Annotated in this window: 56 protein-coding genes, 1 pseudogene, 1 riboswitch and 2 other annotated features (2 of these 60 cut by a window edge); of the genes and pseudogenes, 13 read left to right on the forward strand and 44 right to left on the reverse strand. The window is 42.1% G+C overall.

The window, feature by feature from the left end; translation table 11 throughout:
• A protein-coding gene (sdhA, locus tag JOC94_RS08140) for a succinate dehydrogenase flavoprotein subunit (protein WP_077110153.1) crosses the window boundary here: on the reverse strand, positions 1 to 1,257 show its 5' portion. The gene continues 510 nt to the left of window position 1, outside the view; only the first 1,257 of its 1,767 coding nucleotides appear in the window; it begins with the start codon at positions 1,255 to 1,257; its stop codon lies off the left edge, out of view.
• A 64-nt stretch (positions 1,258 to 1,321) separates the two neighbouring features.
• The gene (locus tag JOC94_RS08145) at positions 1,322 to 1,945 is read right to left on the reverse strand and encodes a succinate dehydrogenase cytochrome b558 subunit (protein ID WP_077110152.1); all 624 of its coding nucleotides are present in this window, start codon (positions 1,943 to 1,945) and stop codon (positions 1,322 to 1,324) included.
• A 234-nt stretch (positions 1,946 to 2,179) separates the two neighbouring features.
• Here JOC94_RS08145 and JOC94_RS08150 point away from each other — a divergent pair, with 234 nt between their 5' ends.
• Positions 2,180 to 2,623 carry a YslB family protein gene (locus tag JOC94_RS08150; RefSeq protein WP_321189656.1) on the forward strand — a complete coding sequence of 148 codons (444 nt, stop codon included), beginning with the start codon at positions 2,180 to 2,182 and terminating at the stop codon, positions 2,621 to 2,623.
• Between the two features lie 98 nt (positions 2,624 to 2,721).
• Here the strand turns inward: JOC94_RS08150 and JOC94_RS08155 are convergent, their stop codons facing one another.
• From JOC94_RS08155 to zapA, 13 genes are all read right to left on the reverse strand, one after another.
• Positions 2,722 to 3,954 (reverse strand): aspartate kinase, encoded by a 1,233-nt coding sequence (locus JOC94_RS08155; RefSeq protein ID WP_077110151.1) that lies wholly within the window; start codon positions 3,952 to 3,954, stop codon positions 2,722 to 2,724.
• A gap of 92 nt (positions 3,955 to 4,046) precedes the next feature.
• Positions 4,047 to 4,234: riboswitch (Lysine riboswitch) on the reverse strand.
• A 38-nt stretch (positions 4,235 to 4,272) separates the two neighbouring features.
• Positions 4,273 to 6,051: an excinuclease ABC subunit UvrC gene (uvrC, locus tag JOC94_RS08160; RefSeq protein ID WP_077110150.1), complete on the reverse strand. Its 1,779-nt coding sequence runs from the start codon at positions 6,049 to 6,051 to the stop codon at positions 4,273 to 4,275.
• 440 nt (positions 6,052 to 6,491) lie between these two features.
• The gene (trxA, locus tag JOC94_RS08165) at positions 6,492 to 6,806 is read right to left on the reverse strand and encodes a thioredoxin (protein ID WP_077110148.1); all 315 of its coding nucleotides are present in this window, start codon (positions 6,804 to 6,806) and stop codon (positions 6,492 to 6,494) included.
• Between the two features lie 119 nt (positions 6,807 to 6,925).
• On the reverse strand, positions 6,926 to 7,906 hold the full coding sequence (locus JOC94_RS08170) for an electron transfer flavoprotein subunit alpha/FixB family protein (RefSeq protein WP_077110147.1): 981 nt from the start codon (positions 7,904 to 7,906) through the stop codon (positions 6,926 to 6,928).
• A gap of 43 nt (positions 7,907 to 7,949) precedes the next feature.
• Entirely contained in the window at positions 7,950 to 8,714 is a 765-nt protein-coding gene (locus tag JOC94_RS08175) for an electron transfer flavoprotein subunit beta/FixA family protein (RefSeq protein ID WP_077110146.1), read from the reverse strand.
• Between the two features lie 36 nt (positions 8,715 to 8,750).
• On the reverse strand, positions 8,751 to 9,518 hold the full coding sequence (locus JOC94_RS08180; protein WP_077110145.1) for an enoyl-CoA hydratase: 768 nt from the start codon (positions 9,516 to 9,518) through the stop codon (positions 8,751 to 8,753).
• A 17-nt stretch (positions 9,519 to 9,535) separates the two neighbouring features.
• On the reverse strand, positions 9,536 to 10,129 hold the full coding sequence (locus JOC94_RS08185) for a TetR/AcrR family transcriptional regulator (RefSeq protein ID WP_077110230.1): 594 nt from the start codon (positions 10,127 to 10,129) through the stop codon (positions 9,536 to 9,538).
• Positions 10,130 to 10,333: 204 nt separating this feature from the next.
• Entirely contained in the window at positions 10,334 to 12,025 is a 1,692-nt protein-coding gene (locus JOC94_RS08190; RefSeq protein WP_077110144.1) for a long-chain-fatty-acid--CoA ligase, read from the reverse strand.
• A gap of 228 nt (positions 12,026 to 12,253) precedes the next feature.
• Positions 12,254 to 12,661: a DUF350 domain-containing protein gene (locus JOC94_RS08195; protein ID WP_139345567.1), complete on the reverse strand. Its 408-nt coding sequence runs from the start codon at positions 12,659 to 12,661 to the stop codon at positions 12,254 to 12,256.
• Positions 12,662 to 12,698: 37 nt separating this feature from the next.
• Positions 12,699 to 15,056, reverse strand: coding sequence for an endonuclease MutS2 (locus JOC94_RS08200; RefSeq protein ID WP_077110228.1), 2,358 nt, complete (start codon positions 15,054 to 15,056; stop codon positions 12,699 to 12,701).
• A 25-nt stretch (positions 15,057 to 15,081) separates the two neighbouring features.
• Positions 15,082 to 16,794 carry a DNA polymerase/3'-5' exonuclease PolX gene (polX, locus tag JOC94_RS08205; RefSeq protein WP_077110227.1) on the reverse strand — a complete coding sequence of 571 codons (1,713 nt, stop codon included), beginning with the start codon at positions 16,792 to 16,794 and terminating at the stop codon, positions 15,082 to 15,084.
• A gap of 91 nt (positions 16,795 to 16,885) precedes the next feature.
• Positions 16,886 to 17,428, reverse strand: coding sequence for a CvpA family protein (locus JOC94_RS08210; RefSeq protein ID WP_077110143.1), 543 nt, complete (start codon positions 17,426 to 17,428; stop codon positions 16,886 to 16,888).
• 7 nt (positions 17,429 to 17,435) lie between these two features.
• Positions 17,436 to 17,696: a cell division protein ZapA gene (gene zapA, locus JOC94_RS08215; protein ID WP_077110142.1), complete on the reverse strand. Its 261-nt coding sequence runs from the start codon at positions 17,694 to 17,696 to the stop codon at positions 17,436 to 17,438.
• Between the two features lie 120 nt (positions 17,697 to 17,816).
• Here zapA and rnhC point away from each other — a divergent pair, with 120 nt between their 5' ends.
• Entirely contained in the window at positions 17,817 to 18,749 is a 933-nt protein-coding gene (gene rnhC, locus JOC94_RS08220; protein ID WP_077110141.1) for a ribonuclease HIII, read from the forward strand.
• An 18-nt stretch (positions 18,750 to 18,767) separates the two neighbouring features.
• On the opposite strand, the gene JOC94_RS08225 is transcribed toward rnhC, so the two are convergent.
• The gene (locus JOC94_RS08225; RefSeq protein WP_077110140.1) at positions 18,768 to 19,850 is read right to left on the reverse strand and encodes a PQQ-dependent sugar dehydrogenase; all 1,083 of its coding nucleotides are present in this window, start codon (positions 19,848 to 19,850) and stop codon (positions 18,768 to 18,770) included.
• A 450-nt stretch (positions 19,851 to 20,300) separates the two neighbouring features.
• Here JOC94_RS08225 and JOC94_RS08230 point away from each other — a divergent pair, with 450 nt between their 5' ends.
• A complete protein-coding gene (locus JOC94_RS08230) occupies positions 20,301 to 21,068 on the forward strand; it encodes an NRDE family protein (RefSeq protein ID WP_077110139.1) in 768 nt (255 codons plus the stop codon).
• Positions 21,069 to 21,136: 68 nt separating this feature from the next.
• Here the strand turns inward: JOC94_RS08230 and JOC94_RS08235 are convergent, their stop codons facing one another.
• The 4 genes from JOC94_RS08235 to JOC94_RS08250 all read right to left on the reverse strand — a co-directional run bounded on the left by JOC94_RS08235 (position 21,137) and on the right by JOC94_RS08250 (position 26,867).
• Entirely contained in the window at positions 21,137 to 21,994 is an 858-nt protein-coding gene (locus JOC94_RS08235; RefSeq protein ID WP_077110138.1) for a cytochrome c oxidase assembly protein, read from the reverse strand.
• A 325-nt stretch (positions 21,995 to 22,319) separates the two neighbouring features.
• Entirely contained in the window at positions 22,320 to 24,734 is a 2,415-nt protein-coding gene (gene pheT / locus JOC94_RS08240) for a phenylalanine--tRNA ligase subunit beta (RefSeq protein WP_077110137.1), read from the reverse strand.
• 17 nt (positions 24,735 to 24,751) lie between these two features.
• The gene (gene pheS, locus JOC94_RS08245; protein WP_077110136.1) at positions 24,752 to 25,789 is read right to left on the reverse strand and encodes a phenylalanine--tRNA ligase subunit alpha; all 1,038 of its coding nucleotides are present in this window, start codon (positions 25,787 to 25,789) and stop codon (positions 24,752 to 24,754) included.
• Positions 25,790 to 25,838: 49 nt separating this feature from the next.
• Positions 25,839 to 26,070 (reverse strand) — a binding site (T-box leader).
• A gap of 44 nt (positions 26,071 to 26,114) precedes the next feature.
• A complete protein-coding gene (locus JOC94_RS08250; protein ID WP_077110135.1) occupies positions 26,115 to 26,867 on the reverse strand; it encodes a TrmH family RNA methyltransferase in 753 nt (250 codons plus the stop codon).
• 433 nt (positions 26,868 to 27,300) lie between these two features.
• Between JOC94_RS08250 and sspI the strand changes: the two genes are divergently transcribed.
• A complete protein-coding gene (sspI, locus tag JOC94_RS08255; protein WP_077110134.1) occupies positions 27,301 to 27,510 on the forward strand; it encodes a small acid-soluble spore protein SspI in 210 nt (69 codons plus the stop codon).
• Between the two features lie 47 nt (positions 27,511 to 27,557).
• On the opposite strand, the gene JOC94_RS08260 is transcribed toward sspI, so the two are convergent.
• From JOC94_RS08260 to JOC94_RS08270, 3 genes are all read right to left on the reverse strand, one after another.
• Positions 27,558 to 28,010: a small multi-drug export protein gene (locus tag JOC94_RS08260; protein ID WP_077110133.1), complete on the reverse strand. Its 453-nt coding sequence runs from the start codon at positions 28,008 to 28,010 to the stop codon at positions 27,558 to 27,560.
• Between the two features lie 97 nt (positions 28,011 to 28,107).
• Positions 28,108 to 29,193, reverse strand: a complete 1,086-nt coding sequence (locus tag JOC94_RS08265; RefSeq protein ID WP_077110132.1) for a M42 family metallopeptidase — start codon at positions 29,191 to 29,193, stop codon at positions 28,108 to 28,110.
• Between the two features lie 61 nt (positions 29,194 to 29,254).
• Positions 29,255 to 29,746 (reverse strand): dUTP diphosphatase, encoded by a 492-nt coding sequence (locus JOC94_RS08270; RefSeq protein WP_077110131.1) that lies wholly within the window; start codon positions 29,744 to 29,746, stop codon positions 29,255 to 29,257.
• Positions 29,747 to 29,849: 103 nt separating this feature from the next.
• Between JOC94_RS08270 and JOC94_RS08275 the strand changes: the two genes are divergently transcribed.
• Complete coding sequence (locus JOC94_RS08275; RefSeq protein WP_077110130.1) at positions 29,850 to 30,242, forward strand: sigma-w pathway protein ysdB; 393 nt, start codon at positions 29,850 to 29,852, stop codon at positions 30,240 to 30,242.
• 1 nt (position 30,243) lies between these two features.
• On the opposite strand, the gene JOC94_RS08280 is transcribed toward JOC94_RS08275, so the two are convergent.
• Positions 30,244 to 30,819: a TVP38/TMEM64 family protein gene (locus tag JOC94_RS08280; RefSeq protein ID WP_077110129.1), complete on the reverse strand. Its 576-nt coding sequence runs from the start codon at positions 30,817 to 30,819 to the stop codon at positions 30,244 to 30,246.
• Between the two features lie 232 nt (positions 30,820 to 31,051).
• Here JOC94_RS08280 and JOC94_RS08285 point away from each other — a divergent pair, with 232 nt between their 5' ends.
• The 3 genes from JOC94_RS08285 (at position 31,052) to JOC94_RS08295 (ending at position 32,420) form a co-directional block, all read left to right on the forward strand.
• Positions 31,052 to 31,243 (forward strand): hypothetical protein, encoded by a 192-nt coding sequence (locus JOC94_RS08285; protein ID WP_077110128.1) that lies wholly within the window; start codon positions 31,052 to 31,054, stop codon positions 31,241 to 31,243.
• Positions 31,244 to 31,437: 194 nt separating this feature from the next.
• Positions 31,438 to 31,710, forward strand: a complete 273-nt coding sequence (locus JOC94_RS08290) for a hypothetical protein (RefSeq protein WP_077110127.1) — start codon at positions 31,438 to 31,440, stop codon at positions 31,708 to 31,710.
• Positions 31,711 to 31,883: 173 nt separating this feature from the next.
• A complete protein-coding gene (locus tag JOC94_RS08295) occupies positions 31,884 to 32,420 on the forward strand; it encodes a hypothetical protein (protein ID WP_077110126.1) in 537 nt (178 codons plus the stop codon).
• A 694-nt stretch (positions 32,421 to 33,114) separates the two neighbouring features.
• Here JOC94_RS08295 and rplT read toward each other — a convergent pair.
• The 12 genes and pseudogenes from rplT to JOC94_RS08355 form a co-directional block, all read right to left on the reverse strand.
• Positions 33,115 to 33,468: a 50S ribosomal protein L20 gene (gene rplT, locus JOC94_RS08300; protein ID WP_077110125.1), complete on the reverse strand. Its 354-nt coding sequence runs from the start codon at positions 33,466 to 33,468 to the stop codon at positions 33,115 to 33,117.
• 34 nt (positions 33,469 to 33,502) lie between these two features.
• Entirely contained in the window at positions 33,503 to 33,703 is a 201-nt protein-coding gene (gene rpmI / locus JOC94_RS08305; protein WP_077110124.1) for a 50S ribosomal protein L35, read from the reverse strand.
• A gap of 19 nt (positions 33,704 to 33,722) precedes the next feature.
• Positions 33,723 to 34,226: a translation initiation factor IF-3 gene (gene infC / locus JOC94_RS08310; RefSeq protein ID WP_139345566.1), complete on the reverse strand. Its 504-nt coding sequence runs from the start codon at positions 34,224 to 34,226 to the stop codon at positions 33,723 to 33,725.
• A gap of 708 nt (positions 34,227 to 34,934) precedes the next feature.
• A pseudogene (locus JOC94_RS08315) lies at positions 34,935 to 35,072 on the reverse strand (ATP-binding cassette domain-containing protein); the annotation flags it as partial.
• An 85-nt stretch (positions 35,073 to 35,157) separates the two neighbouring features.
• Entirely contained in the window at positions 35,158 to 35,961 is an 804-nt protein-coding gene (locus JOC94_RS08320) for a hypothetical protein (protein ID WP_077110122.1), read from the reverse strand.
• Positions 35,958 to 36,788: a hypothetical protein gene (locus tag JOC94_RS08325; RefSeq protein ID WP_077110121.1), complete on the reverse strand. Its 831-nt coding sequence runs from the start codon at positions 36,786 to 36,788 to the stop codon at positions 35,958 to 35,960. The genes JOC94_RS08320 and JOC94_RS08325 overlap by 4 nt, the downstream gene beginning before the upstream one ends.
• Positions 36,785 to 37,639 (reverse strand): ABC transporter ATP-binding protein, encoded by an 855-nt coding sequence (locus JOC94_RS08330; protein WP_077110120.1) that lies wholly within the window; start codon positions 37,637 to 37,639, stop codon positions 36,785 to 36,787. The genes JOC94_RS08325 and JOC94_RS08330 overlap by 4 nt, the downstream gene beginning before the upstream one ends.
• Before the next feature lie 173 nt (positions 37,640 to 37,812).
• Positions 37,813 to 38,637 carry a hypothetical protein gene (locus JOC94_RS08335; protein WP_077110119.1) on the reverse strand — a complete coding sequence of 275 codons (825 nt, stop codon included), beginning with the start codon at positions 38,635 to 38,637 and terminating at the stop codon, positions 37,813 to 37,815.
• Between the two features lie 1,523 nt (positions 38,638 to 40,160).
• Positions 40,161 to 40,829, reverse strand: a complete 669-nt coding sequence (locus tag JOC94_RS08340; protein ID WP_321189655.1) for a response regulator transcription factor — start codon at positions 40,827 to 40,829, stop codon at positions 40,161 to 40,163.
• A complete protein-coding gene (locus JOC94_RS23360; protein ID WP_139345565.1) occupies positions 40,798 to 43,146 on the reverse strand; it encodes an ATP-binding protein in 2,349 nt (782 codons plus the stop codon). The genes JOC94_RS08340 and JOC94_RS23360 overlap by 32 nt, the downstream gene beginning before the upstream one ends.
• A gap of 41 nt (positions 43,147 to 43,187) precedes the next feature.
• Positions 43,188 to 43,349, reverse strand: coding sequence for a competence pheromone ComX (gene comX, locus JOC94_RS08350; RefSeq protein ID WP_083717317.1), 162 nt, complete (start codon positions 43,347 to 43,349; stop codon positions 43,188 to 43,190).
• Positions 43,350 to 43,367: 18 nt separating this feature from the next.
• The gene (locus JOC94_RS08355) at positions 43,368 to 44,279 is read right to left on the reverse strand and encodes a class 1 isoprenoid biosynthesis enzyme (protein WP_077110116.1); all 912 of its coding nucleotides are present in this window, start codon (positions 44,277 to 44,279) and stop codon (positions 43,368 to 43,370) included.
• 683 nt (positions 44,280 to 44,962) lie between these two features.
• Here JOC94_RS08355 and JOC94_RS08360 point away from each other — a divergent pair.
• From JOC94_RS08360 to JOC94_RS08370, 3 genes are all read left to right on the forward strand, one after another.
• Entirely contained in the window at positions 44,963 to 45,835 is an 873-nt protein-coding gene (locus JOC94_RS08360; RefSeq protein WP_077110115.1) for an ATP-binding cassette domain-containing protein, read from the forward strand.
• Between the two features lie 577 nt (positions 45,836 to 46,412).
• The gene (locus tag JOC94_RS08365; protein ID WP_171973818.1) at positions 46,413 to 46,958 is read left to right on the forward strand and encodes a YusW family protein; all 546 of its coding nucleotides are present in this window, start codon (positions 46,413 to 46,415) and stop codon (positions 46,956 to 46,958) included.
• Positions 46,959 to 47,085: 127 nt separating this feature from the next.
• The gene (locus tag JOC94_RS08370) at positions 47,086 to 47,325 is read left to right on the forward strand and encodes a hypothetical protein (protein ID WP_139345564.1); all 240 of its coding nucleotides are present in this window, start codon (positions 47,086 to 47,088) and stop codon (positions 47,323 to 47,325) included.
• Positions 47,326 to 47,531: 206 nt separating this feature from the next.
• Here the strand turns inward: JOC94_RS08370 and thrS are convergent, their stop codons facing one another.
• The 5 genes from thrS to nrdR all read right to left on the reverse strand — a co-directional run bounded on the left by thrS (position 47,532) and on the right by nrdR (position 53,990).
• Positions 47,532 to 49,463, reverse strand: a complete 1,932-nt coding sequence (thrS, locus tag JOC94_RS08375) for a threonine--tRNA ligase (RefSeq protein WP_077110112.1) — start codon at positions 49,461 to 49,463, stop codon at positions 47,532 to 47,534.
• A gap of 43 nt (positions 49,464 to 49,506) precedes the next feature.
• Positions 49,507 to 49,727: a binding site (T-box leader), on the reverse strand.
• A gap of 61 nt (positions 49,728 to 49,788) precedes the next feature.
• Positions 49,789 to 50,595: a putative sporulation protein YtxC gene (locus JOC94_RS08380; RefSeq protein WP_077110111.1), complete on the reverse strand. Its 807-nt coding sequence runs from the start codon at positions 50,593 to 50,595 to the stop codon at positions 49,789 to 49,791.
• A gap of 573 nt (positions 50,596 to 51,168) precedes the next feature.
• Positions 51,169 to 52,104, reverse strand: a complete 936-nt coding sequence (gene dnaI / locus JOC94_RS08385) for a primosomal protein DnaI (RefSeq protein ID WP_077110109.1) — start codon at positions 52,102 to 52,104, stop codon at positions 51,169 to 51,171.
• Positions 52,088 to 53,518, reverse strand: a complete 1,431-nt coding sequence (locus tag JOC94_RS08390) for a replication initiation and membrane attachment family protein (RefSeq protein WP_077110108.1) — start codon at positions 53,516 to 53,518, stop codon at positions 52,088 to 52,090. Before JOC94_RS08390 ends, dnaI begins: the two co-directional genes overlap by 17 nt.
• 16 nt (positions 53,519 to 53,534) lie before the next feature.
• Entirely contained in the window at positions 53,535 to 53,990 is a 456-nt protein-coding gene (gene nrdR / locus JOC94_RS08395) for a transcriptional regulator NrdR (protein ID WP_077110107.1), read from the reverse strand.
• Positions 53,991 to 54,198: 208 nt separating this feature from the next.
• Between nrdR and lepB the strand changes: the two genes are divergently transcribed.
• Positions 54,199 to 54,747 carry a signal peptidase I gene (gene lepB / locus JOC94_RS08400; RefSeq protein WP_077110106.1) on the forward strand — a complete coding sequence of 183 codons (549 nt, stop codon included), beginning with the start codon at positions 54,199 to 54,201 and terminating at the stop codon, positions 54,745 to 54,747.
• 56 nt (positions 54,748 to 54,803) lie between these two features.
• The gene (locus tag JOC94_RS08405) at positions 54,804 to 54,983 is read left to right on the forward strand and encodes a hypothetical protein (protein WP_077110105.1); all 180 of its coding nucleotides are present in this window, start codon (positions 54,804 to 54,806) and stop codon (positions 54,981 to 54,983) included.
• Between the two features lie 416 nt (positions 54,984 to 55,399).
• On the opposite strand, the gene JOC94_RS08410 is transcribed toward JOC94_RS08405, so the two are convergent.
• From JOC94_RS08410 to ytaF, 3 genes are all read right to left on the reverse strand, one after another.
• Positions 55,400 to 56,428, reverse strand: coding sequence for a glyceraldehyde-3-phosphate dehydrogenase (locus JOC94_RS08410; protein WP_077110226.1), 1,029 nt, complete (start codon positions 56,426 to 56,428; stop codon positions 55,400 to 55,402).
• Between the two features lie 138 nt (positions 56,429 to 56,566).
• Entirely contained in the window at positions 56,567 to 57,169 is a 603-nt protein-coding gene (coaE, locus tag JOC94_RS08415) for a dephospho-CoA kinase (RefSeq protein ID WP_077110104.1), read from the reverse strand.
• 18 nt (positions 57,170 to 57,187) lie between these two features.
• On the reverse strand, positions 57,188 to 57,671 hold the 3' portion of the coding sequence (ytaF, locus tag JOC94_RS08420; RefSeq protein ID WP_077110103.1) for a sporulation membrane protein YtaF. It continues 146 nt past the right edge of the window; the window shows 484 of its 630 coding nt (coding positions 147-630); its start codon lies beyond the right edge, outside the window — the gene reads right to left on this strand; it ends in the stop codon at positions 57,188 to 57,190.

The raw sequence follows: 57,671 nt of genomic DNA on the forward strand, positions 1-57,671 counted from the left end.
GTCTTCGGCTGTTTTATCAAGGCCATTCACATATTTTAATGCTTCGGGGCCCGCGACCATTCCTCCAAAAATGGCGGATAGCAATGAGTTTGCTCCTAGACGGTTCGCTCCGTGCTGTGAATAGTCGCATTCGCCGGCTGCGAATAAACCTTTAATATTTGTATGTTGTTCATAGTCAACCCACAAGCCGCCCATCGAGTAATGAACTGCAGGGAAGATTTTCATTGGCACTTTACGCGGGTCATCACCCGTGAATTTTTCATAAATTTCAATAATGCCGCCAAGTTTCACATCCAGTTCATGTGGGTCTTTATGGGATAAATCCAAGTAAACCATGTTTTCCCCGTTAATACCGAGTTTTAAGTCCACACACACATGGAAGATTTCCCGTGTGGCAATATCACGCGGAACAAGGTTTCCGTATGCCGGATATTTTTCCTCGAGGAAGTACCAAGGCTTTCCGTCCTTATATGTCCAAACACGGCCGCCTTCACCACGCGCAGATTCACTCATTAAGCGAAGCTTGTCATCACCGGGGATGGCAGTCGGATGGATTTGAATAAATTCTCCATTGGCATAGGCTGCACCTTGCTGATATACAATCGATGCTGCAGAGCCGGTATTAATGACAGAGTTCGTTGATTTTCCAAAAATGATTCCCGGTCCTCCGGTTGCCATGATAACAGCATCGGCAGGGAATGATTGGATTTCCATTGTTGTCAAGTTTTGCGCGACAACTCCACGGCAGACACCGGAATCATCTTGAATGATGCCAAGGAAATCCCAACCTTCAAATTTATTGACAAGGCCAGCTACTTCATGACGGCGAACTTGTTCATCTAGGGCGTATAACAACTGCTGCCCCGTAGTCGCCCCCGCAAATGCCGTCCGATGGTGCTGTGTTCCTCCAAAGCGCCGGAAATCAAGCAATCCTTCCGGCGTTCTGTTAAACATAACGCCCATCCGGTCAAGCAAGTTAATGATCCCTGGCGCTGCTTCACACATGGCTTTTACAGGAGGCTGGTTAGCCAGGAAGTCTCCGCCGTAAACCGTATCATCAAAATGGATCCAAGGGGAATCTCCTTCCCCTTTCGTATTTACAGCCCCGTTAATTCCACCCTGGGCACACACCGAGTGTGACCGTTTTACGGGTACTAGCGAAAATAGATCTACGGGGTGTCCTTGTTCTGCAATTTTTATAGTTGCCATCAAGCCGGCCAATCCGCCGCCGACGACGATAATTTTACCCTTGCTCATCGTGTGGTTTACACTCCTTTTTAGCTACTTGTTCTATTGGTTATCCGCAATCCGTGCAAAAAACTCAGCTAAAGAATCCTGGTACAAAGGCCAACGCTGCGCGGATGCCAATGACCGAAAGAATGACAAAAAATACTCCCATTACCCAAGATGAAATATATTGTGAACGTGGTGACTGGGTAATGCCCCACCGAACAAGGAAAGACCACAGTCCGTTGGACAAATGGAAAGTCGCAGAAAGAATTCCAATGATATAAATGATGAGCATGATTGGATTGGACAAAATGTCCTCCATCATTTGAAAATTCACTTCTGCACCCAGAGCTTTTTGGATACGTGTTTCCCATACGTGCCAGGAAATGAAAAGTAATAGGATAATACCCGAAATTCTTTGCAGTGTGAACATCCAGTTTCTGAAAAAGCTTAATCTGACTGGATTATTGTCTGCGGTAAATGCAATGTAGATCCCGAGAATAGCATGAAACAACAGCGGTATATAGATAACGACAAATTCCAGAATAATGACAAATGGAAGATTTCCGACAAAACCTGCCGCCCTGTTAAATGCTTCTTCTCCCATAGTAGCGAAATGGTTAATGAAAAGGTGCTGCACCAAAAAGACCCCTACCGGTATCACCCCGAGCAATGAATGCAGCCTGCGCCAATAAAACTCATTTTTTCCTGCCACAATGTAACCTCCCTTAGTACTTTGCATGTGCTTTAATCGTTTGTACAAATTATGGATGTCGAATAACACAATTCTTTGTAACAATTATGTGACCATATTACATTCTACTCCCCTGTTCATGGCTCGTCAAGGCAATGGATTCCAATATTCGAAATTCAACGCCCTACAGAATTTTCCCTAAGCTGTTCAAAAATCGTTTATAATAGAAACTAGCATTAGAGAGGGGTATGAATAGTGGAATCTCTAACTAAAAAGGAAAACAAACAACAGGAAGTGCCCATGTTTGCCTACGAACTGCTCAGAGATGTTCTCATTCCGGACTTGCTTGGCGATGACATATTCGAAATCTCTTATTTGGCGGGTAAAAACTTGGCCAGAAAGTTTCCCCTGTTATCAATCGACGAAGCTTTGTCGTTTTTTGCCGAAGCCGGATGGGGTCATTTGCAGATCGTTCATGAAAAAAGAAATGAATACAAGCTTGAATTAAGCGGCTGGATCGTGAAAAGACGGCTGCAAATCAACTCCCAATCTTGTTTCCGCCTGGAATCGGGTTTTATTGCCGAACAAGTACAGTCGATGAAACAAGCATTGGCGGAAGCCTTTGAAGAAATCGACAAAAAACAAATGAAGGTGATCATCACCGTCAGATGGGATAAAAACGACCCGGTAGGTTCGTGAATCCCTTATTTGCGCTATTCGTCAGAAATAAATGCATCCCTTTGGGCACGAAGGAGTAGCCTGCTCTATTTAGAAGCAGGCTTCTTTTCCTGTATCTTTTATTTTTCAGCCGATTGCAAGACGCCTAGTTCAAAAGCGTCATGCAAGCTTTGAGCCGCTTCTGTCATGCAATCTGAATCGACGACGGCAGACACTTTGATTTCAGACGTGCTGACCATTTTGATTTGAATATTTTTATCAGCCAACACTTGGAACATTTTTGCGGCCACTCCCGGATTAGAGACCATTCCGGAACCCACAATTGATACTTTGGCAAGCCCCGTCTCACACTCAATATGCTCAAATCCGATTGCATCCTTTTCTTGTTCCAAAACCTGGACTGCTTCTTGACGGTCCTTATTTTTAATAGAAAAAGACAAGTTTGTTTTTCCACCTTCAATTTGACTTTGAATAATGATATCAACATCAATATGATTTGCCGCCAAAGTAGAGAAAATAGCCGGCAATCCGGTAATTTCATTTGAAAGACCAAAAACGGTCATTCTCGTAATTTGATCTTCAAAAGCAACTCCGCGAACAATGAGATTTTTTTCCATAGATACTTCCTCCTCAATCACAGTTCCTTCTTCATCTTCCACGCTCGAGCGGACTTCCAGGCTGACGTTATGGTTTTTCGCAAATTCAACTGCCCGCGGATGCAATACGCCAGCACCCAAGTTGGCCAATTCCAACATTTCATCATACGAAATGGATGAAAGCTTCCTTGCTTGCGGGACGTAGCGAGGATCAGAGGTGAATACGCCGGTTACATCCGTGCAAATGGAACAACGTTCAGCACCAAGGGCCGCTGCAAGTGCCACTGCTGTCGTATCAGAGCCGCCTCTGCCAAGTGTTGTGATTTCCCCATCTTCGGTTACCCCCTGGAAGCCCGCCGCAACAGCAATCTTCCCTTCTTGAAGAATTTCTTCTAGATGGTCGGTTTTTACGTCAACGATTCTTGCGTTGCTGTGGACTTTTTCTGTAACAATTCCGGCCTGCCAGCCGGTCAGGGAAACAGCCTGCTCTCCCATTTCAGTCAGCGCCATGGTCAACAAGGAGATGGATACTTGTTCACCTGTCGCCAAAAGCATGTCCATTTCACGCTTTGCCGGGTTGTCTGTTATCTGCCCCGCCAGTCCCAGGAGCTGGTCAGTTGTTTTACCCATCGCAGATACTACGGCGACGACGTTCTTGCCACTTTTCTTGATGTTAATAATCCGCTTCGCCGCCTGCTTGATTTTGTCCGTGGTACTTAATGATGAGCCGCCAAATTTAATGACTACCGTTCCCATTTACATGCCTTCTTTCTTTCTCATAATAAAAAAGCAATGAGAAGCTGCTCTCATTGCTTGTGATACACGATGCCACATCATATCGACGCACAATCTGAGATAGCCCTCCAGCATGAATGTACCTTCATGCTGACAATCCTGCACTTATTCAATGCAGAACCAGCAAAAATAATGATGGGTCTTATTTTCACTTCGGCGATCCTTCCCTTTCGCCATCCTTCTTCGAAGCCCACACTTCTCCAGACGGTTACTCTTTAAGGACCGCACCTCTATCAGTTTGTTAAATTTGAATTATTATAGCATGCAATAATCAAACATTCAACTCTGCTCTTCAAATTTCTCTTTCAGCTTTTCGGCAACAGGCTGCGGAATGCCGATATTCGTAAAGTCTTCCAGCGACGCTTCTTTCATTTTTTTCAATGAGCCAAAGTGGCGAAGAAGCAGTTTTTTCCGGGCCGGCCCTATACCCGGCACTTCATCCAATGCGGACTGAAATGCGCTTTTTCCTCTTAGCTGGCGATGAAAAGTAATGGCAAATCGGTGAACTTCATCCTGAATCCGTTGGAGTAAATAAAATTCATGACTGCTTCTTCCCAATTCCACCACTTCAAGGGGATCGCCGAACAAAAGCTCAGAAGTTCTGTGCTTATCATCTTTGGCTAGCCCCGCAACCGGAATCTCCAGTCCCAGTTCATTGATTAATATATCTTTGGCCGCCTCTATTTGCCCCTTGCCGCCGTCTATTATGATCAAATCAGGCAACGGCAGGTGATCCTTTAACACCCTCGTATATCTCCGTCGAACGACTTCACGCATTGATTCATAATCATCCGGCCCTTCAACCGTCTTGATTTTGTATTTACGGTATTCTTTTTTATCAGGCCTTCCATCGGTAAAGACAACGAGGGCAGAAACCGGGTCAGTTCCATGTATATGAGAGTTGTCAAATGCTTCTATACGATATGGCGGATAAATGCCCATTGCCTTGCCCAGTTTTTCCACTGCGCCAATCGTCCGTTCTTCATCCCGTTCAATAAGCGCAAATTTGTCATGAAGGGCCATTTTGGCGTTTTTTTCTGCCAATTCCACCAAATCTTTTTTTAGTCCCCTTTTTGGCTTTAACACTTTTGCCCCGACAAGCTGTTCCGCAAGCTCCTCGTCTACCACTTGGGGAAGAAGAATTTCTTTCGGTTTAAAATGCTGCGGCTGTAAATAAAACTGGCCGAGAAATGTCAAAAACTCTTCCTCTTCCTCGGCATATACCGGAAAAAGGGAAACATCTCTTTCTATTAGCTTGCCATGTCTGATAAAAAAAACCTGCACACACATCCAGCCTTTTTCAATCCAAAAACCAAAAACATCCCGATCTGTAAAATCAGTAGAAATAATCGTTTGTTTTTCCATCGTTGATTCAATATGGGATATTTGATCGCGATATTCTTTGGCCCGTTCAAATTCAAGATTGTTGGAGGCTTCGTACATTTTGTTTTCCAACTCTTTTTTTACATCTTTATAACCACCGTTTAAAAAGCGGGTAATTTCACTTGTCAGTTGTTTGTATGTTTCCTGAGATACTTCATTTACACACGGTGCCAAACATTGCCCCATATGGTAATAAAGGCAAACCCGGTCAGGAAGCGCCCGGCATTTCCGCAAGGGATATATGCGGTCAAGCAACTTTTTCGTTTCATTGGCTGCATAAGCATTCGGATAAGGGCCAAAATATTTCCCTTTATCCTTTTTCACTTTGCGAGTCGTGATCAGCCGCGGATGGCGTTCATTCGTCAGTTTGATATATGGATAGCTTTTATCATCTTTTAAAAGAACATTGTATTTCGGCGAATGCTTTTTGATCAAGTTCATTTCCAAAATGAGTGCCTCAATATCAGATGAGGTGACGATATATTCAAAGTCTTGTATTTCAGATACAAGGCGTTGCGTTTTTGTGTCATGGGCTCCTGTAAAATAAGAACGAACCCGGTTTTTTAATATTTTTGCTTTTCCAACATAAATGATTGTTCCATGCCTATCTTTCATTAAGTAACAGCCGGGAAGATCAGGCAAAATTTCCAGCTTATGTTTGATGGCATTATTCATTCAAGTTACCTCCCGGTGCCAAGCGACTGCCCTACGCTCATATCATATGTGATAAGTTCGGATTAAGCTTCATGCAGCTTCGCGATAAGGTGAAACAAGATTTCCTCATTTAGGGACACGCGTATACGAAAAAAACAAGCTTCCTTTATGCTCTTTCCGCGAAGTAAAAGGACCTTCACATGCTTCCTGAGATTCGGCAACCATGTGAAACAAGTGTCTTCCCCGCTTTCGCTGCGCCGCAAGAGCATACGCATACTGAATGTGCCACCTTGAAATTTTTGTCAAGGCAAACGCTACTGCCCTTAGGGGCGCTTGCATGCTGAGTAAGCTAACTTGAAACACTTGCGATAGCATGCTTCAGGAGCACATGCTTCCTGAGTTGCATTTGACCTTGGTCAGAAAAAAATCCGAGCAATTTCGGCTCGGATTTTCACTTCGGTTTACAAATGTTTGTTGACTAACTCAGCCAATGCTTCTTTTGGCTGAAAGCCGACTGTTTTATCTACTACTTCTCCATCCTTCATGACAAAGAGAGTAGGAATACTCATTACGCCGTATTGGCTGGCTGTTTCCTGGTTTTCATCAACGTTTACTTTGACGATTTTCGCTTTATCTCCCAACTCGCCATCAAGTTCTTCAAGAACGGGAGCAATCATTTTACATGGTCCGCACCATGGCGCCCAAAAGTCGACAAGAACGACTCCACTCCCTGTTTCCGCTGCAAAGTTTTGGTCAGTTGCATTAACTATAGCCATTTTTTTACCTCCTAATAAACTATCCGAAGCTAACGCAAGTATATCATCAGGCAGTGATCCGCGCTAACAATTTGCCTGCACTTTAGTATACCCGAAACAAAAGCATTTACACACGGGGTTTAAGAGGAGGCAACCTTGATTTTCTTGAATTCTTCCGTCAGTAAAGGAACGACTTCGAAAAGGTCGCCGACTATGCCGTAGTCCGCCACATTGAAAATGGTGGCTTCGGGATCTTTGTTAATGGCAACAATCACTTTTGAGTTGGACATTCCGGCCATATGCTGGATCGCTCCTGAAATACCGCAAGCTATATATAAATCAGGCGTTACTACTTTTCCTGTTTGTCCAATTTGCAGGGAATAATCGCAATAATCCGCGTCGCATGCACCACGCGAAGCTCCAACAGCACCTCCGAGCACATCCGCCAATTCCTTGAGCGGTTCAAAGCCTTCCGCGCTTTTCACTCCCCGTCCACCGGCAACAATGACCTTCGCTTCCGACAAATCAACGCCTTCGCTCGCTTTTGTCACAACTTCTTTCACAATTGTGCGAAGGTCTTTTATTTCAACGGTCATCGTTTCCGCATTTCCGGTTTTGGAAGCGTCCTTTACCAAACTATCTATATTATTTGGGCGGATTGTGATCATGAGCGGTTCTTCGGTGCTCACCACTTTTTCAAACGCTTTTCCGGAATAAATCGGGCGGGTAAACGTAAATTCACCGTTCACTTCCTCAATCGCCGTTACATCAGATATTAAACCGGCGCTCATTTTATTCGCTATTTTCGGAGACAGATCTTTCCCCAGCGCCGTATGGCCGAAAACAATTCCCTCTGGCTCTTCTTGATTGACCACTGCCATGAATGCTTGGGAATATCCGTCGGGTGTGTAGTGTTCGAGTTGATCATCTTCGACCACTACGACCCGGTCTGCGCCGTATTGAAAAAGTTCATTTGCTTGATCTTTGACCGATTTGCCGATCAGTACAGCCGTTACCTCTCCGCCTGCAGCTATTTTTTTCCCTGCGGCAATCGCTTCAAACGATACGTTTCTCAATATGCCTTCACGCAATTCACCAAGTACCAACACCTTTTTTGCCATCACCTATAACCTCCTGTTTCTCTATATAAGAATCCGAAATCAGTTAAATCACTTTGGTAAGCAAGCCAGCCAATTCTTTCACCTGGTCGGAAATATCCCCCTCCAAAATGCGGCCTGCTTCTTTTTGCGGCGGTAGGAATATTTCAACCGTTTTGGTCTTGGCTGCTACGTCATCTTCATCGAGATCCAAATCATCCAGTTCCAGTTCCTCCAGCGGCTTTTTCTTGGCTTTCATGATTCCAGGCAAAGATGGATAACGCGGATCATTCAGTCCTTGTTGGGCTGTTACGAGCAAAGGAAGCGAAGCTTCTATGGTTTCAGAATCACCTTCTACATCACGGACAATTTTGACGTTTTCACCTTCAATTTCGAGTTTCGTAATCGTTGTCACATATGGTATATCGAGTATGTCGGCAACACGGGGGCCAACTTGTCCGGAACCACCATCAATAGCGACATTACCGGCAAGTATCAAGTCGGGATCCTTGTCTTTTAAATATTCGCCCAAAATGTGCGCGACAGTCGTTTGATCATATTCATCCAGGTCATCTTCGATGTTGATCAAAGCTGCTTTGTCCGCTCCCATGGCAAGGGCGGTGCGCAATTGCTTTTCGGCTTCCTCATCCCCAACCGTTACGACTGTTACTTCCCCGCCGTGGTCGTCACGGACACGGATTGCTTCTTCAATCGCATATTCGTCGTATGGGTTGATGATAAACTCGGCCCCTTCTTCATCAATCTGGCCGTTAGAAATCGTAATTTTCTCTTCCGTATCAAATGTTCTTTTCATCAGTACAAAAATGTTCATTCTATGACCCTCCCAGTCTTTGAAAATCAAAAGTTGCTATTCTCCTATAAATTTGGGCTCCCTTTTCTCAATAAACGCCGAGATGCCTTCCTTTCCATCGTTTGAATCAAAAAGTTCGCCAAATCTCTTGGCTTCCAGTTTCAGCCCTTCTTCAAACCGTCCGCCATGGTAAAGCAACTCGATGGCCGCCTTTAAAGAGAGTGGACTCTTTTGCGCGATTAGATGTACCATTTCTTTTGCCTTTTCCAGCAATTGCTCTTCCGGATAAGCATGATTGGCCAGTCCCCATTTAACTGCTTCATCCCCCGTGAGCGGAGTACTTGTAAATAACATTTCAGCCGCCTTTGCAGTTCCCACATAGCGCGGCAACCGCTGTGTTCCCGCAAAGCCGGGGATCAGCCCCAATTGCAGTTCCGGGAGCCCAAGTTTAGCGTTTTCACTTACAAGTCTGATATGACATGCCATGGCGAGCTCTAGACCACCCCCAAGCGCAGCGCCATGTATTGCAGCGATAACCGGTTTTGAAAAGTTCTCAATCTTTTCCAAGACTTCCTGTCCGTTTTGGGCGAGACTAGTAAAGGCTTCCCCACTTTCAACCGCTGTGAATTCTTTAATATCGGCACCGGCAGAAAAGAAACGGCCTTCGCCATGCAAAAGAATTGCCCTTATTTCCGAATCATGTTCAAGGTCTTCGAACACGCTCGCAAGCTCCTGCATCACTTGCCGAGACAATGCGTTCGCGGGCGGACGTTCAATCTTTAGGATCGCTGCATTCCCCTCTTTAGTGACAGTGATGAACTCCATTATGTAGTCCTCCTTCTTTATACACTGCTTTTTAATTTACACCCATACAGGATTAATTCATGTACTTTCGGGGCAAGCGCAACCAAATCATACTTATGTTCATTCAAAACCCACGTTGTGGCTGTTTCATCCATCGTGCCAAAGATCATTTGCCTTGCAAGCCGGATATCCAAGTCGGCGGCCAACTCCCCGTTTTCTTTTCCGAAAACCAATATATGGTCGATCACTTCTAAATATTCTTTTAGCACTTCGTTAATTTTAAAGCGGAGCGCCTTATTGGATTGCCGCAATTCAAGCTGGGTCACGATGGCCAAGTATTGGTCTTCGGATAAAATCCGAAAGTGGTTTTGAATCATTACTAATAATTTCTCTGCTGCCGTTTTTTTTCCTGCTGTTACTTCATTTATTTTTTGTACAAACATGCCCATTTTCTCTCTAAAGACGGATATGAGAACATCCTCTTTGTTTTTAAAGTAAAGATAGATTGTGCCATCAGCGACTCCGGCCTGGCGGGCAATTTTAGAAATTTGGGCCTGATGGTAACCATTTTCGGCTATTACTACCACAGCCGCCTCAATAATTTGTTTATATTTCGGTCTGTTTCTTTTCACATGTTTCACCTTTCCGCACCATAAAATGAATGATTGTTCATTCATCATTCTATCCTAAAGGTTCATTTTTCATCTGTCAAGCAATACCGTGCAGAAGAAAAGAGCCCGCCGGCTCCAGCAATACGCCTTTTTCATTGTCCAACAAACCAAGGGAAAATCGCTGTGAAGTTTTCTTATATGTGATAAAAAATTCGTCCGTCCGATCTATCCAAGCTTTTCATCTTGCGCCTGATTTTTTTGCTCTTCCTCTACTAATACTCGGCGCAAGACCTTTCCTACGGCTGTTTTGGGCAATTCATCCCGGAATTCATATATTCTTGGTACTTTGTATGCGGCGAGATGCTTTCTGGCATATTCATCAAGTTCCTTTTCTGTCGACGTCATTCCTTCCCTGAAAACGATATAGGCTTTCACCGTTTCACCTCTGTAAGGGTCGGGAACACCGGCAACTACCACTTCTTGAATCGCTGGATGTTCGTACAGTATCTCTTCGATCTCACGCGGGTAAATGTTAAATCCACCGGCAATAATCATATCTTTTTTCCGGTCAACGACGTAAAAATAACCTTTTTCATCCATATACCCGAGATCGCCGGTTAATAACCAACCGTCTTTAAATGTTTTTTCCGTTTCCTCGGGCATGTTCCAATAGCCTTTCATGACTTGGGGACCCTTAACAGCAATTTCCCCCACTTCCCCCGGCGGCAGCGGGCTGCCCGTTTCCATACATAGGATTACTGCATCTGTATCGGGCCAAGGCACTCCGATACTTCCTTTTACCCTGTCTTTTGCCCACAAGAAGTTGGCATGGGTTACAGGGGATGTTTCTGTCAGGCCGTATCCCTCTACAAGCTTTCCACCAGTGATTTTCTCAAATCTTTCTTGTACCTCTACTGGAAGCGGTGCAGAGCCGCTAATACATGATTCAATGGAAGAGAGATCGTATTTTTTAATATCCGGATGGTTTAAAAGCCCGATATACATCGTTGGTGCCCCTGGAAAAAGCGTTGGCTTTTGTTTATGGATTGTTTTCAACGTTGTTTCGACATCAAACTTTGGCAGAAGAATGATCTTGTACCCTTGCATGACGCCTAAAATAAGCACTGTCGTCATTCCATATACGTGAAAGAATGGCAGGATGCCAAGAATGCTTTCTTCTCCTTTTTTCATCTTGTACAGCCATGCGTCACATGCTGTCGCATTGGCAATCAAGTTTTTGTGGGTGAGCATAACCCCCTTCGGTTTTCCAGTTGTTCCCCCCGTATATTGAAGGAGTGCCAGATCGTTTTCAAAATCAAGATCCGTTGTGACCGGTTCTGCTGTTGACTGGGCCATAACTTTTGGAAAAAGGTGCTGGCTGCCTTCATGTTGGACATTCACAACCATTCCGGTCTGCCTCTTTTGAATAAAAGGATAAATAAAATTCTTCGGGAAAGGCAGATAATCCTTGATAGCGGTTACAATAATATGTTGTAAATTCGTTTCCTTTTTGACTTTGGCGACTCTGGGATAAAGCAAGTCGAGAGCGATGATTACGATGGCCCCTGAGTCTTTCATTTGGTATTCCAATTCCCGTTCGGTGTACAACGGATTCGTCTGTACGACGATGGCTCCGGTGTATAAAATGCCATAATAGCTGATAAACGCTTGCGGACAGTTGGGAAGCATGATTGCGACACGGTCGCCTTTTTTCACACCAAGGCTTTTCAAGTAATTGGCCATTTTGAGAGAACTTTCATACACTTCTTTATATGACATTTCCTTGCCCATAAAATGAATGGCCGTTTTATCCGGATAACGTTGTGCAGCTTCCGTTAAATATTGCTGGACCGGCTTCTCTTCATATGTGAGCGTTTTCGGAATTTCGTCAGGGTAATGCTCTAACCATGGTTTCATACAAGTATAGTCCCCCTTTTCATAAACAGAAAATTTAAACTTATGCTTATTATATTACAATAAAATCTTACATACAACGAATTACATTATTTATAGAATAAAAGAAACGCAAAAAACCGCTTCGGTAAAAAGCGGTTTTACATACGGACTAAATATATAACTCCTACCAATACGAAAATTGCACACACGACAAATAGTACTTTTGCCAGTTTTTCCACCGTTTCCTCCTTAATATATGCCGGCACCAATGACGAATGACAATCCGATCGATATGACCATTGAAATCAAGCCAACAGCGGGGTTGCCCTGTTCAATTTCTTCGTCAATTTTAAACTTCGGCGTTAAAAATTCAAATATAAAATATCCCGTCAACAACAGTAAAAAGCCAAACATTCCCCAGCCAAGCATGACGAACAATCCATCATGATGCAAAATGGAATGTCTGAAAATATTGGCGATCCCAAAAATTTTCCCGCCGGTAGCCATTGCCACCGCCACGTTTCCTTTCTTGATCTCTTCCCAATTGTTGTACTTCGTTACAACCTCAAATATAAATAGGAAGACCACGATACAAAGAACCGTAACACTATAGTAACCTGCCGTTTGGACATAATTGTTTTCCCAAAACGAGCCCAAGATCATCGCTCCTTTTTTGTTTTGGAAGAGTGTGGCTTCATCTAAATTCAACAATGGTCACACCGCTACCGCCTTCTCCCGCTTCTCCCAATCTAATACGTTTCACAGCGCGATGACGTTTCAATAATTCGGAAACTCCTGTACGAAGAGCCCCGGTCCCTTTCCCATGGATGATCGATACACGGGGATAATTGGCTAAAAGTGCGTCATCCAAATATTTCTCGACCTTCCGAAGGGCATCTTCATATCTCTCCCCGCGAATATCCAGTTCTACTCCGACATGGTAGTCCTTTCCTTTAATGGAAGCGAGCGGCTTCGGCTCTTTCTTTGGCTCGGATTGAATGAATTCCATGTCTTTTTCCGCCACTTTTATTTTCATGATGCCTGCCTGAACTTGCCACTCGTGTTGACCGGTTTTTTCAAGCAATATGCCTTTCTGGTTCAAGGTGGCGATTTTTACTTCATCACCAGGCTTAAATGAGCGTGCTTTTAGGTTGGACTTCACTGTTTCCTGCCCATCACCCATTTGCGGAACAGCCGTTTCCAACCTTCTTCTTGCCTCAATAAGCTCATGTTCCTTAGCCCCTGCTCCACTCGCCAGCCTCATTTGGCGGAGTTCCTTTATGATTTCTTCCGCTTCAGCTTTTGCTTTCTCAATGACTTCAGAAGCTTTTTGCTCCGCTTTTTCATACAACTCTTGTTTTCTTGACTGAAATTCGGACATCTGCTGTACAAGATCCTTATGCAGCTTTTCCGCCTGCTTTAAATGAGCCATTGCTTCTTCATATTTTCTTTCTGCTTCGTGTCTGCTTTTTTCCAGTGAAGCAATCATATTTTCCACTTCGTTGCTCTCGGCGTTAATCAATGATTTTGCATAATCAATGATCCGATCCGAAAGCCCCAGCCTCTTCGATATTTCAAAGGCGTTGCTTCTGCCGGGAACACCGATTAACAGTTTGTATGTCGGACGCAGCGTTTCAACATCGAACTCGACGCTGGCATTCACAACCCCTTCCCGGTTATAAGCATAAGCTTTTAGCTCCGGATAATGGGTCGTTGCAATAACGCGCGCTCCGCGCTTATAAACGTCATCCAGGATCGAAATGGCAAGAGCGGAACCTTCTTGTGGATCCGTACCGGCACCCAATTCATCAAAAAGAACGAGACTTTCTTCGTCTGCTTTTTTCAAAATGTCAACGATATTGACCATGTGAGAAGAGAAAGTACTTAAGCTTTGCTCAATGGACTGCTCGTCTCCAATATCAGCATAAATCTGTTGGAAAACGGCTGTTTCGGAGCCTTCTGATACAGGAAGAAATAATCCGGCCTGCGCCATTACCGTTAAAAGTCCGGCCGTTTTCAACGTGATCGTTTTTCCTCCGGTGTTTGGGCCAGTAATGACAATGGTTGAATATTCCTGGCCAAGAGATATATCGTTCGGAACCACTTCATCTGCGGGAATCAGCGGATGTCTCGCACGGTATAGATGGATAACGCCCTTTTTGTTAATGTTTGGGCGAGTAGCTTGTATGTCTTTCGCAAATCGTGCTTTTGCAAAAATAAAGTCCAGTGATTCCATGATATCCACCAAAAGTTGCAGATCATCGGCAAACTCTGACACATTTGCTGAAATCTCCATCAAAATCCGTTCAATTTCCCTGTCTTCCCTTAATGCGAGTTCGCGAAGTTCATTGTTTAAGTCAACGACAGCCTGCGGTTCGATAAAAAGGGTTTGTCCGGAAGAAGATTGATCATGGACGATTCCAGGATAATTTGCACGGTATTCCTGCTTCACCGGGATGACGTACCGCTCATTTCTGATCGTAATAATCGCGTCTGAAAGCATTTTTTGTGCATTTCGGCTGCGGACGAAACTATCGAGCTTTTCCTTGATTTTTCTTTCATTTCTCCGCATTTGCTGCCGGATATTTCTGAGCGCATCACTTGCTGAATCGAGCACGGCGCCCCCGTCGTCTATCGCATTTCGGATTTCTTTTTCAAGCTCACTCATGGTGACGATGTCATTCACTTTTTCTTCCAGTATGGGGATCTCCACTTCATTTTCAAGCAAAGATTCAATAAAGCGTTTTATCGTCCGCCCTGCCCGTATCATATCAGCTATTTGAACAAGTTCCGCCGAGTTCAAAACTCCTCCGATTGCCACCCGTTTAAGATGCGGTCTGATATCATGGATACCGCTTAATGGCGCATGGCCCCTAAGTCGCAAAACAGTGGAAGCCTCATCAGTTTCCTGCAAAAGCATGGAAACTTCTTCAAATGAGGTGGAAGGTTTAAGTGTTCTGATTTGTTCTGCCCCGAGCGTTGAAGAAGCAAATGGTTCCATTCGGGAAAGAATTTTATCAAATTCTAATGTTTTTAATATCTTTTCGTTCATGGGGTAAAACATCACTCTCCCATTATTAATCGCCGCGTTTTAAGAAGGCAAGCAGCTCGTCTTTTTTCCATGTGTTTATAACAGATCCCGGACGGATCCAGCCTTTTTTCGCATATGATACGCCGACATCCATATATTCCAAATGACTGATGTTGTGCGCATCCGTGTTGATGACGATCTTCACTCCGGCTTCCTGGGCTTTTTGGAGATGACTGTACGCCAAATCAAGCCTTGCCGGATTGGCATTCAATTCAAGCACCGTATCCGTTTCTTTGGCCAATTCGATCAGCATGTCCATGTCTACCTCATAACCGTCACGCCTTCCAATCAAGCGCCCTGTCGGATGGGCAATGATATCGACATGCGGGTTTTGCAAGGCATTTGTTAAGCGTTTCATTATTTGGGACTTGGGCTGAAAAAAACTGGAATGGATAGAGGCAATGACAATATCAAGCTCTGAAAGGAGCTCATCTTCAAAGTCCAGTCTTCCATCCGGCAATATATCCATCTCGATTCCAGATAAAATGAAAATATCGTCATATTTTTCATTTAAGGCTTTGATTTCTTCATTTTGCTTTCTCACCCGGTCGGGCGTAAGGCCGCCTGCAACCCGCAAAAATTCGGAATGGTCCGTAATGGCCATATATTCATACCCTTTTTTTCTGCATGCTTCGATCATTTCTTCAAGGGAATAGGCGCCATCCGACCAAGTCGTATGCATATGAAGATCACCTTTTATATCGGCTAATTCGATCAACTGTTTTGCTTCTGAAAAATGTTCAATTTCTTTTCCATTCATCCTGATTTCAGGAGGAATCCAAGGTAACTGAAAATGTTTGAAAAAGTCTTTTTCTGTCTGAAACGTCTCCACTTTGCCCGTTTCAGTGTTTTCCACTCCGTACTCGCTAATTTTTTCGCCCCGTTCTTTGGCAATTTGGCGCATCCGGACATTATGTTCGGCAGATCCTGTAAAATGGTGTAGGGCCGTGGCAAATTCGCTCGGTTTAACGATCCGGAAGTCAACAGAGATTGTATAATCGGCTTGCAGGTGCAAGGTTACTTTCGTATCTCCGCTCACAGCGGCTTCTCCATCCAATTTCAGCAATTGTTCTTTTACAGCCTTGGGATGCTCTGTCGCTATGACAAAGTCCAAATCCTTGATTGTTTCCGATAAGCGCCGTAAACTGCCGGCCCGGGAAAATTGCTTGATTTCTTTGACTTCTTTTAAATAGGACTCTATTTGCTCAGTAAATGGAAGCATATAAGCAATCGGGAAGCGGTCAGGCTGTCTGCCCATTTGTTCAAGAGCGTTTTTAATGTTTTCTTCTGTTTTTTTCCCAAAGCCTTTCAGCTTCCTGAGCTTTCCGGCAGCGCATACTTCTCGTAAAGACTCCACGTCTGTGACATTTAATTCCTTATAGAGCCTTGCGATCGTTTTACCGCCAAGCCCCGGAATTTGCAGCAGCGGAATCAAGCCTTTTGGAACTTCTTCCTGAAGTTGCTCAAGAACGGAAGAAACACCATCTTCCACAAATTCCTCGATAACAGCGGCCGTTCCTTTCCCAATCGCCGGAATTTCGGTGAAATTTGTTATCTCGGAAAGGCTCCGGTCATCTGCTTCCAGCGAGGCAGCCGCTTTTCTAAAAGCAGCTGTTTTAAAAGGATTTTCCCCTTTTAACTCCATGTATATTGCAATCTTTTCCAATAAACGAATCACATCTTTTTTGTTGATTCCCATATTTATGTCACCAACCGTTCTCATTCTCCTGCCTATCATTGTAGCAAATTAGCAAGACAAAAGAAAAACCTCTCTTTGCGCAAAGAGAAGCTTAGCTTTTAATGTAGTTAAACCACATATTCTTGACCTCGCCGGAAAGGAAAGGGGTGTAATGGATGATCCATTTGGCGAGGATGGATTGATCGAGAGCATCCTGGATATTGGAAATCGGCAATAGGGCCCCAATATATAAAAGGATGAACAGCAAAATATAGATTTCCAAAAAGCCCAGTATGCCCCCAGCCCAGACATTCAGTGTCTTTAAAATTGGAAAGCTGGCGACAAAATCCAATGCCGAACCAATGATCCCAAGGATAATACGAACAGCAATAAAAAGGATGACAAAAGCAATGGCCCGATAAAATGCTTCATCAGCGCCCGCTCCATCCAATAGTATTTTCATAGTTTGTCCATGATCAAAATCAGGGTAAGGAACCCAAAGTTTCAATTTTGGTGCCAAATCATCATAATAAATGTATGCGACGATAAAAGATATGATAAAGCCAACCATGTGAATAAGCTGCAAGATAAATCCTCTTCGCAACCCAACGAAAAAACCGGTGGCCAATAGAATCAATAATACTAAACTCAACATGAAAAGCTCATTCCTTTAAGCGTTCAAGCTCTTTTTCCAAATGTTCGAAGCGCTCGTGCAGTTTAATATAATCATGAACGGCATTGACAGCCGTTAGTACAGCTAGTTTGCTTGTATCGAGATTTGGATTCGCCGAGCGAATCTCATACATCTTCTCATCCACCAATCGGGCCACTTTTTTTACATGTGCTGACGTTTCCGTCCCCGTAATGATATAATGTTGGCCATAGATTGTAACAGGAGTGCGGATTTTTTGATTTCCCGACAAATCGGATGCCTCCATTTCCTAAAGAAATCCCACTTTCTTATCATATCACGAATAAAAATAGATGGGAATAGATGTCTAAATTTGTTTATTCCTGATCTTTCATGTAAGGGAGCAATGGATATGGCAAATATTGTTATTCAAGCAAAGCGAGCAGAAATAGATAAAATGAAAGAATACTACCGTCCATTTTTAAAAGACACTTCTCCTCCAGGCAGTGTTTTTTCTGCAAAAAAAGGCGGATGCACGATCACGGCCTACCGTTCGGGAAAAGTAATGTTTCAAGGTGTTGGACGTGAAGGGGAAGCTGGAAAGTGGGCGAACCTACACGATCTGCCAACGGCTACAAAGCCGAGAAAAGCTTCCGGGACTCCGCTTCCGGAAAACATTACCAACCTTTCGGTCATCGGATCGGATGAAGTCGGTAAAGGAGATTATTTCGGCCCGCTCGCTGTCGTGGCAGCCTATGTAAAAAAAGAGCATATTCCTCTTTTAAAGGAACTTGGTGTAAAAGACTCCAAGCACTTATCAGACAAGCAAATTACGGACATCGCCAAAGATCTTCTCACGTTTATTCCCTACAGCTCGTTAAAGCTCAATAACAAAAAATACAACGAGGCGCAGGCGTCTGGAATGACGCAAGGAAAAATGACGGCCATCCTGCACAACCGGGCTCTCTTGCATGTTTTGGAAAAAATAGCACCGGAAAAGCCGGAAGCGATCTTGGTTGACCAGTTTGCGGAAGCCCAAATATATTTCCGCCATTTAAAGGGGCAAGAAACAATTTTAAAAGAAAATGTCTACTTCAGTACAAAAGCAGAAAGTATCCACCTTGCTGTTGCCGCCGCTTCCATTTTGGCGAGGTACTCCTTTTTGCAAGCAATGGAGCAATTAAGCAAAAAAGCCGGTTTTTCCCTTCCGAAAGGGGCCGGCTCCATCGTGGATGTTGCGGCCGCCAGGCTGATAAGGAATAAAGGTTTGGGCGCTTTGTCCGAATTTGCCAAAGTGCATTTTGCCAATACTGAAAAAGCGAAGAAAATAGCGGGGATTTCATAGTGCGAAAAGGGGCGCCGATTAATCAGGCGCCCCGTTCAATTCAAGGTGTAAAAGCTTATCATCATTTGCGGCAGGTGTTCCCCTGCCATCCGTATTGTTTGTTATAAAAAACAAATCATTTTTCTCTATGAATATATCTCTAGTCCGCCCTTGTCCCGTTTGAAAAATATCGGCATTTCCGGTTGATAAATCATATTGAAAGACTGCCTGGCCCCGGAGCCCCGCAATGTAAAGCCTGCCATTGGCATAGGCGATGCCTCCAGGCGCCCACGTCTTTTCGCCTGTGTGAAACATCGGGGTTTCCATTCCTGCTTGCTGCTCATCCCCCTGGATGACAGGCCAGCCATAGTTTTTTCCGGGTTCGATTTGATTTAATTCATCATGTGCGCTTGATCCATGCTCTGAAGCATACATATTTCCATTATCATCCCAGGTGATGCCTTGCGGGTTGCGGTGGCCATACGAATAAACGGGAGAGTTTGGAAATGGATTATCAGAAGGGATCGTTCCATCCATTTCAACCCTTAATATTTTTCCGGCCAAGCTGTTTACATCTTGGGCTAAATCAGGTGCGGAGGCGTCTCCTGTTGTTATAAACACTTTTCCGTCCGGCCCGATCTTTATCCTGCCGCCATCATGAATGTGAGCCCCCGGTATTCCCTCCAGTATGCTATCCGTTTCCATCCAACCGTCCGCCTCTTTTTTCAACCTTATAAGCCTGTTGAAAATGTCTCCATTTTCTTCATAAGTATGGTAGGCGAATGCTTCCAAATCCGTATTCGGGATAAGCTCCAGTCCAAGGAAACCCGCCTCTCCCCCGGTAAATATATCCTTTGTGGTCATGACAGGCAACCGGCTATATTCCCCGCTTTCTGGATCTACGGAAACAATCGCGCCATTCCTTTCACTTATATAAAACTGGCTCCCTTTCTTTGTAATCGACCACGGTACGGATAGATGATCGGCAATAACTTCAGGAGCAACCCTTCCGGAAGCCGGCGCTTCTTCTTTTCGTTCGGCGCTTTCGTTCTGCTCCTGCTCTTTTTTAGAGCAAGCGGCTACAACAAACAATATCATCAATACATACCATACCTTTTTCATAACCGATCCCTCCATGGATAAAGTGAAACTTCTAGCCGCGGCGAGCTTTTACGCCGCTGACTGTGAGTTGAGCCAATCGGGCGATTACTGGCAGTTGATTTCAATGAAAAACCTTGCTATTTTACAAATCAGTTTAAATAGAAGTCTTACTGCAAGTTAACGCCGGATAAGGTGAAACTTCTAGCTGCGGCGAGCTTTTACGCCGCTGACTGTTAGTTGAGCCAATCGTAAGTTACTGTGGGGACTTCAGCTAATCGTTCGTTGGCCAATTGCGATTGCTGGCTGGAGGCTTCAGCTATTGTTAGTTAAGGCAATCGGCAGTTACTGGCTGTTGCTCTCCTCTTCCCATTATTGTTTTACCCAGATGGCGAAGTGGGGATCTTGCTGCTGATCAATCTGATTCATGTTAAAATACAGAAAAAGAAAAATGCCGACCGAAGGAGATTATGTATGTGCATTATATTTGCCGCCTACAAATCCCACCCTGATTTCAACCTGATTGTCGCCGCAAACCGTGATGAATTTTACAGCAGGAAAGCGGCTCCGGCCCACTTTTGGAAAGACGATCCCAACATTCTTGCGGGAAGAGATTTGGAACAAATGGGTACATGGATGGGCGTAACATTAAGCGGCCGATTTGCGGCTTTGACAAATTATCGAGATCCAAACGAAGAACAGGCAAACAAACAGTCCAGGGGACACATCGTCCGAGATTTTTTATCGGGATCGGAAGAACCGGAACATTTCTTGGATGGTCTCCAAAGCAAGAAGAAAAACTTTCGCGGGTTCAATCTGCTCGTTGGAAATCAAAGCTCACTGATGTACTATTCCAATATCGAAAACAAAGCAAAAGCACTGCGCCCAGGAGTTTACGGCCTGAGCAACCACTTGTTGAATTCCCCTTGGCCTAAAGTGGAAAAAGGGAAGGCATCTATGCTCAAATTAATAGCTGAGAAAACAATAGATCATGAAAAATTGTTTGAAATACTCCGTGACGATGAACCTGCACTGGAGGACGAACTCCCTAAAACCGGAGTTCCGTTGGATTTAGAAAAAACGCTTTCATCTATCTTTATCCGCAGTCCCCATTATGGAACCCGCTGCTCGACAGTCCTTACAGTCAGTAAGAAGGGGGAGGTGCAGTTGATTGAACGAACCTATTCAAAACCTTCGGAACATGAACGCCGTTTTCAGTTTAAGATAAACGAATTTTCATAACGGAAAATTCAGATATATACTTTATATAAAAAGCTGTTTCCGGGTTGATGTGCCCGTTAAACAGCTTTTTATTTTTTAGGCAAGTGTATGACGACTCCTTGAACAACACGAATATTTTCATCATCTACTTGTCCTTCTTGTTCGTCCTCTTTTCTGCTCCAATTTTTAACGAGGTAAAATAAAGCAATTCCATAACTCGCGAGTTGGATCGCTTTAAGCAGTCCCCCGCCAAGCTGCTGGTCATACACAGCCGTTATCGATGGAATAAACTGGGTGGCGGTCGCTTCATAAATCGGGTAATGCACCTGATGGATGATGATCAATAAATAAATTCCGATCGGCATGAGCAAAACCGCGTTTAAAAAGATATACGCCACTCTTGTGAAGTAAGAAAACTTGCTTATTTCCGGAAGCGGCATAATAATCGTCCACCACATTAAAAAACCCATAAACATTAAAAATAATTGACTTATAATGGAAAGAAGCAAACTTTCGTGGACGATGTTGAAAAACCTCGGAACAAAATAAACGGTCAAGGCACCGTTAAATAAAAGCGCCGCCATCCAAGGATGACCGAACAACTTAATCGCAAATTTTAAACGATGATTCCAGAAATACTTTCTAGCCCACTCTGCCGGCATGCTTAAAATGAGAAGCGGCAACACAATAAATAGAAGCGCCATAATTTCAAAGACGTGGGCACTAAACAAAAATGTGTCGGCAATCACTTTTACCGGGCTGCCTTTTACAATATAAAAGATAAAAGCGGCGATAAAAAAGTATGTGACTTGCCTTTTGGTCACGACATACCGGGAAGAGCCGGCCACCTTTTTATAATATAAAAATGACAATAGAACTACAGCAACAAAAGTAACGGGGCTCCACAATTCTAACCAGGAATAGCCTGAAAGAATATTCGTGTTCAAGTAATTGGTCCCTCCTCTCCCGCATTACTCGACTTGCCTGCAGCACATTTTATTATTATCTTATCATGTATTTTCCGGTGCCGAAACCTTTAGATGACAAATCCGTGAACAATAGATATAATCGGGTTTTTAATGAAAATCTGGGATAAATTGGAGTGCGTGCCGGCTCTTTTAAACCACTTTATATCGAAGGCTCTCCCATATGAATTCCATAGATTGACTTTTAACGCCGGCGATTTGAATTTTGCCAAGTGCAAGGCGAGTGTTTTAGATGGAATGCTTCCCGAAAGAAAATTCCGGGGCGATTATGCCCCGGAATGTGTGATTAGCTTCTTAATTCCGCTCCCGCTTTTTTCTGGACAGCCTCCACTACTTTAGAATGGGCTGCCGCCACTTCTTCGTCTGTGAGCGTTTTGTCAGGAGCAGCAAAAGTCAGTGAGAATGCGATCGACTTTTTGCCGTCCGGCATATGCTCTCCTTCATAAAGATCAAACACATATATATCCTTGAGCCATTTCCCGCCCGCATCCTTGATAATAGATGCCAATGTACCGGCATCTACGGCCTTGTCAACCACAAGCGCGATGTCCCTTGAAATCGCCGGAAAGCGAGGAATCGGCTTGTATCGTAATTCCGGATGCTCATAATGAAACAGCGGTTCAGCCATCAATTCGAACAAAATCGTATTTTTTAAATCGAACTCTTTTTGCAAGTGTGGATGCAGCTGGCCGACAAATCCAATTTCTTCGCCGGCTAAATAGATTTGCGCCGTACGACCGGGATGCATGCCTTCAATTTGTGCAGGCTTCCATTCGATGTGGGGATCCACGCCGAGCTTTTTGAATAACCCTTCTAAAATCCCTTTTGCCACGAAAAAGTCAACCATTTTTTCTTCCCCTTGCCATGGATGGTCAACCCACATTCCTGTCATGGCCCCAGCGATATGTTCCCTTTCTTCTGGTTGGCGCCCTTCTCCTTCGTTTAAGAAAACGGAGCCGATTTCGTAAAGAGCAACTGATTCATTTTTCCGGGCAATATTGTACGACAAGGATTCCAGTAATTGGGGAATCAGGCTTAATCGCAGTCGGCTTCGCTCCTCACTCATCGGCATAGAGAGCTTCACCGGCTCCCTATGTTCAAGAGAGAACATCACTGATTTGGCTTCACTTGTCAGCGAGTACGTAATCGCTTGGAATAATCCTGCCCCTTCAAGGAAGTCTCTTGTCATTCTCCGGTTTCTTTGTGCTTTAGTCAACCCACCGGGAGTTGCCTCTCCTTTTGGCAATGTTTTTGGCAAACGATCATAGCCATACAACCGGGCCACTTCTTCAATTAAATCTTCTTCAATCGAAATGTCGCCGCGTCGTGTTGGGACTGTGACTGTAATAAGGCTGCCTTCGATTTGAACCCCGAATTTTAAACGCTCAAAAATCTTCTTCACTTCATCCATACTAATTTCCGTACCAAGTACACGATTGATTTTTTCTAAAGTAATGGACACAACCGCCGGCTCAATCGATAAATGATTCGCTTCGACAAGCCCTGTCAACACATCTCCGCCTGCATATTTGGCCATTAATTGCGCCGCCCGCTCGGCCGCGGGGCGCACCCGTTCCGGGTCAACACCTTTTTCATAGCGCTGGCTTGCTTCACTTCGAAGGCCGTGATACTTTGAGGTATCGCGAATGGATTGTCCTGAAAAATAAGCCGATTCTAGTAAAATCGTTGTCGTATCGTCGTTTACTTCCGAGTCGGCGCCCCCCATAACACCCGCAAGTGCTACTGGGACTTTTCCGTTTGTGATGACAAGCTGTTCGGAAGTCAATGTCCGCTCAATGTCATCCAATGTAACGATTTTCTCCCCTTCGCGGGCACGACGAACAACGACTTCTTTGGAGCCGAACAGGTCATAATCAAAGGCGTGCAGCGGCTGGCCATATTCAAGTAAAATATAGTTTGTAATGTCAACAACATTGTTATGTGGCCGGATACCGGCTGCCATAAGACGCATTTGCATCCAAAGCGGCGACGGTCCGATCTTCACATTTTTAATGATTTTGGCTGTATACAACGGATTATCCTCGGGTGCTTCTACTTTGACGGAAATCATACTTTCCGCTTTCTCGTCTGTTTCGTCGATTTCAATATCCGGCAGGTTGACATCTTGGTCAAGGATGGCCGCTGCTTCGTATGCCATACCCAGCATACTGAGGGCATCTGCCCGGTTTGGCGTTAAATCAAGCTCAAGTACTTCATCATCCAAATTGAGCAGTGGTATCGCGTCGGTGCCGGCTTCGACGTCATCCTTGAAAGCGTAAATACCGTCTGCGAACTCTTTGGGAACGAGCTTTCCTTCGATCCCAAGCTCCTGAAGGGAGCAAATCATGCCGTTTGACTCTTCTCCACGGAGCTTCGCTTTTTTAATTTTAAAATTGCCTGGCAGAACAGCCCCAACTTTTGCAACGATGACCTTCTGTCCTTTTGCGACATTTGGTGCGCCGCAGATGATTTGGACAGGCTCGCCTTCTCCAATATCCACGAGACATTTTTTGAGTTTATCCGCTTGGGGATGCTGTTCGCATTCAAGGACTTCCCCTACGACAATTCCTTTCAATCCTTTGCTGAGCTGTTCTACCCCGTCTACTTCAATTCCGCTTCTCGTTATTTTTTCCGCCAGTTCGGCGGCTGTTATATTTCCCAAGTCAACGTATTCTTGCAGCCATTTATAAGAAACTAACATGTGTTTACCCTCCCGATCTATTCTTGGACAGCGAATTGTTTAAGAAAACGAATATCATTTGTATAGAAATGGCGAATGTCATCAATTCCATATTTCAGTATGGCGATTCGGTCAGGCCCCATTCCAAACGCGAATCCTGTATATTTTTTCGAATCAAAACCGGCCATTTCCAGCACGTTCGGATGAACCATGCCCGCCCCCAAAATTTCTATCCAACCCGTTTGTTTACAAACGCGGCAACCGTCGCCCTGGCAAATTTTACAGGAAATATCCATCTCGACGGATGGTTCCGTGAACGGGAAAAAGCTTGGACGCAAGCGAATTTCCCGATCTTCCCCGAACATTTTTTTCGCAAACACTTCAAGCGTTCCTTTTAAGTCGCCCATCGTGATATTTTCATCAACGACAAGCCCTTCGATTTGCATAAATTGATGGGAGTGTGTCGCATCATCATCGTCACGACGGTATACTTTTCCGGGACAGATGATTTTGACCGGCCCTTTTCCTTTGTGTTTCTCCATTGTTCGGGTCTGTACCGGCGATGTGTGAGTGCGGAGCATGATTTCCTCTGAGATGTAAAAGGAATCCTGCATATCACGCGCTGGATGTCCTTTTGGAAAATTCATTGCTTCAAAATTGTAATAGTCCAATTCCACTTCGGGACCTTCCGCTACTTTATATCCCATGCCGATAAATAAGTCTTCCACCTCTTCGATAATTTTCGTAAGCGGATGACGGCTCCCCATTTTAACCGGCCTGCCGGGAAGCGTAATGTCGATTGTTTCCGATTCAAGCTTCTTGCGAACAGCTTCTTGTTCCAATTCCTCATGTTTGTTTTCAATCGCTTTGGCAATCGTCTCTCTCACCATATTGGCGAGTGCCCCCATTTTTGGGCGCTCTTCCGCTGATAATTTGCCCATGCCCCGTAACACTTCCGTAATGGGCCCCTTTTTCCCCAGATACGCAACACGAACTTGATTTAACTCTTTTAAATCAGCGGCATCTTTAATTTCCACAAGCGCCTTCGTCTCCAAGCTCTTTAACTTTTCCTCCATTTATGAATTCCTCCTTCTTTTATTGCAAATAAAAAAAGCCCGCCCCCAAGCAAGGGACGAGGCTATGGTCGCGGTACCACCCTTATAAACATGTTATCATGTTCACTTCATTGTCATAACGGCCGTGCCGGGTCATCTTTACGCTGTTGTTTGCCAGACAGCGGTCCCGATGCCAACTCGAGAGATGAACTTCACCTGGATTGTCACTGAAAATGCTTGCAGTCAAGGCACTTTCTCCCTGTAAGTTTCCTCCGGTTACTTTTCTCCGTCATCGTTTTTCCATATAGATATTCACATTATAGCCGTTCATTTTGAAAAATTCAAATCATGTTCTTAAATGATACATAAGGATACCGGCAGCGACTGCCACGTTCAAGGATTCGCTTTTTCCATAAATTGGTATATAAATGTTTTGATCGGTTATGTCAAGGATTCGTTCCGAAACACCGGCACCTTCATTGCCAACGATCAATGCAAATGATTCCGCTGGGCGTATCTCTTTGTAAGTGACCGCGTTGCGGAGTGCTGTACCGTAAACAGGGATGCCTTGGGCTTTTAATGGCGGAATCCATTCCAGTACATTGCCCGAGGCAATTTGGAGGTGAAAATGGCTGCCTTGGGCTGAACGAATCACTTTCGGATTATATAAATCCCCCGTACCTTCGCCAAAAATAACAGCCTCAACACCCGCCGCATCCGCCGTCCTGATCATGGTTCCGATATTTCCCGGGTCTTGCACGCCATCCAGCAGCAAAAAACGTTTGTTGACAGTTGGATCAGGCTTCACCAACTTTTTTTTACAAAGAGCGAACATACCTTGCGGAGTTTCCGTCCCTGATATCACATGGCAGATTTCCGGGGAAATGAACGTAATGGGAATATCGGCTTCTTTGACATATTCCGGGATCGGCTGATTGTGTTCAATCATCAGCTCGATAAGCTCATCTGTTTTTAGCGCTTCTTCTATAAGATGAGCTCCTTCGATCAAATAGGTCCCGGTTTGGTCGCGCCCTTTTTTTGTATTCAGTTTTTTCCACGCTTTGACACGCGGATTTTTTACAGATTGTAATACGTCCATGACAAAGTATTTCCTTTCTGGTTATATCCCGCAATAACGGATAGTCAGCCCCACATAATCTAAAGGGTATCGAAGGGATTATTCGGGACAACCGCCACTCAAAGTCCGATTGTTTCGGGTCGACAACAACGCACCAGGCATGGCATTTTTTCAATGATGGCAACCACAAACAAAGGAGTGGTGATAGGCAAAATATACGAGTGCAAGCGAAGCGGCAAAGCGGAAATTGACGCATCGTCAGGGCTTGAAAAAAGCGCGAGCTTTAAGATAAGGATAGCTCTTAACAGGAGTTATGGGTGCTTAAGGGTTGCAGACTCATAACGCCGCATCGCGAGCGCCTTCCCCCTTCTGATTAAAGTTTCGCTTTATCATTGTACATAATTCTGACCGTTTGCGAAAAGCTAATAAAAAGATTTGAAAAGGAGTCTAAAGGATGGATATAAATATTCGAAAAGCCGTAATCCATAACGTATCAGATAATGACCAGGCGCAATTGCGGGATACGATCGTTGATGCCATTCAGCGCGGAGAAGAAAAATTGCTTCCAGGGCTAGGAGTTCTTTTTGAAGTCATTTGGCAACATGCTGATGAACAAGAGAAAAGCAATATGCTCGAAACATTAGAACAAGGCTTGAAACATTAGAACAAGGCTTGAAACAGTAAAAGCGGCATAAAAGCCGCTTTTTTGCTTTAAAAAAGCATCTTGAATGTTAACAAGCCGTAGTGCGCGGCTACACCAAAAACAATAGACCATAACGCCAAGCTGCTTGTCATCCACAGCAGTGTCCAATTTCTCGTTGCTCCAAGGGTTAGACCAATGAAAGCCGCAATGTGAATACCAATGAAAATCGGTCCAAGCAAACTAAGGCCCGGCAAACCATATTTATTCCAAATTCGCTTCGCTCTCACCAGCCGCTTTCCGGATGTTTTTTGCTCCCCTTTTTTTCTCACCCAAAAATCCTTGATTTTATCAAATAAATATACGAGTAAGATGATTGTCGACAAATTACCAAGAAAAGCCACAATCACAACATAAGTCGACGACAAACCCCGGATGATGCCAAGCGGTATGACGGCAGCCACTTCAATCCATGGTACAGCTGCCAATAAGAAAATAATGACATATTCCCATATACTTCCCATCGTTTCTCCTCTGCAATATAAATCACGAATGAACATTCCCAAATTTTATTGCTTTAACCAATGTTTTCGAGCACTACCTGATTCTCTCCGTGCTCCATCATCCATAAATGATGTGCTTTGCCGTCTCCCGATCCAATCTTTTAACGACCTCTGTAATCAATTTCACCGTATTTTCATAATCATCACGGTGCAAAATGGCTCCATGTGTATGAATGTAGCGGGTTGCGATCGTAATCGCTATAGATGGCACACCCTCTCCGGTCAAATGCGTAGCTCCGGCATCGGTCCCGCCACCGGGCATAGCATCAAACTGGTAAGGGATGTCATGCTCGTCAGCGGTCTTTGTGACAAAATCCCGAAGCCCTTTATGAGATACGAGGGAAGCATCGTATAAAATAATTTGCGGACCTTCACCTATTTTTGCTTGGGCTTCTTTTTCCGATACACCGGGTGTATCTCCGGCAATCCCTACATCCACCGCGATGGCAATATCAGGTTGAATGCGGTTAGCCGCAGTTTTAGCACCTCTTAAACCGACTTCTTCCTGGACAGTGCCCACTCCGTACACGACGTTTCCATGCTTTTCATCTTTTAGGTTTTTCAAGACATCTATCGCAATAGCGCAGCCAATACGGTTATCCCATGCTTTCGCCAGCAGCATTTTTTCATTTTTCATTACTGTGAATTCAAACGATGGCACAACCATGTCTCCGGGACGGACTCCCCACTCTTTTGCTTCTTCTTTGCTGGATGCGCCAATGTCAATAAACATATCTTTTATATCAACCGGCTTTTTTCTCGCTTCAGGAGATAATATATGGGGTGGCTTGGATCCGATCACGCCCGTTATGTCACCGTTGGCCGTCACAACCGTTACCCGCTGTGCCAACATCACCTGTGACCACCAGCCGCCAACCGTTTGAAAGCGCAAAAATCCTTTGTCATCAATTTGCGTTACCATGAAGCCAATCTCATCCAAGTGCCCGGCAATCATGATTTTCGGGCCATTTGTTTCACCCGTTTTTTGGGCAATCAAGCTTCCAAGGCCATCAGTGCTGATTTCATCACAATAGGGGGCTATGTACTTTTCCATCACTTCGCGCGCTTCCCGTTCATTTCCGGCAATTCCTCTTGCATCCGTTAACTCTTTCAGCATTGTCAGCGTCTCATCTAATTGCTTCATTTTATTTCATCCTCCATTGATCGAAACTTATAGTTAAATGGCTGAAACGAAAAAAGCGATCTTAATATCCTTCATCTTGCCGTTTATAGTTTACCTTGTTTTTCATTTTATAAGCTTCTTGCACTTCATCCATCGAAAATCCGAGTGAATGTCCCAAAACAAAGTATCTGCGGAGTAACTGTTCATAATCTTCCGCGCTCCTCGATTGGCGCAGAGCGTTCACACGTTCAAATACCGCAAGGAATCCACGGACTAAATCTTCATTTCCTTCATGAGATATAATAGAGAACTCCCTTTCCTCCAACCCGAGATCCAGCCCGATCGATAAAATAAAATGTATGCCATCGACGAATTCCTCTAAGATCTTTTCCCTTTCCGCTGCCGGCTTTTTGCTCCAAAATTTAAAGCATCTTGTTTCATTCGCCAATTCTCCGATTTCTACTAGTAAAGCCAATATTTTTTTGTCTGTTACATCTTCTTTCTGTAAACCATGATTTGTTTCTATATAACGGTCCAGCTCCCGCTGCATGGTAAACCAATCCTGAAAAGTCATTTTTTGGCTCACTCCTCTTTTTTAAAAAATTATACCAGAAATGAAACCTTTTCGCTTGTTTGTACGTATATGGGGGTATTGATATTGAATGGGAGGAATCGTCATGATTTTGCTGTTTAGGATCGCTATTTTGGCACTCATTATTTACTTATTTTATACAGCAATCAAGTTTATTATTGATCCAAAGAGGAAGCTGGAAAGCGCCCATGAACAGAAACGATTCTTTTTTTATGATATCCCTGACAACATAAGAAAAAATTTTCTCATTACTTATAAAGGTGTCATGTTTGAGGGAGAAAAATATTTGGGGACGACTGACAAGTCATTTGAAGTCGTATCCATTTTTGTTTTTCCACATAACAATGATTTACTTCATGGATTGGGTTATGAAGATTTTGTTTTTATTGAAAACGAAATCAAATTGCGCTATCCCAATGCAGTAATTGACTGGAAAAGCCCGATCAAAGAATTGCTGAAAAAAAACAGAGCGGACTAATTTATGCCGAATGGTGGCCAAAAAAATCAGACCATTTAATGACACTGACCCTTTCCCTTAGAATATAAACCAAAATGAATAAAGATATAACAATCATTATGGCCATGAACGGTGAAAAGCTGGTAATAAATTCTCCAAATACAGTGTAGAAAAAAGCGAGCGGAACATTCGTTGCAACTGCTCCCCTCATAAATCCGCGAAAATCAGGCCGCCTTTCCAATAGACAAAGGTTGAGCAAGTGATAATGAAAAAAAGGAATGAGCCTGAGGACCGCAATTTGGCCGACCGTCATTTTTGTATAGGGACCGAACCATTTCGTTTTGATGGACATGAGTTTGGACCGTGTCCTGTGAAGCTTGCCGATGCCAAAATAAAATACGGCCGAAAGTACGAGCAATCCTGCCAATGAATAAGCCGTTCCCAACAAACTTCCAAACATCATACCGCCAGCCATGCAAACAAATGCAACTGGAATAAACATAAATTGCCTGACAACATGAAAAAAAATAAAGATCACGGGGGCTAACATTCCGCTATCCTTCACGAGTGAAAGCATTATAAATAATTGCTCATTCAAGGTGATCACCTGCTTTCCTCTACAATTGTATTTTCATGTTGTTTTGGTTATGACTGATGGCCAAGAAGTAACAACGGCTTAAATCGTGTTTAGCCACATACGGATAAATCGGATCGAGCTTACATTTTAAGGTCGGTTGTCGAGCTTCCGAAACGACCGTATACCAATTTCCCTCCGTTATAACGTATATTATTCATTCCTGTTGACAGCCGGAGCCAGGTCGGGAAAATGGATGACCGCATTGAAGGCCTACAAATCCGAGGCGGTGATGGTAGCTATCCGAGCTGCACGTGCTACAGCGGGGAAAGATAAAATCGTTATTGTTACAGGTGCGTTTCATGGGACTTTTGATGGAGTCGCAGCACAAAGGGCTTATACTACAAAGTTTTTAAACAGCACACCAATTAGTTTAGGAACACTATAAACAAAACTTTGCCGAAGATATTATTGTTTTAAAATATGGAGATCATGCGGGAAGTTTCACTTTATTCGTTATTGATCAGAAGCACTATTCCACCTCCCCCCCGGTTAGCGAGGCATAAGGTTTGTATGCATATCAGCCATGAATCTATCATCATATAAAATGAAGTGATGGCCAAACACGCCAGGCTGTATGGAATGAAGCGCAAATCCATAGTGTGCCAGCCTTATCTGGATCTGCTTGCCAAACGGCCAAGAGCGATTAAGTATTCAAATATGTACGACCAATTCCCTCCAGTGTGGACAAAGTTTCTCCGCGACTGTACAGAAGAGGAACAGAAAGCTATTCTTCGGTTATTGGGAAAGCTTCTGAAAAAAAGTGACTTTTCTCTGTTAAACGAAGCGTTGGCTCTGGCTTGGGCCAATGGCCAGCCAAGTGCCGAAGAGATCCAGCACACTTTTTCTCTCTGATTCATCAGGAAAGCCGACATATCTTCCTTCTTTTTTGTTTATATGTCTTTTACTTTCCTAATATTTGAAATTCTCTTTATAGACAAAAGAGTGTTTCAGGATATGTTTTTAAATAAGTTATGATATGTTGTATTAAACCGAGCTTAAATTTATTCTGGAGTGGAGGGGATCTTTTGGCTCCATTTATTTTAGTAATCATTTCTATTATTGGTTATTTCATTATCTTAAATAGTAAAGTTGAGAATAAGGGGTTAATCATTTTTGAAAAAGTGATATCATCTTTAATTTCGGCATTACTAATTTCATTGTATTTCGCGCAATTAGGTTATACTCCAGTAGAAAATCGAGAAATAGGCGTTCCCTATAGTTCTTTTGAAGAACTATTCGGTATTTATCTTACTTTTTTCTTGCCTGTTTATTTAGTGTATGGAACCGTCCTATCTTATTTTATAGATTATAAATCTGCAAAGCTAGAGATACACAATTTATTTTTAACGTATGTTGTGAAACTTATTGGATATGCTTTAGGAGGCATCTTAAGTGTAGGTGTATTATTAATTTTAATTTCCACCTCAACTTCTATGTTAAATATTGATAACCCATTTAGTATATTAGCAAGCTTAGCAAGCGGAATTGTGCCATCACTACTTTTGTATCACGTTTCCTTACTTGTCAATCTTTTTTTAAAAACACTAAAATTTTATAAGTGAGATGATTTCCTCTTTGTTTCTTACCTTATATCCCACTAGATCTTCTACAGTCATTCCATCCACTCCGGCTGCACCTTTATTCCTTTTCACCTGCTTGAATGCTTGATTGAGGTGTTCTCTTTCCAGAATTTTGTCGAGTAGTTTTTCTTCGTACACGCTCGTTATTTCATCTCTGTCTCGTGAAGTTGGTATCCACTTTTACGCATGATGCCAGTGGTCTTTTTTCCTCTTCCAATCAAGATTTCTAAAACGATAAAATGGTTCTCAGCCTTTCGCTCCTTCTAACTTTCATTAGACTTCTTCACTACTACGTCTTCTGCTGACTCCTCACTATCCAGTCTTACATCGCTATAAGATTTTGGCGTAGATCAGTGTGACCTCCTCAGTTAAAGCGCGAACTCTTTCCCTCCATCTATCTGCCATATATACACCGTATGACAGTCGTAGCTATCGGACTTTAACTTCTTTTGCAGTCTTATCCTCGTACGTTGCCTCTTATATGATTTCTGTTCGTCAGACCAGAGGTTTGCCTCGAGCTTCCTTCAGATTCCACGTCCCATGGACACCCTTGCCATTAGCTAACAGTTCCTACTGCCAAGCCTGTAGTGGACTTTCACCACCAAGTTATAGCCCATGCCGGGCGCAAATAAAAAAAACCATCCCATTATGATGGCATGGTTTTTCATTTACATGTTTACAATGCAGATTTTGCTTTGTTTGCCAGTTCAGCAAATGCTTTTTCGTCAGAAACAGCAAGGTCTGCAAGCATTTTACGGTTTACTTCGATGCCGGCTACTTTCAAGCCATGCATTAAACGGCTGTATGAAAGACCATTCATGCGGGCAGCGGCATTAATACGTGTAATCCATAGTTTGCGAAAATCGCGCTTTTTGTTTCTGCGGTCACGATACGCATACATATAGGATTTCATGACTTGTTGATTGGCAACTTTAAATAATCTATGTTTAGAACCGTAATATCCTTTAGCTAATTTTAATACTTTTTTGCGACGTCTGCGAGTTACTGTTCCGCCTTTTACACGTGGCATTTGATTTCCCTCCTATGATGAATTGCTCAATGAATTATTTAATATTGTCAAGAAGGTGACGGATTCTACGGAAGTCACCCTTTGAAACGAGCGCTGATTTGCGCAATTTGCGTTTTTGTTTTGTAGATTTATTTGCAGCCAAGTGGCTTGTGTATGCATGTGAACGCTTCAATTGGCCTGAAGCTGTTTTCTTAAAGCGCTTCGCCGCGCCGCGGTGTGTTTTCATTTTTGGCATGTCAATTTCCTCCTCAAAATTACTTTTCCGTTTTCGGTGCTAACACCAAGAACATGCTTCTGCCGTCCATTCGCGGTTTTGACTCGACCGTAGCAACATCGTTGCATTCTTCGGCAAATCGGTTCAAAACTTTCTGGCCAATCTCCTTATGGGTAATGGCCCGTCCCCGGAAGCGAATGGAAGCCTTCACTTTATCTCCTTTTTCAAGAAACTTTCTTCCATTGCGGAGTTTCGTGTTAAAATCATGTTCATCAATTGTGGGACTGAGGCGAACTTCCTTCACATTGATCACTTTTTGATTTTTGCGTGCTTCTTTTTCTCTTTTTTGCTGTTCAAAACGATACTTACCATAGTCCATAATTCTGGCTACAGGCGGTTTCGCATTCGGTGCAACAAGCACGAGATCAAGGTTAGCGCGGGCAGCAATATCAAGCGCTTCATTTCGGGATTTCACTCCGAGCTGATTGCCATTTTGATCAATGAGACGAAGTTCACGGGCACGAATGCCCTCATTTACAAACATATCTTTGCTAATAGTTAGCCACCTCCAAGTTTTTTTAAGAATACTTTGTTTGGTAAAATGGGCTGTTCGATCGTTCCTTCACTTGCTTGTTCGCCTATTTTAAAAACATCCAAAACAAAAAAGCACGGGTATGCAGAGGACCCGCGCTATTATCACTTATCATGTAAAATGTGAAAAATAGATTATGAATTCGTAACCTGTCAACAGCCAAATTGCGTCAATCAGGCGAGAAGCGGGCAGCTCCTTCTTACACAAACGAGTATTCGATTCACCTTAGTAAATTTACCATATACAAGAAGTTTTGTCAAATGACATTTGTTATAAATAATAATTGTCCATGTTAAAAATTATGCCATTCCAAATGGCACTTCATATCGCTTGATATAGTGACGACTGCTTTTTGTCTTTTACAATCCTTGTTTTCGATTTTCCCTATGGGAGAGCCTGGATGGAAATTGTAACCATGATTTATCGGCCAAGTGCGTAGCTTGTCGCATTCTATGTGAGTGCGTGTATTGAAATCAGTTGACCATCCAACTATTGTCTCCATTCCGTCAGTCGCACTCTACCTAGAGGAGTGTTTTCACAATTTAGTATGCATTGTAACAGAATATAAGAGATTAAAACCGAATACATACCTCTAACTTTTTTAGAGGGGTCAAATGCTTATTTGCTTTCAGATGATTTCGTTAAACAGTTCCAACTTTTAGTGGTTTTTCCAGCACCATTAGGGCCTAAAAGTCCAAATATTTCTCCTTTTTTTACTTTAAAAGATACATTATCAATAATTATTTTTGAATTCATTTTTTTATGCAGGTTTTTAATTTTTAAGACCTCATTCATTATTATCCCCCTTATTCAGATTAATAAGGACAGTCATGCCTTCTTGAATAGAACCTCCTTTTCACTTGTCGTCATTTTTAAACATTTATTAAAGCACCTCTCGCTTTCTCCACAAGAAAATGCCAATCAGCCCACAAAAAACAACAATCAGCATATTACTAAGAAAAGCCGTAATAAAGGCTGTCTGATCTGCTGGCAAAGACATTGTACTGACATAAAAGAATGGAGCAAACATTCTCGGCATAGTCGTATACACATATGCGATGCTAGTCCCTATACCGAATAGAACAAAACTGATGTACAAATAAGTTTTATTCAACGGGAAAAGTAAGATTATTTGCAGCATCATAAATAAGGCATATAATCCACTAATAAATATCACACTTATCCGAAATAACATCGTTTTGACAGAAAGAGAAGCATTCACCCAATACGGGTAAAACTGCAAACTGTACGTGCTGAAATTCCAATTGTTTTCAAATAACAAACAACCAATCAACAGATGTAGAAAAACGAATAAGAGAAAAAGAAGAACACTTAAGATACTTTGCATCATACACGTAATTCCCCATATAATGACTCGTTTTTGCAATCGCGGCAACACGTAGTTAAACAACTGATCAACAATGGTTGATGAAAGTAAGGAGAAATAAAGAAAAATGAACATGAAAAGTAGCCATGATAAGATAAATGTAAATAATGTCGGACTTTGCCAACCACCAACCGTAAACATCAAAAAGTCTAATGCGTTTCCTTCTAGTTCATAGATTAAGAAATATTGACGCAACCGCAACCCTTGTAAGAAAGCAAGAATAATGAAAAAAAGCAACAGTATGATACTTGTTTTTTTCGTAAATATCGACCTTAATTGCAGGAATACGAGTGCTTTCATTTACTGGTCCTCACTTTATTTATGTCACTGGATCGTATTTTCCACATCATTAGTCCAAAAGAAAAAATAATCCCGATGATCAAATACGCACTGGAAAATGCGTTTGTAAAGTAAGGGACCGAGATCCCAAATGGGGCATAGTTTGCATGCATACCGACAACATATTGTGTAAAAGGTAACCAAAGTAAAAAAGGACTGCCGAGTACATAAAAAATATTATGTATAAAGCCGAGCAAAATGATTACAGCCACCGCAATACCAGCCCCTCTTGTATAAACAGAGATAACAAGCGTCAGCATTCCGATAAAAGTTAGACCAAGTATAAACGTTGTTAGGATCATGACATATGTCATGATGGAACTAGCACGTTGGTCTGCTAAAAAGAGATAATGGTATGTTTCTCCGGAAAAAGGAATACGGAAAACAGCCACTACAAAGAGTGCGGTAATGACAACTAAACATGTAAAGATAATGGCCATCAAAAAAACAATGGCGCATTTCGTGATAAGATAATGAAAACGACTTTCCAATCTGGAAAGTATAAGATATATAAAGCCATCATCAAAATCGGCTGTGATTAAATCTGCAATCAACACAGCAAACAAAACGGGAAATATAAAAAACATCACAAATTGTGCTGAATTAAAAAGGCCGACTATATAATCCTGTACGGTTAGGACTGCCCCTTCTGGGATTAAATCCAATAATTCTAAAAGAGTATAGACATTTTTCTTATTAAAAATAGCATTTAATATGAGTATACCTGTGACAACGGCTAGTCGTTTCCAACAATGCCTCAAATATTTGGCGATTTCAAAAGGCATCATGATGATTTTTTATCCTTTAATAGTTGATAGTCTAATTGCAAATCATCAAAAAATGAATGGAGCTCTTTTTCTGTTTCAAAAGGTATACGAATCACCGGGTTTCCGTCCAGTCTTTCACCAATACGGGCATTTGTTTTTATTTGTAGCACTTTCTCTACATCTTCTAATTTTTTTAGCATTACTGTGTAATAACGCATGTTTTCTTGTAATACAACGGTCTGATTTTCGATCTTAAAGACACGATCACAATAATTTTGGATATCCTCCATACTATGAGAGACAAATAAAAAGCTTGTACCTCTTTTTTTACACTCGTCAATAATGTTTCCGAATAACGATATTCCTTCTTTATCTAACGCGTTAGTCGGCTCATCAAATAAAATAATTTCTGGTCGCTCCATAATTGCTTGCGCTATCCCCAAGCGCTGTTTCATCCCTAATGAGTAAGCTTTCACTTTCTTTTTATTATTTGGATCAAGGCCCACTTGTTTTAGCGCATGATAAATATCTTCCTTATCAATTTGATTCCTAATTTTTGATAAATAATAAAGGTTGTCAAAACCGGTTACATTTTCTAAAAATGTCGGTGATTCAATAAGCACCCCTATCCCGCCAGGTAAATTCCCTACTAATCCTGGTTGGATAGATTTGCCGTTTATAAGGATCTCTCCCTTTGAAGGGTAACTTAAGCCTGCTGCAAGTCGAAGGATAGTTGTTTTTCCAGATCCATTCGCGCCTATAATACCGACAACTTCTCCAGCACGCACTTCAAATGTGACATTTTGTAGAATCGTTTGTTCGCCTATGCTTTTATCGACGCGATGAAATACAATTCTATTCTCTTCTGTCATTCATATCTTCTCCTTTTATCCCGCATGTAAGATGCCGTAAGACTCCCACTTCAGGACATGAGTTAATACAAAAGGTTCTAAGTGGGAGAAAACGACACCTAAATGCCCGATTGGTTCAACTAACATTCAGTAGGAGATGGAAGAAAACGCCTACTGAATGAAGTTTCACTTTATCATAACAAAAGCTTTTCTCTTTGAAATTTCCATTCAAACAGCCAAATGACGAATAGATAATTCAGCCCTCCCAGCGCGATCCAATATAAAGGTATAACAGCCCAGTAAAATGTGCTTGTGATATAATCTCCAGCCATAGCCATTGGAGCAAAATCATAAAAAAAAGCTCCTAATTTTCCATCAAGGAAAAGCGGAAATGACATGAAAATTTCTGATAGTCCGATGAAACAAACATACGGAAGCATGATCGAAACATAAAGGTTCTGAAAAATAATGCCAATGATTATCGTCAAACAGCTATAGAAAAAAGCCATAAGCGCACTATTAAGGATAATGAGCAAACAATATATCCATGGATTATGTACCAATAAATCCGTTGCATAATTAATGTTATCAACACTCGGCTTCGTTAATGGAAAAATCAATAGCAAGCTGATAAACAGGAGCAATTGGCAAAAAAAGAGAAATAAAAAACTGCTGAAACCAATCGATAGCACTTTACTGCGAATATACTGCCGCAGACTTGTCCTCATCAAACTATAAGATAATAGACTGGAGCGCCTTTCTTTGATAAAAAAATCTCCTGTTGCTAATGTGACCAGCAAAGGCAGGAAAACCATTAAAACACCAGACCCTCCACCTTGAATCATAACAAAGTATTCAAAAGCGGACGTCTGTGTAAAATAAGGATTCCCAACGGGTTCTTCACTGCGAATGAACAAAATATTGCCCGCAGCAATTAGAAGATAGAAAAAGAACGCCATCCACGTAAACTTTTTCTTTATCAAACTTTTTAAACAATCTTGTATAAATCTATAAATCATGTGCATTCTCCTTAATGCAGTTGTTTAATGGGTAAAAGGGAGTGACTAATCTCCGGCCTTCACAATAGTACGTTAAGGTCGAAACAGGGCAGCTCATTTAAACTTGATGACGCGAAGTTCTCATTTATGTTAACTAGATTTCCTTCTTATGCCATCCTCTGCTTCACGGTTCTGCAGGTCCGGTGATATTTTCCTAAGATTCAGTCACTTTTAAAAAGTGAACTCCTTTGGATTTGACACTTAAATTAGGGTCCAGTTCCACTTAGTCTATAACATCGAATATACCGCCTAAAAGGTACTGAAAGAATCCCGTCTCTTTCAAAAACCCTCCATTCCTATTCATAAGGGAACTCTCTTTTTCGACAAATACAGATTGAATCTTGCTTATGATTATTGCATACTTCCTCTCTAATGACACCGTAAAATAACCTGCGGTTTGCCGCAATCGTTCTTGATGTAAATGAAGTAGTAATTGGTGTATTCCAATTTACTAAGGAATTGATAAAAAATATGATAGATTTAAATGTTGAGTTATGATCCTAATGCTGTCCATCGCAAAAAAGCAAGCTTATGTGTTGGAGTAGTTTATCGATAATGAACATAATTAATGTGGATAATTGAGAATAATTAACGTAATCTAGCACTGTTATAATAGGGCTTTCCTTTGTAACCAGAACAACAGCAATTATAGTACCAACGAAACTACAAAGTATGCCATGTACTTCATGCTGATCACATTAATCATTCCCCTCTATGAACGCACTCATCAAGAGGCTTTTACTTTTTTGATGTAAGGCGAATAGCGCATATATACAGTGGAATACTTTTAAGCTAACCCTAGTGCACTCGTATAATTGACTGGTTGATAACTAAATCTTCACGATCTGATTGGTAAAAAACAAGCATTGATACCGATAATTATCCATAGTATTGTGCCCTTGTGTTTTTTCAATAGCGGCACCTACTTGGTTCTATTTGCACGCTTTTACTGTTTTATCGTAAGTACTGAACTTAGTTTATCAGCAAATATATTTACCTTTGCCAGGCATCGCCTGCATCACAACAGCCGGAGGATGTTTTTTGTGATTTAACAGTCTCATTCCATTCGATCCTATGATCATATGGCCCTTTGTAACTGCTTTGCATCATGATTAGGTAATTATACTACCATTGAGCTTCTGGAAGTTTTTATACTGTTTTAGCTTTTCAACTTTCTAAAGCTTTTTTTTATGTATTTTTCCAAAGTGTTGATCAGGAATATATTGAAAACTTTGTACTTGAATTATCGTTTTCTAAACTAAAATTCACACATTAGCCGTCATCCATGTCCGCGTCACTTTGACCATTTCAGTTAACCTCTCTACTCCTTAATGATCCACTAAAGCTGTAGGCCTCCTCCCTAATTTTCACATAGCTTTCAGGAATTTTCACCGTAAATCATGTTGCGGTTTTCCGCAAAGTATTTCGGTAGTATCAAAAAAAAGACACTTGGATTAGTCCCGTACCCTACAACCTCCCTGCGTCTATTTTTTCACAGAGAATAGTGATAATAGTCCAAGTTCTTCTGCTTTTAACAGCGCTTCTGTTCTTGAGCCAACGCCAAGTTTTGAAAAAATCTTGGTTAAGTGGTATTCAACACTTCTTTGACTCATAGACAGTTCTAGGGCAATCGCTCTGTTCGTATGGCCTTTAGATATACCTTCTAAAATTTGTTGTTCTTTTCTGGATAAGCTGATACTTCCCAAATGTTGTTTTCCTTTATTGACTGATGGAGCCGCTTCCACTCTTTTTAATTGTTTTAATAATTGGATAGGAATGACTGCCTCATCCCTCAAGGAACATCTAATGGCGGTCAATAATTGTTCCCGTGTGGAGGTTTTGCTGATAAATCCCGATGCGCCTGCATCCGTAAGCAAATTAAAATGGGAGATGACGTCATATCCTGTGTAAATAAGAATATTTGCATCCGGATCGAATTCCAGAATCATTTTTGTCAATTCAATTCCGTTCATCTTCGGCATATATAAGTCGATCAGGTACACATCATATGTTTCTTTTTTCAATACTTCCGTAATTTTATCACTTTCTGTTAACACTTCAGCCTCCATGTCTTGTTCTGACTCAATAATGGCCCTGGTTCCTTCTCCCATGGCAGGGTGGTCATCCACAATTAACACTTTGATCAATCTCATTATCCCCCTGTCTATATAAGATTTGAACTTTTAGCCCTTGATTTTGCGCCGATTCGATCTTTATCTTGCCGCCCATGGAGCGCACACGCTCTTTGATCCCGTATATTCCCATCGTTTTGAAGGAATCATTTAGTTCGCTCATACGAATGCCGATCCCGTTGTCTATATAGGACAACATGAAGCCACGGTTGATTTTTTTCAACGAAATACTCACTTCAGAAGCTTTCGAGTGCTTCATGGCGTTATTCAAAAGTTCTTGAATCACTCTATAAACAGTTAACTCATCTTCTGGAACCATCCTTTGAATCGTAGGGTCCAAATCCGCATGCAGGAGAAAGTTGGAACGTAATTTGACACGCTCGATTAAATTTTGAATCGATTGAATTAGACCTAATTCACTAAGAAACGGTGGCCTTAATTCGTTACATGTCTCTCGGATAAGATGTATATTATCAAGAATTGTTTCTTTCACGTGGTACATACTTTCTTTGAGATAAGGATCTGTCATTTTGGTTTTGATTGCTTCAATGTCCCTTAGGAGCTGCAATTGATCCTGCAAAATGGTGTCGTGAAGATCGATCGACAAATTCATTCGCTCTTTTTCCGATAAAGAAAATAAAAGCCTGGACAGCCACGAAGGATAGGAGTCGTTTTCATTTTGTCTTGTTTTATGGTAATGTTCGATTTCTTCAAACAATCCTTCTATCAGTTTGAAGTTCTCAAGCAAAACACTCGAAAAATAGGCGATATTTTCCAGCCAAATTTTTTCTTGAATATTCAAAGTGGTCTTATACTTTTTCAAACCACAGAAAATAATTTCTTTCACATGATAATGTTCGCCAATGACAACACAAAACCCCGTCTGAACTTCTATAAGTGAACCGGGGTGGCAATTTCTCCAATTCACTTGTTCTATTTCTTCGCTGAAAGAGAATTCTTGTTGATTCTTTACAATCCATCTGTTTAGATCTTTATTTTCCTGGATATTGATATAATGAACTTCTTTTACCCTTAATACCTCTTTTATTTCTCTCAGCAAACTTGCGATAAACCCATTTACTTTTGTTTCGTGTTTCGCCTTTTGAAAAAAATTGTGAAGGTTTGCTTCAACATGATTCTTTTGGCAAAATAAATGATGTCTCAAACGATAATCGATATATTCCTTAATGTACAAAAATAAAATCGCTACAATAAAGAACAAGAAAAAAAATAGGAAAGCGGAACCGGAAAGGATCTTCATATCGAAAACTGTGATTAAAATAATGATTGCAAAAGTAGTCAAAGCAAACGAAAGCAGCGCATAATACTGGAGCCTGCCGAGTAAAAATTCAATGTCAAACAGCTTTTTTGCTCTTTGTAAATAAACGAAAGCAAGTGGGATAACCAATAAAAACATGGATGCCAATTCAGCGGAAACAAAACCTTTCCCCCAAAAAATGTGAGGGATTGCATATAGAATGATAAAAGGACTAAATGCAATCACGAAGGCAGTCAAAAGAATTTGGATGATCGTTTTACCTTCGGAATGTTTATACTTATAGTACAATCTTGCTAAAAGAAAAAGCAACAAGCATACTAACAAAATGAAAAAACCCAATTCAACCATTCTCGTGAAAGCACGGGGCTCGCCATTAAAAAAGAAGTGGCTCGTGAGCACTAGAAAGTAAGCAATATACAATATGTTTATCATGCGATCTTTTACAAACTCGAGATGATGTTTCGAAAAATAACTTTTCAAAAAATGAATCAGTAACACCAATGAACCCGGAAAGGTCACTGTTACTGTCATTCTTCCGACCAAGTCGGCCCTAGCGGATACCGGAGCGCTTAAATAACATAATCCCAATGAAAAGAGAAAGCATATGAGGATCATGGCCGAGCTTTCTTCTTTATTTGCGCAATAAAAATACAGCCCCAAAAAGAATGTCGCAAGGCAAAGTAAAAGGGGCAGAAATAAATACATGAAATACTGAATGTCTACATCTTTATAAGAGATCGCATATGTATTCGTATTCGCTTGCTGATCAACGATTGTAATGGACTTGGCCTTCTCCACATAATTAAACCTGGCAACCGTTTTATGCTCGCCAGGGTCAATGCCATTAATCGCCTGAATAATATCGCCTTTTTCAATTTGATTTTTAGAAGCCCACCCCTTATCATACACTTGCCCTACGACCCATTTTCCGTTTTTATGCTCAACGTCTATACCAATTAATGGATATTGAAGAATCAATAAACCAAAATATAAAATCAGCGCCATCTTTAAAAATACCATTATTGAGAAAATAACATAGGATTTCTGAAACCGCTTCACTCTTATCACCTTAGATAACCGGGCTGTTCCATGCAAGGATTTTATTTCCAAAAACGTGCTTTGGGGACAATGCTTTCTCCAAAGAAAACATCCTTGATTGCTGTTAGTTGTTCTTCATTCACGCCAATCAAACTCGCACTGCCCTCTTTCACCTTGACTAAAATATCCGGGTTGTTTAATAAGTATTGTACCATTTCTATCATTGTTATTTCCCCTTTCTATCAAATTATATAGTCAGATAGTTGATGAATATATTTGCGTTCGACATCCAGCTTGTCCAGCAGACTCTTCGCCTGTTGTTGATACACTTTTTTCATAATTTCAGTATAATGGAGCGCTCCGCTCTCTATGATCAATTTGCTTATTTGCTCCCGCTTGCCCAGCAGTTCCTCTTTTTCAACCGTGCCTTGATAATAAGCACGAATTATGTCCGCGTCATTTCCATCAAGATGTAATAAGTAAATGATAGGAAGCGACATTTTTCTATTTAATAAATCGTTCTTTCCTTCCCAAGTTTTTAAATCTGAGAGGTCGTTATTTAATTGACCGATCAATCCTATGAACTTGGGATATTGTCTTATCTCTTGCGGATAATCATCACGGACCAACACGGCCCCGGACAAACAAGCGAGCGATACCAATGCCCCCGATTTTTTTAACGTCATTTCAAGATAATCCTGTTCTGTGCGGCAATGGCCCAGAAGATCCATATGCTGCCCATTAATGGCAAGTAGCGCGTAATCCAAGAGGATAGATACGGCTTTTTCTTTATTCTGCAATTTTGATTTTCTAATGACATGTACGCATAAAAAAATCATTGCGGTAGATGCATTTAACGCCACGCTGGGCTCCTGCATCCAAAGCTTTAAATCGTCATCACCATCCTCTACATCATCCAAGATATCAAAAGACAACACCAATAGTTCAATCGCGGCTGCCACAGGGATTACTTCGCCCAGCTCCGATCCATTGAGCATTTGATAGTGTAAAATTGTCAGTTCTGCAAAAGGAAATCCTTTGGCAGATTGGGCAGCTACATATTTTTTGAGTGTTTCTTTTAAATCTTCTTGTTGAATTTCCTGATCTACGATCCAGTTTATTGAGTGTACGATTCTGTCTTCGACACTGGTCAACTTTCCTCCTCCCCGCTAGTAAATTGTTCCTATTATGTATATTTTAATACATTTAGCGGAATTTTGCCGCAACCTTCCTTGCGGTTATCCGCAAATCATATTGCGGTATATGACGTAATAGGCAAAAGGTTGCTATGTGAAAGTAAGTCTTTTTTCATATATTTGCTTTTCTTCTAGCAAATATCAACAGAATTTCGCTTAAGCTCGATCGTCCATTGAGCGCAAATATGTTACGGAAATCCGCAACTTGAATTACGGTGAAATCGAATAGTAACTATGTCATAATTTAAACAAAATATAAGAAAAACGGATGGCGTATGAATTTCTTCTTCCTTACGTGACATGAAGCGCGCTCTTTTTTATGTGAAACATTTTACAGAAGTAAATTATTAATTTTTCAAGCTCGATTTAGTTCATCACAACTGCGAATAGCTACAGAATTACGAAAACTGTTATTGAGATCGGCAATGCTCAGCAAAAGCATCAATTTTCTACATCTGGTAGCGGTCTCCAACACCAGTGTTCCTTTTTGGGGTTCTGTCATCTTCTTGTTCAATCGTAGAATTTTCGATTCGGAAGCTAATGAACTTTATCAATTGGATGTTTGCCCCCAGCAGCAATTTCTAAAAAATGGTACGAGAAAACGGAATCAGGCGTTGGATTTAGGAAAGAGGTGAAGCTCGTTGGAGATTCAGGTTCAAGGACTGACAAAGATCATTAAAAAACAGCCCATATTATCGAATGTGTCCCTTTCTTTCTCAGGTGTGTATGGTCTATTGGGACCAAATGGGGCCGGCAAAACAACGTTAATGAAAATATTGGCGGGATTGGCAAGTTTTCAATCTGGAAGCGTGTTCATTGGAGAGGAATTAATCAGTACAGCCACTTATGTGAAACGTACAAATCGTATTGGATTTTTGCCCCATGACTTGATGATTTACCCGGAGCTCAAGATGTATGATGTGCTTGAACATATTGCCATCCTTCAAGGAAGCGAGCTCTCTGCCACATACCACAAACAAATTAAAGAGGTTGCGGAGCAAGTCCATTTAACCGATCATTTATATAAGCAAATCCGGGAATTATCAGATGAAATGCGCCGGCGTGTCGGCATCGCACAGCTTTTACTTCGCAAGCCGTCGATCCTGCTTTTTGACGAACCGACCGCAGGTCTTGTTGGGGAAGAACGTGTGCGCTTTCACAACCTGTTAAAGCAGTTGGGGCAGCGTCACACTGTTATTATTTCATCGCATATTGTAGAAGATATTGAATTTCTGTGTACAAAAATTGGCATTATTCGCGATGGACAAGTGTTGTTTGAAGGCAGTCCGGAAACACTCAAAGAAAAAGCTGCGCATTGCACATATGAATTGTACGTTCCGCCTGCGGAGTTAGATGAAGTGATTGCGACTAAAGAAGTTGTACAAATGCACGAAGAACATTCCTATATGATTGTGCGTGTCCTATCAGATGAGCCAGTGGGCCGACCAGTTTGTCCCCGTTTGATGGATGGGTATCTCACGCTTTTAAAAGAGGTTCCCCAAGGCTTAAGCTGATTCATTTGTACATTCGATATTCAGTTGCTGCGGCTTTCCATTCCTGGCGCTTGCACGATGCGCCTTATTCATGAATACGATTTTTACCTTTCATCTTTACAGGTTGTTGGCTGTTTTTTTCATACAGCAGTATTTCGAAGAAGGCGTATGGATGATCAAAAGATGCCTTTTTTTCATATTGATCTCTTTTATATGGGCTGTTATTTTTTGCTGGCGGGGTTGACCGTCTGAATTAATGACCGGATTTTTTCACCAACATGCTTATTGTTTTCGATGTTTATCTTCTGTCAAATGATTGGCATTGCTATCATAGGTTATAGTGAGCTACCTTTTTATACGATGACCAATCGTCTGGCTTGCCTTTTATCTCGGTGGTATTCTTTATGGGGTATCTGCCCTTTTCAATTAAAAAACGTGGCCAATCCTTGATAAAGGAATAAGCCCAATGACGCCCTGAAATAGCAAATGACAATGATAAAATTGATCTCCTTACAAGGTTTCTATCGCAATCATGTTTATTTCCAAAGAAATGGGAAAAACTTTTTATAACAAATGCGTTTTGGAGGAGATCGCCAATATGAAAAAGTGGTTTTACGTATTTTTAACATCTTTATCCGTTTTTGGAATGGCCGCCTGCTCTGATGATCCTTCCATTGACAACCATCCGAAGGAGCAATTAACACAGTCTGCGAACGATAAATCCGCTAATACGAATGATGACGTTGTAAGGGAAGACGAAAGCGGCAATAATTCGGATGACGGAAATGTGAGAGCAATGGATGAACAAAAAATGATGGAAGAAATCCCTTTTACCAAGTTCAGCCTGGAAATAGATTATGCGCCTGATATGCAATATGACTTCGAATATGAAGTAAATGACAACGGTGCGAGCTATCGTGCGGAATTGGAAGATTCCGTCCATGATAAAAAATTAAAGGGAAAAGAGGCTTTTCAAACGCTTTATACATTAATGCAAGACATCCACCTGGATGAAAACACAACGAAAGAGGAAGCGATGCAACAAATTTTCGATACATTTCAAATCGATGACAATTATACGAAGTTTGAACTCGATTATGTATTAAAAAACGGAACGAAGAAAGAGTTTGAAGATCGAAAATAAGGTTGGAGACGCAAAAACCTCTGCTAAACTGGAGTAGGCTCTGACATTCCCGAATACCGAGCCAAACCAACGACTCAAAAAATCGACAAAAGCTGTAAAATGGATCCCTTGGTCATGTGCAATACTGTTGACTGAAATCGTTCAAAAGCCGAAAAAACGACTATTGGACACTTCCAACTCGGAACTCGATCTCGGCCGGCTGGTGACCGTGTTGGCAAATTCGCCGTTGACGGGCACGAGCTTGCCGGTCCACGGCCATTTTAAGAGGGCTGTTCCGCAATCAGTGAAATCTGATTTGGCGAAACAGCCCTTATTTTTTCTCTCGGACAAAACCTCCACAACCGCTCTCCTGAATGTGGAGGAATGATCCTCATACAATGATCAAACCCACTCCCGGTGATTTTCGCTTATCATACAGGCGGCGAACGTCCTTTTTTCTAATGGAGCTGTAAAGGAAAGGCTATTCCCGCCACTTAAAACCTGCCAGCGATATGATTGGTTGTCTTGCAATCGTCCGATTTCTGTACTACCATGATTTCCCGGGTAATTGCTAGTAGCTGATTCAAGCGGCGGTTACTGATATTTTTCTACAACTTCTTTCAGTTCTTCGATAAATTGCCGGAGCGGAAGCGTTTCTGTTTTTTTCTCGCCGTATTTTCTGATGTTGACTGTTTCAGAGCTTACTTCCTGATCGCCCACAACGATCATATAAGGGATTTTTTGCATTTGTGCTTCCCGGATTTTATAGCCAATTTTCTCGTCGCGCTTATCCATTTCAACACGGAAGCCGTTCGCTTTCAATGTATCGGTGACCTGTTTGGCATAGTCGAAGTGGACATCCGGCGAAACAGGAATCACCTCGACCTGTACAGGCGCAAGCCAAGTTGGGAATGCACCTTTATATTCCTCAATTAAAAATGCGACAAATCGTTCCATCGTTGATACGACGCCGCGGTGAATCACAACTGGACGATGCTGCTTCCCGTCTTCTCCGATATAGGTCAAGTCCAGCTTTTCAGGAAGCAAGAAGTCCAATTGTACAGTGGATAACGTTTCTTCCTTTCCGAGAGCCGTCTTCACTTGGACGTCCAGTTTCGGTCCGTAAAATGCCGCTTCTCCTTCCGCTTCATAATAATCGAGGTTCAAGTCGTCCATCGCTTCTTTCAGCATCGCCTGCGCTTTTTCCCACATTTCGTCATCATCATAGTACTTCTCCGTATCTTCCGGATCACGATACGAAAGGCGGAATGAATAATCCTTTAAATCGAAGTCCCGATATACTTCTTCGATCAATTGAACAACCCGGATAAATTCTTCTTTGATTTGATCGGGCCGGACAAAGATATGGGCATCATTTAATGTCATGCCGCGAACCCGCTGCAGGCCGGAAAGCGCGCCTGACATTTCATAGCGATGCATCGTGCCGAGTTCCGCTATTCGAATCGGCAATTCGCGATAACTGTGGATTTCATTTTTATAGATCATCATGTGATGCGGGCAATTCATGGGCCGCAAGACAAGCTGTTCATTGTCCATGTCCATGATCGGGAACATGTTCTCTTGATAATGATCCCAATGGCCGCTTGTCTTATATAAATCGACACTGCCCAAAACAGGTGTATAGACATGGTCATAGCCAAGCTCCACTTCTTTATCCACAATATAGCGTTCGATAATTCTGCGGATCGTTGCTCCTTTTGGCAACCAAAGCGGCAACCCTTGTCCCACTTTTTGCGAGTTTGTGAATAAGCTGAGCTCTTTTCCAATCTTGCGGTGATCCCTCTCCTTTGCTTCTTCCAGCATTTTGAGATGGGCCTCAAGCTCGCTCATTTTAAAGAACGCCGTTCCATAAATGCGTTGAAGCATTTTATTATTACTGTCACCGCGCCAGTATGCGCCTGCAATGCTTAACAGCTTGAATTGTTTTATTTTCCCTGTAGAAGGAACATGTACGCCCCTGCACAAGTCATAAAATTCACCCTGCTCATAGATCGTGACTTTTTCCTCTTCCGGAATGGCGTCAATCAATTCCAGCTTGTACGGATCATGGGAAAAAAGCTTTTTCGCTTCATCTCGCTCCACTTCTTTCCGTACGATTTCCAAATTTTCACTGATGATTTTTTTCATTTCTTTTTCAATTTTTGGCAAATCTTCAGGTGTCAAGGAATGATCCAAATCCATGTCATAGTAAAACCCGCCTTCAATAACAGGACCGACACCGAGTTTGACGCCCGGATATAACCGCGAAACCGCCTGGGCCATTAAGTGTGCTGTACTATGGCGCAATATTTCCAGTGCTTCTTCACTGCCCGCCGTGACAATTTCAATGCTTCCATTTTCCTGGATCGGTGTCCGCAGGTCGAGCAAACGGCCATTCAGTTTACCGGCTATCGCACTTTTCCGTAAACCCGTGCTGATTGACCCTGCTATCTCTTCAGTTGTCGTTCCTTTTGGGAATTCTTTCACCGCTCCGTCCGGAAAAGTAATTTGTAGTTGTTCAGTCAATGCTATCCTCTCCTTTTCCAAAATAAAAAAAACCCGCCCCCCAGAAAGGGACGAGTTTGTTCACGTGGTTCCACCCTAATTCTCATTGGCAAACAGCCAATGACTTTCAGAAGATGTAACGGAAGTCTCCGCCATTCACTACTGTAAATTCGAGAATGGAGTTCCAAGGGGGTAAGCATTCAAATCGTGTTGGGAAGCTCCCAGCTTCATCTTCCCTCTCTGTAAACCGTAAGTGAACACTCATGTCCTTGTCATAACCTTTTCATGATATGATTATGTAGGTTATTATAGATCGTTGTTTGAGGAAATGCAAGGGGTTGACTGATCATTTACGGAAATCGGCAAGAGGAAGAATTTTCAATCTTTCTTCAAAAATGTTTAACAATGTACGGATAATCGCTTTTTCCTCAGAATCGGTGTAAAGTAAAATTTCATTAGGCGCGATGGAAAGAAGCGGAGCGATCACGGCTGAGTCAATATAAACAGGATGATTGAACAATAGGCGGCGATCCACCAGTTTCATGACTTCATCCCTTGTCATGACTTTGGAGTTTTCATCGTAAAAACATACAGGGTCCGTTAGTGACAAGTGAACGAGCTTTTTTTTCGGCTCTTGCTTGTGTAAATAGTCTCTGAGCATGCTAACAAACATTTGATAATCCTGCTCCATTTTATATTCATCAATGGCAACACACAAATATTTCTTCAGCGCATCATAATAATCTTGCAGCCGAAACGTTAACAAAGAATCAAACAAAACGGCATCACTTGTTTCAAAAACGGCGATTACAGCTTGTTTAACAATGGAATGCTCATTCATCTTGCCTGTAAATGCCGTCAGTTCTTTTCGTTTCCCCAAACACATCGCTGTAACAATGTCGATAATTTGTATGCGCTCCTCTTCATTCTCATAAAAAAAGTGAGTGGACAACATCTTATCCAAAAATTCGGCTCTTTTTACATTTATAATAAAGTCCGTTAAAGCTTCTGCATAACGATCCGTGTTTTCGTCTCGCGGAAAAAAGAATACATAACGGTTTTGTTGTTTTGTATAGGATAAATGTACGCCCGTTTTGGTAAAGAAAGATTGTAACTGACAAGCATCCTCTTCAGTTAAAAAAATGAGTTCCAAGACGGCCCCCTCCTCATTCAAAAACTTTACTGCACTGATATATGTATATGGAGGGCACGTCCACGCTATGCCAATGAATGAAAAAAGCGATGGATTTAACTGGGAATGGCGCCGTTAAAAAGCTGCGGAACGGGATTGCGAGATCTTTGTGGGAAAAGTCGCCAGCTTTTCATCGTTTTCGCCAAGTAGCAACTATTCATTTCATTGGGATAACACGATCTGTAACATGGCTTTGGCTTGCCGTTTTGTTTGTCTGGGCTTTTGTCGGGCTTGATTTTCCTCCAGAAGGAATCATTGGAAATAAGCTTAAACATGGCGCAGTTCGTTTTTTGACTTGACTTGCAACCACGTTTAAAGATCGCCATTTGGAACCGTAAAGATCTGGCACATGGAAAATACCTGGAGTTTTCAATTCAAAACGAAGCAGGAGATGTATCCTGCGGCCTAACTTTACACTGCGGGCAGCTTGAAAACAGCCTGCATCCTTCACAAAGCATAGTCAGGATACAGGCTGTTTTTTGACAGTACGGTGGAGGCAGGCTTATTATTTTTGACAGGCCGGTGAATGCAAGCTTATTTATGTCTTCGGTTCGGTCCATCAAGTTTGATCGGCTTGGCAAGATATTTTATGCGCTCCATAATCCGTTTGGCTTTCATCTTCTCTTCTTCACCACGTTGGGTATAAGTTAAGTGGTGTTCAAGACTTTGAAAATCAAAATTAGAAGTAAAAAAGGTTGGAAGATGTTCGTGCATGCGGTATTGCAAAATAGAGCCGAGAATTTCGTCCCTCGTCCAGCTTGACATCGATTCCGCGCCAATGTCATCAAGCATCAGGATGTGCGCGTTTTTGGCAAGCTCCAGCTTCTCACTCAATGTTTGATCGCCAAGTGATTGTTTCATTTCCCGGAAAAACTCCGGGACGTAAACGATAAAAGAGGACACCCCTTTTTCCGCCAATTGATTGGCAATTGCCCCCAACAAATAAGATTTACCGACACCGAAACCTCCATATAAAAACAAACCTTTCATTTTCTTTTGCGGGTCGAATTCGGCGGCAAATTTTTCCGCATATTCGAAAGCATCAATCCTGCCGGGGCTGTCCAAAGAAAAATCGGCAAAGGAGGCTTGTAATATATCCTTCGGAACATAAAAGCTCTTAATCAATCTTTCTGTTTTTCTTCGCTCGTCATCAATGAGCTTTTTGGCACATGGCCTGTAATGAACCTCGATCGTTTGGCCATTTATGACGAGAGAAGGTTCATATCCCTCCATCATATTCATACAGTTGGCAAGATCCGGACAATCCGCGCAATTTTTTGTTTGGGATATGTATTCGTAAAGCTTGATTAAGTTGGTTTCGACCATGGTTCTCGTGACGTGTCCCGCGTTTTCTCTGATAAACGCTTGGACATCGGGATGATGTAGCACTTCCTGCTTCAAATCTTCAAACCTTCTTTTAAAAGCCTCTCCCCCGGAAAGCCTGCTTAATGTATCATTGATTCGTTCCACCTTTTTCACCTCCCTGTTTTTGATATTTTTGTTGAATGGCTTTCAATCTGCGGCGACGTTCATCCAGTTTATCGGAACCCTTTGCAGTCTGTGACTGGCTTGTTGGGACTTGTTCTTGATCTTCATCCAGAAACCAGTCGGGAAGCATTTCCGTTCGAATTGGTTTTTTCCGTGCTTCCTTCCCGTCTTTTTTGCTGCTTGCCCATGATTGATATTGGCGATGTTCGCTTTTCGCCAATTCCATCGCCGCTTTGACTGTTTTTATTTTTTTTCGGGCCCAATGGGAAGCGATTTTTTCCATATAATTTTTGGACAGCTTCATATCTGTTTTTAACATGACATAGTGGATCAGCACATTTATGACTCCAGGGTCAAGCTTCTGGCCAAGCATCACATCTTCTACAGCAGTCAAATCAGACATTGCCGGCAGTGCGCCCCCCGATAGATCAATTAATAACTGACGGGGTGATGTTGTTTCCAAATAGTAAATCAACTTACTCTCTTTGGTATCTCCTGGCCCTTCGCTTTCACGCAGATTCGGCGGCTGAACCCGGTTGACCAATTGCGGAAGCATATCTTCATTTTCCATTTGATACCAGTCACGTGCCCATTTTCTCAGTTCATCGAGATCAATCGTTTCATCTGCTGTCATGCTGGAAAGAATGATTTTTTGCATTTCCACCTCGTTGATCGAGTAAAGGAACGCCAGCTTTTTGATCGTATCTTTTACAGTCGGCGTCAACAGTTTTCTGGGAACCATAGAAGTTGTTAAACCTGATAATAACAAATCAAAGTCAAAATGATTTCCAGAAATTCGAATCGGCTCCGCCGTTTTTCGCTGAACAAAGGAAGTGTTCTCTTCAGGTTCGCTCGCCTTTTCACCTTTTCCTGAATGCAATGCTTCAACGCTCATTGAAGTAAACACATCTTGGAATGTGCGGGTAATTTCTTTGTATTCAGCAGATTTTATATTTTTTTCCAAAAATTGGCCTTTCAGTTTCATAAAGTGAGTGTGGCCTATTTTTTGATAAAGATAGATATTTAACATACCATCTGTAAAAAACTGTTCGGCAGATAACGGGGGCTGAAGTTCATAAATATAGGCTCTTTTTTCATCGGTGCTTTTTCTGTAAGTTTTTAAAAGTCCGATCCCTTCCAGTTTTAATCTTGCTTCGTAAATTTCTTCCAAGTTGAGTTCCATTAAATTCATCAGTTGATAATGGTTCCATTCATTTGAAGATAGGCTGTTTTTTTCCACGGCATATGTAAGTGTATTGTATAAATTTGTACTGACTACTCCGATAAGAGGCTGGTATAAAAGTGAAATCACTTTCTTATCATATTCATGGAGTACACCGTTCATTGTAACAAAAAGACTATCGACAGGCTGAACTTCATTCCAATATTGCTTCACGCCAAACACACTTTCACTAATCTTTTTTAATCAATTCTTTTAACTCGTCAAGAAATACATTAATATCTTTAAACTGTCTATATACGGAAGCGAAGCGGACGTATGCCACTTCATCCACTTTTGCCAACTTGTCCATAACCATTTCTCCGATTATTTCGGATTTCACTTCAGGCTGGCCCAGACGGCGCAGTTCGCTTTCAATGTCATTTGTAATTTTTTCAAGCTGATCAAGGGTGACAGGGCGTTTTTCACAAGCCCTAATCAAACCGCGTAAAATTTTTTCACGGCTGAATTCTTCACGTATCCCTTCTTTTTTAATGACGATTAGAGGCATTTCTTCGACTCTTTCAAAGGTGGTGAAGCGGTGGGAACAGCGTTCACATTCCCTTCTTCTTCTGATGGACCTCCATTCGTCCGCCGGTCTCGAGTCTACGACACGTGTACCATTATGCTTGCATGAAGGACATTTCATCTTCTCAGCTCCGTTCCAGTGTGCTTCTCCCATTATACAGCAATTGAAGAGGAAAGAAAAAGGAGAAAAACGGGAGGCAGGGGATTGCCTTGAAAAGCTTTTCAGTAAAACAGCATAAAAGGAAAAATGATACATAAAATATCTTGTTTATACGGATTGATATGGTACAGTAAATATATATAAATAGGAAATTTGGAGGGGGAGTCCTTTGAAAGAAAGCACTAAGGAAGAAATAGTTTCCTGGATGAAATCACTCGCATTTGCAGTTATTATCACACTTGTTTGCAGACAATTTCTCTTCTCGCCCATCACTGTATTTGGAGAATCCATGTCGCCTTCCTTTGAGGATCACGACAAGGTAATCATTAGCAAAACCTCCAAAATTCAACGGTTTGATGTGGTTGTTTTTGATGCGCCGGATAACGAAGATGAGCACTATATTAAACGTGTCATTGGACTTCCGGGAGACAGCATTGAAATGAAAAATGACACTCTTTATATCAATGGAAAGCGATTCAAGGAGCCGTATTTAACGGAAAATAAAGAAAACAATCCATTTCACAAACTGACCGAGGACTTTTCTTTACAGGAGAAAACTGGAAAAGCCAAGGTTCCGGAACAAATGTTGTTCGTGATGGGCGATAACCGCTTAAACAGCAAGGATAGCCGTACATTCGGGCTCATTTCTTATGATGCTGTGATTGGCGAAGTAAAATTCCGCATTTATCCATTTGAAGCATTTGGGCCATCCAGCTAATGACGGTTCATATAGCATCCTGCTATTGAGGTATAAGACGAGAAGGAAAATCGGTAATGAAGAGCAGAGGCTGGCCAATGTTGCCCGTTATTATCGGAAAGCTATTTACATTGATGAAGCTTTTTCGAACAGGCTTTATATTGGTGGAAGCTTATCGAGTTCCTTCGTTGGACGGACACGATAAAACAGATGGATGGCCGGGTTTGGGCTTTCTTCCCTTGGACGGCTACGACTAGCCGGGTTTGGGACGCTTTTGCGATTTTTTTCTTAGGTGCGGTTCGCAGGGGTTTGGTAACCGCTTTTGCGATTTTTCTTGAGGTGCTGTTCGCAGGGGGTTGTGACCGCTTTTGTGATTTCCTGCCTTGGACGGGACGATGAACAATAGATGGATGAACTCTTTTACGATTTTCTCTCTTGGATAAGGACGATTAGTCGGGTTTGGTAACCGCTTTTGCGATTTTTCACACTTGATGGCAAGGTTGACCTTGAAAGAATTTCATGCCGTATTTACTAAAAGCACCTTCGGAATGGCGCATGTTATTTTAACATACACGTCCGAAGGTGTTTTATGTTTCTCATTTCAACAGGTCGGTGCAGATCAAACAGATTTTTCCGCCTGATTGATTTTAAGGGCTTTTTAGAAAACCCTAAATTAACCAGCTTTTACTTCTTTTTTGTTTAGTAAGGATGCTACATAAGTAACGAGATCCACTACACGACAAGAGTATCCCCACTCATTATCATACCAAGCCAATACTTTGACTTTTTTTCCTTCCATGACAATTGTGGAAAGTCCATCAATAATCGCAGAGTGCGGGTTTGTATTAAAATCAATCGAGACGAGTGGTTCTGTTGTAAATTCCAATATACCGTTTAAAGAACCATTGGCCGCTTTTTTAAACGCATTGTTGATCTCTTGTACGGTTACTTCGCGTTTTACATCCACAACTAGATCTACAAGCGATACGTTTGGTGTTGGTACGCGAAGTGCCATTCCGTGTAACTTCCCTTTTAATTGAGGGAGGACAAGCGACAAAGCTTTTGCAGCCCCGGTTGTTGTGGGAATGATGGATTGAGCGCATGCTCGGGCACGGCGCAAGTCTTTATGCGGGTTATCAAGGTTCTTTTGGTCATTTGTATAAGCATGAACAGTTGTCATTAAACCATTCTCGATTCCGAATGAATCGTCCAGTACTTTTGCAACAGGCGCAAGACAGTTAGTCGTACAGGAAGCATTTGAAATAATGTCATGCTTATCAATGTTTAAGTCGTTTTCGTTTACTCCCATCACAATTGTAACATCTTCATTTTTCCCTGGCGCGGTCAAGATGACTTTTTTGGCACCGGCCTCAAGATGCATTGCAGCCTTGTCACGAGCGTTAAATTTTCCCGTCGCTTCAATGACAATGTCTATATTCAATTCATCCCACGGAAGTTCACGAGGATTGCGGTTATTTAACAATGTAATTTCCTTGCCGTTAACTACAAGGGCTTGTTCTTTCGGTTGCACATCAGCCTCGAATTTTCCGTGAGTTGTATCGTATTTAATAAGATGGGCAAGCGTTTCAGGCGGATAACTGGCATTGATCGCCACGATATTAAAACGGTCCTCCATGATCGCTTTTCTAAATACCATGCGGCCAATACGGCCAAATCCATTAATCGCAACATTAGCCTTCATCATTACCGGGAGCCCCCTATATAGTGTTATACTGTAATTTCATATTATCGTAATTAGTATAACATAATTATCATAAAAAGGAACAATAAAATGTGTCTGTTATCTTAACCAAAAACAAGAGCGCCCATCCACTCCTGTTTAAGGTACCATTTTCCATTTTTTAATGAGGTCTTCGACTTGTCTTTCTGTTTCACTGAGCGAACCATTATTATCAATCACAGCATCGGCCATTTCCTTTTTCTGTCTTAATGGCAGTTGCGATGCGATCCGTGCCCGGGCTTCATCTTCCCTGAACGAATTTCTTTCCATAAGTCTTTGGAGTTGTGTTTCTTCGTCAACGTAAACGACAATCGTTTTATCGACCATATGAAGGAGATTACTTTCAAACAATAACGGAATATCCAAAATGATTGTTTTTTTTCCGTTTTGAATGGCCGCTTCCTGCCACTCTTTCATTTTTTCCCGAACAGCGGGATGTACGATGGCATTCAGCTTCTTTCTTTTTTCCTCATCATTGAATACAATAGTTCCAAGCTTTTCCCTATTGAGTGTCCCGTCATTTTGTATAATGCCCTCGCCAAATTGACTTACCACCTGCTTATATGCGGATGCTCCGGGTTCAACAACCTTTCTTGCCGCGAGGTCTGCATCAACTATTGTAAATCCGCGTTGTTCAAGCATTTGGGAAACAGTGCTTTTGCCGCTTGCGATTCCTCCGGTTAAACCTATGATCAATGCCATGAAACTAGCCTCTTTCCACTACATTTTTAAAATGCCAATTAGTATGAGTAATAACCCCGGAAAAAAAGTGATTTTTTGCATTGCTTTCATATGAGAGAATAACTTGCCAAGAGCAAGCCCGGCACTTAAAAAAAGAACACCTGACAAGGCAGCAGCCCCGGATAAAAGCAAAGGACTAAAACCAAGCATGGCCGCACCGATCCCCACCCCAAAAGCATCAAGAGAAAGGGCGGCACCAAGCATGATCGCTTCCAGTCCGGTGATCGTGCCCGAACTGTCAAAATCTGCTCGTGTCGGCTTTTTCAAAATGTGAATGACAATGCCGAGCGATTTAATTTCCCAGTTAAATTCAAATTTCTCATGCGACCCCGAATGTTCTATTTCTGATCTAAAAAATTGAAATATGATCCAACTGCCGATGATAATCAATATCATGCCGCCAATCCGGCTGGCAGCAAGCGGCGATAAAAAACTTTGAATGAACTGCCCAAACAACATGGCG

It is taken from the genome of Siminovitchia thermophila (assembly GCF_016909185.1).
GTDB lineage: Bacteria > Bacillota > Bacilli > Bacillales > Bacillaceae_C > Siminovitchia > Siminovitchia thermophila.

Bases quoted from the DNA above. Each gene is read 5' to 3' on its own strand.
- JOC94_RS08265 (WP_077110132.1), bottom strand. From the start codon at position 29,193: ATGAAGCAATTAGATGAGACGCTGACAATGCTGAAAGAGTTAACGGAT.
- polX (WP_077110227.1), bottom strand. From the start codon at position 16,794: ATGGGAATCAACAAAAAAGATGTGATTCGTTTATTGGAAAAGATTGCA.
- JOC94_RS08405 (WP_077110105.1), top strand. From the start codon at position 54,804: ATGAAGAGCAGAGGCTGGCCAATGTTGCCCGTTATTATCGGAAAGCTA.
- pheT (WP_077110137.1), bottom strand. From the start codon at position 24,734: ATGTTAGTTTCTTATAAATGGCTGCAAGAATACGTTGACTTGGGAAAT.
- comX (WP_083717317.1), bottom strand. From the start codon at position 43,349: ATGATAGAAATGGTACAATACTTATTAAACAACCCGGATATTTTAGTC.
- coaE (WP_077110104.1), bottom strand. From the start codon at position 57,169: ATGGCATTGATCATAGGTTTAACCGGAGGAATCGCAAGCGGCAAAAGC.
- JOC94_RS08260 (WP_077110133.1), bottom strand. From the start codon at position 28,010: ATGGGAAGTATATGGGAATATGTCATTATTTTCTTATTGGCAGCTGTA.
- rplT (WP_077110125.1), bottom strand. From the start codon at position 33,468: ATGCCACGTGTAAAAGGCGGAACAGTAACTCGCAGACGTCGCAAAAAA.
- nrdR (WP_077110107.1), bottom strand. From the start codon at position 53,990: ATGAAATGTCCTTCATGCAAGCATAATGGTACACGTGTCGTAGACTCG.
- JOC94_RS08190 (WP_077110144.1), bottom strand. From the start codon at position 12,025: ATGAAACCATGGTTAGAGCATTACCCTGACGAAATTCCGAAAACGCTC.
- pheS (WP_077110136.1), bottom strand. From the start codon at position 25,789: ATGGAGGAAAAGTTAAAGAGCTTGGAGACGAAGGCGCTTGTGGAAATT.
- JOC94_RS08250 (WP_077110135.1), bottom strand. From the start codon at position 26,867: ATGGACGTATTACAATCTGTAAAAAATCCGCGTGTCAAAGCGTGGAAA.
- JOC94_RS08285 (WP_077110128.1), top strand. From the start codon at position 31,052: ATGACCGCATTGAAGGCCTACAAATCCGAGGCGGTGATGGTAGCTATC.
- JOC94_RS08365 (WP_171973818.1), top strand. From the start codon at position 46,413: ATGAAAAAGTGGTTTTACGTATTTTTAACATCTTTATCCGTTTTTGGA.
- JOC94_RS08180 (WP_077110145.1), bottom strand. From the start codon at position 9,518: ATGGAGTTCATCACTGTCACTAAAGAGGGGAATGCAGCGATCCTAAAG.
- infC (WP_139345566.1), bottom strand. From the start codon at position 34,226: ATGTTTGTAAATGAGGGCATTCGTGCCCGTGAACTTCGTCTCATTGAT.
- JOC94_RS08335 (WP_077110119.1), bottom strand. From the start codon at position 38,637: ATGATTTATAGATTTATACAAGATTGTTTAAAAAGTTTGATAAAGAAA.
- JOC94_RS08290 (WP_077110127.1), top strand. From the start codon at position 31,438: ATGAAGCGCAAATCCATAGTGTGCCAGCCTTATCTGGATCTGCTTGCC.
- JOC94_RS08175 (WP_077110146.1), bottom strand. From the start codon at position 8,714: ATGAACATTTTTGTACTGATGAAAAGAACATTTGATACGGAAGAGAAA.
- JOC94_RS08200 (WP_077110228.1), bottom strand. From the start codon at position 15,056: ATGAACGAAAAGATATTAAAAACATTAGAATTTGATAAAATTCTTTCC.
- rnhC (WP_077110141.1), top strand. From the start codon at position 17,817: ATGGCAAATATTGTTATTCAAGCAAAGCGAGCAGAAATAGATAAAATG.
- JOC94_RS08270 (WP_077110131.1), bottom strand. From the start codon at position 29,746: ATGACTTTTCAGGATTGGTTTACCATGCAGCGGGAGCTGGACCGTTAT.
- rpmI (WP_077110124.1), bottom strand. From the start codon at position 33,703: ATGCCAAAAATGAAAACACACCGCGGCGCGGCGAAGCGCTTTAAGAAA.
- JOC94_RS08325 (WP_077110121.1), bottom strand. From the start codon at position 36,788: ATGATGCCTTTTGAAATCGCCAAATATTTGAGGCATTGTTGGAAACGA.
- sspI (WP_077110134.1), top strand. From the start codon at position 27,301: ATGGATATAAATATTCGAAAAGCCGTAATCCATAACGTATCAGATAAT.
- JOC94_RS08225 (WP_077110140.1), bottom strand. From the start codon at position 19,850: ATGAAAAAGGTATGGTATGTATTGATGATATTGTTTGTTGTAGCCGCT.
- uvrC (WP_077110150.1), bottom strand. From the start codon at position 6,051: ATGAATAATGCCATCAAACATAAGCTGGAAATTTTGCCTGATCTTCCC.
- JOC94_RS08330 (WP_077110120.1), bottom strand. From the start codon at position 37,639: ATGACAGAAGAGAATAGAATTGTATTTCATCGCGTCGATAAAAGCATA.
- JOC94_RS08210 (WP_077110143.1), bottom strand. From the start codon at position 17,428: ATGTTGAGTTTAGTATTATTGATTCTATTGGCCACCGGTTTTTTCGTT.
- JOC94_RS08230 (WP_077110139.1), top strand. From the start codon at position 20,301: ATGTGCATTATATTTGCCGCCTACAAATCCCACCCTGATTTCAACCTG.
- JOC94_RS08320 (WP_077110122.1), bottom strand. From the start codon at position 35,961: ATGAAAGCACTCGTATTCCTGCAATTAAGGTCGATATTTACGAAAAAA.
- trxA (WP_077110148.1), bottom strand. From the start codon at position 6,806: ATGGCTATAGTTAATGCAACTGACCAAAACTTTGCAGCGGAAACAGGG.
- JOC94_RS08155 (WP_077110151.1), bottom strand. From the start codon at position 3,954: ATGGGAACGGTAGTCATTAAATTTGGCGGCTCATCATTAAGTACCACG.
- JOC94_RS08275 (WP_077110130.1), top strand. From the start codon at position 29,850: ATGATTTTGCTGTTTAGGATCGCTATTTTGGCACTCATTATTTACTTA.
- JOC94_RS08170 (WP_077110147.1), bottom strand. From the start codon at position 7,906: ATGGCAAAAAAGGTGTTGGTACTTGGTGAATTGCGTGAAGGCATATTG.
- JOC94_RS08410 (WP_077110226.1), bottom strand. From the start codon at position 56,428: ATGAAGGCTAATGTTGCGATTAATGGATTTGGCCGTATTGGCCGCATG.
- JOC94_RS08340 (WP_321189655.1), bottom strand. From the start codon at position 40,829: ATGAGATTGATCAAAGTGTTAATTGTGGATGACCACCCTGCCATGGGA.